The organism is Sphingobium mellinum (assembly GCF_037860795.1).
In the GTDB taxonomy this organism is placed as follows: Bacteria; Pseudomonadota; Alphaproteobacteria; order Sphingomonadales; family Sphingomonadaceae; genus Sphingobium; species Sphingobium mellinum.
Genome location: NZ_JBANRK010000019.1, coordinates 1 through 57671, shown reverse-complemented (window position 1 = coordinate 57671; position 57671 = coordinate 1). Strand labels below are relative to the sequence as shown.

The following is a 57671-nucleotide window of genomic DNA, read 5'->3' as shown; positions in this document are numbered from 1 at the left end:
CCAGGCGGCGGAAGCCGACTACGGCGTGCGGCTGTTCGATCGCGGGCGCAGCGGTGTGGCGCTCACGGCCGCGGGCCGCGCTCTCGTTGAAGAGGGGGAGCATCTGCTTCGTGACGCCCGAGCCCTTGACGACACTATGCGGCGAATAGGTGTTGGCGCAGCAGGTGACGTGAAACTGGGCTTGGGACCGTTGATCGCAAGCGCGAGCCTGCCATTTGTATTGCCCGCCTTGATTCGCAATCATCCGGCGATCCGAATACAGGTCATCATCGATGCGGGATCGGAATTGCTCCCCCAACTCGCCAGCGACGAAATCGAGTTCGCGATCTGCTCTCGCGCGGCATCTCCGATGGGTGAGGAGCATGAGGCAGAACCGATCTGTGATTTGCAGCCTGCCCTGCTGGCGCGCGCAGGTCACCCATTGGCCGGGCGGCGTGTCACGGAACCGGAGGTGCGGACCTTCCCAATGATCGGAGGGAAGCCGAGAAAGCAGGGTGAATTGTTGCCCTTCAGTTATGCGCCCCATCTTGCCTGCGACAATGCCGAGATATTACGCGAACTGACCCAGGAGAGCGATGCGCTGTGGATGTCATCTCCCGTCTTGGCCGTGGAGGAAATCGAGGAAGGTCGGATAGTCGCGATCGACTGCCCCGAATTGCTCCCCGCATGCTATGAGGTGGTAAAGGTCACCCGACGGCGACGAACCCAGTCACCAGCGGCGGAACTGGTAGCGGGGCAGCTCGCAGCTGCGCTTATACGCGCAGTGACGAAAGCGGCGTAGCGGCAGGGACGGCCGCTCTGGAACGGTAGTTCAACTTGTTCTGGTCGTCGAGAGGAGGGATCGGCGGCCGACGCCGCGCGCCGTCGGCCGTGGGAGGTGCCTGTGAACCCACCAGGTCAACTCGGGGAGGGGTCAGGCCACTTCGCCAATCTTGGAACGCCAGCTTTCGCTTCCGGTCTCGAGGATGTCGCGGTGCTGGGCGAGCGTTCTCGGCGCATTGGCGATCGACTTTAAGACAAACTGTTTTGGCAGAGCTGAGGTCTTCAGCTTGGTCCGGCTTTCGGCCGTGCCAGACTTAGCAAGTCTGCCGACGCTATGATTATCATACATATAAATGTTCAAGTTATGCATTGGACCGGCGGAGTGACGCCGGATACTGATGGGATAATAAAAGGGGAGGATTGCTATGACTAAATCTGCCATCAGATTGGCTCTTTTCGTTACATCCGCGCTGGCTAGCGTAGTGCCGAGCTTGGCAGCGGCGCAGGAGGGCGCCAATGCGAGCAGTTCGGCTCCTGTCGACGACATCATCGTCACGGCGCGCAGGCGCGACGAGACGTCGATAGCGGTTCCCGTTGTGCTCACGGCCGTGGGCGCGGCCGAACTCCAGCGGCGCGGGATCAACGGCGCCGACGCGCTCGCCCAGCTGGTTCCCGGCCTGACCATTTCAGGATCTGGCGGCGGTATCCAGGGCGGCACGATCGCGTTGCGCGGCGTCGCTGGCCCCGACACCAACCCGCTGGGCGATCAGGCGGTGTCGTTCAACATCGATAGCGTGCAGATCGCGAAATCGGGTGTACGCCGCCTCGGCTTCATGGATCTCCAGCAGGTCGAGGTTCTCAAGGGACCGCAGGCGCTGTTCTTCGGCAAGAACAGCCCGGCAGGCATCATTTCGCTCCGCACCGCCGACCCGACACCCCATTTCGCGGCCAAGGCCTCGTTGGGTTATGAGTTCAACGCGCATGAGTGGCGCGGCGAAGGGTTCGTTTCGGGACCGCTGACCGATACGCTGGGCGCGCGCCTTGCGTTCTACGGCTCGGATATGCGCGGCTGGGTGAAAAGCGTGGTTCCGGCGGACAGCCCCTTTGCCCCGTTCCACCGCTACGGTCCCCGCAATCGTGAATGGGCGGTGCGCGGTACATTGAAGTTCGATCCAACCGACGCGTTCAGCGCGCGCCTTAAACTTACCTATGGCAAGACCGACGGCGCATCGAACGCAAACAATGCGCAGGTGGTCAATTGCCCATTTGGGACCTCGCAGCTCGTGGGCGTAGTGAGCGATTGCAAGGCCGACACCCGCACTAACCGCACCGACAATATCGGCGCGGTTTTCACGCCCTACGAGCCAAGATTCGGTGATGGAGAGCTGTTTAGCAAAAGTAATCAGATCCTCGCCGGGCTGGAGATGAACTATAAGCTCGGCGATGCGATCGACCTCACCTCTGTGACCGGCTTCTATCGGAACGCGGTCGTCAATGTCGATCAGTTCGCTACCTATCCTGTCGTTCCAATCTTCAACTTCGGCAGTGTCGGCCTGCCGGCGCTTGCCGCCTTCGTCCAGTTCAAACACCGGCAGATTTCGCAGGAGCTTCGTGCGAACAGCCATTTTGACGGCCCCTTGAATTTCACGGTCGGCGGGATCTACACCGACACACGGTCATCGTCTGCCAACCACGCTTTCGGCAACGCCACCAACCCCGTCGAGGTGGCGCAATATCTGCTGACCCAGGACGGCACCGCCTATTCGGTGTTCGGCCAGGCACGGTTCGATGTTACGCCGCAACTCGAACTGTCAGCGGGCGGACGCTATTCGCATGAAAAGAAGACGCTCCCCGTCGCGCTTGCGGATTTCACCGGTTCGCGCACGAACCCGATGTTGCCCTTTGCGCCACCTGTGGATAGGGTTTCCTTCAACAATTTCTCGCCGGAGCTGACAGCCAGCTATCGCCCGAGCGAGAGGTTGACCTTTTTCGGATCGTATAAGACCGGGTTCCTGTCGGGCGGTTTCAATGGCAGTACGGCGTCCTTTGCCGTTCCCATCAATTATGGACCGCAGAAGATCAAAGGCTTCGAGGGCGGCGTGAAAGCGGCGTTGCTGGATGGCGCGCTTCGCACCAATCTCTCGGTCTTCAGCTATAAGGTCACCGGCCTTCAGGTCACCGCCTTTGAGGGTACTATCGGCACGATCCGGAACGCCGGCGGCGTGCGGACCAAGGGCATCGAGTTCGACATGAGCTACCGCACACCGATCGAGGGACTGACCCTGAGAGGCGCCCTCAACTATAATCACGCACGCTACACTGACTATTTCGGGCCGTGCTGGCGGGGACAATCGCAAGGACAGGGCTGTAATTTCCGCGCGACCGGCGGCGGCAACGCCCGCCCGATCCTGCCGGGCGAGAATGGCAATGTTCAGGATCTGGCTGGAAAGCGTCTCATCAACGCGCCCGACTGGGCCGGGAATGTCGGCGCAAACTATGAAACCCCGCTTGGCGATTCGCTGAAGCTTGGCCTTTCGACAGATATCGACTTCGCGAGCCGGTCGCCTCATGATGCCAGCCTGTTTCCGCTCCTGATCTCGCCCAAATATGCCCTCGTGGGCGCCACGGCGCGCATCGCGAATGCCGACAACAAATGGGAAGTGGCGTTGATCGGCCGCAATCTGACCGAAAAATATTATTGGGCAAGCGGACAGCAGTTGCAATTCACCGGCGGTATTTCCGGCACCACCACCGCAGGTGCACCGGCAGATGCCTATGCGGTAATCAATCGCGGCCGGGAAATCATGCTTCGTCTGACGGTTGCCTTCGGGCAATAGTCATCGGCGCTGACACTGCTGTCGTGCGAACCTTGGTATCCGGAAATGGATATCAAGGTCCGTGCGTGGGTGCGATGGTTTGAAAGAAAGCCAGCCTTTGAACGGAAGGAAATTGCCGCGCGCGAGAGCGGCGGTCGGTATAAAGCGGGGCGTATCCCTGTGTAGAGGTCAACGGCCTTAAGCTCGCACTGGCTAAGACGATTGAAACCGTAAACGCGGCTTGAGGAACAAAAGGGATGGATATGTCGACGCGGATTTCGATGGTGGCTCTGGTCATCGCGCTTGCTGGTAGTAGCGCCACCGGGCAAACTCCGGGACTTCTGGATCAGAAGCCCGCCAGCGCCAAGACCCGCGAGGTGCTCGCAAAGCCAATACCTACGAGTTCGGAGGACCGACGCGACTTCGACTTCAGCGAGCGCGGCTTCATGGGGACTATTCCATCGGTCAAGGATGCAAATGGCCGCGTTCTGCGCGACCTGACCGCTTATGACTGGGCGGCCAAGACCAAACCCGACACCGTCAATCCCAGCCTCTTGCGTGCGACCGCTCTCTCCGCACGCAGCGGCCTCTTCAAGGTGGTGGACGGCGTCTACCAGGTGCGTGGCGTTGATGCCGCGAACATGACCATCGTCGAAACCGCGACCGGCTATCTGATCGTTGACCCGCTGATGTTCAAGGAAACGGCCCAGGCAGCCATGGATCTGGTGTATGCCAAGGTAGGCCGCCGTCCGGTGCGGGCTGTGATCTACACACATTCCCATGGTGATCATTACGGTGGTGTCCGGGGCGTGGTCACGGAAGCGGATGTGAAGGCTGGCAAGGTTGCGATCATAGCTCCGGACGGATTTATGCGAGAACTCATATCCGAGAGTGTCATCGCCGGTCCCGCCATGGGCCGCCGTACACAATATCACGCCGGATCCGCCCTGAAAGAAGACCCACAGGGCCTCGTTGGCATCGGCGTGGCGCTAGGCCACCTGGAGGGCACCAGTACTTTCCTGGCTCCCACGGACACTGTAACCCACACCGGGGAGACCCGGCGGATCGACGGCCTGGACATCGAGTTCCAGATGGTGCCCGAGAGCGAGGCCCCTTCCGAAATGAACCTCTATCTGCCGAAGCAGCGCGCCCTGCTGATCGCGGAGACCGCCAGTTGCAGTCTGCACAATGTTCAGACGTTGCGCGGCGCGCGGCCTCGGGATGCTCTGCGCTGGGCGGGCTATCTGACCGAGGACCTGAACCTTTACGCCGGGCGGTCCGATGTGGTGATGATGAGCCACTGCTGGCCCAGATTTGGACAGGGCGAGGTTAAATCATTCCTCACCAAGCAGCGTGACACCTACAAGTTCATCCACGACCAGACCGTCCGCCTGATGAATATGGGAGAGACGCCCACCGAGATCGGCGACGAACTCCAACTGCCCGAAAGCCTCGCAAAGGAGTGGTACAACCGCGGCTACTACGGCACGGTCAGCCATAACGCGAAAGGAGTCTATGACCGTTACCTTGGCTGGTTCGATGGGGTTCCTGCCAACCTCAACCCACTGCCAACGGATGAGGCCGCAAAACGCTATGTGAAATTGGCCGGCGGACCGGAGAAGATGCTTGCCGCAGGTCAGGCCGCTGCGACCAGCGGTGATTACCGCTGGGCGGCCGAAGTACTGCAGAAGCTAGTTTTTGCCCAGCCCACAGTGAAGGCGCGTGCCGCGCTGGCGGACGTTTACGAACAACTGGGATACCAGAGCGAGAGCGGTCTCTGGCGAAATTTTTACCTCTCCGCAGCAAAGGATCTTCGGGAGCTTCAGCGGCCTCAGCCGCCGTCCATGACAAAAATTCCCGACGCCATGCTGGCGATCCCGACATCTGCTTATCTGGATGTCTTGGCGACAAGGTTGGATCCCGCCAAGATCGGCGATGCGCCACTGACCCTGAACCTCATCGTCAATGACAGGGGCGAGCGTGCGCTGATCACTCTTTCCAACCATGTCCTCCTGGGAGAGATGGGAGGCAACAGCGATACGGCCAACGCAACCATCGAGGCACGGTGGACCACCATATTGCAGCTTTTCTCCGGTGCTCAGCTGGCAAAATTGGAGTCAGGCAGCGGTCTGAAAATCGCGGGCGACAAGGGCGCTGTCGAGCGCCTGCGGTCAGCTCTTACGACCTTCACCGACTTCAACATCGTCACGCCATAACGTAGATGGCCAGGACGCCAGCCTCAACGTCAAGGGTGCCTATCTGGAGGTTGGGGCCGACATGATTGGCTCGATCGGCGTCATCGCTGGCGCGCTCGTCATCCGGCTCGCCGGATGGACCCTGGTTGACCCGATCGTCGCGATCGGGATTGGGCTCTGGGTTCTACCGCACACCTGGGTGCTGCTGCGCGATACGAAATACGGGTAGCCAATAAATTAGGTATGTTAAATCGAACGTGCTTGTGGACCTGATGGTGAATGGACATGCGGATAAACCAGTTATCACATAAGCCTTATTGCACCATCTTTATAAGGTGGCTACACGGCGGCTATGGATGCGACCGCGCCCGATCTGATCGAAACTCATGGAAATGGGCAGTTTCTTGTCGTGGAGGTAGCGAACGGCCGTTCGTCGGCCGGCGCTATGCCGGAGATCGCGTGGACGGCGACCCAGATGCGCGCCGGCGCTCGCATCGTCATCAACGAGACCCTGATCGCGGCATTTCAGGCGGCGAGCTCGCCGCATTCGATCCGGGCGCTCAAAAATGACCTCGAAGCGTTCGACGCCTGGTGCCGGCGCCATAACCGAATCGCGCTGCCGGCGCCTCCGGAAACGGTCGCCGACTATCTCGATGCCCGGGCAGGGCAGGGGGCTAAGCCTGCCTCCCTTGGCCGCTACAAGGCCTCGATCGCCAAGATCCATCAACTGCTCGACCTCAAAAATCCAACCCAAGCCGAACTGGTCAAATTGCGCCTGCGCGCCATCCGGCGCGAGAAGGGGACTGCTCAAGCCCAGGCGCGACCGCTACGGTTCAAGGGGCCGGTGCGCGATGTCGAGCGTGACAAGCGCCGCGGGATCAACGTGGGGGCGCTGCTCGAGGCATGTGCCGATGATCTACCGGGCTTGCGAGACCGCGCTTTGCTGTCGGTCGCCTATGACACCGGCCTGCGGGCCTCGGAGCTGACTGCCGTTGCAATTGAGCATATCATCGAGGCACTCGATCTTGAGGCGCGCCTTCTCGAAATACAGCGCAGTAAGGGCGATCAGGAAGGGGAAGGGGCGACCGCTTTCCTGTCGCCGCGCTCGGTGAGAGCGATCACCGCGTGGACCGAGGCGGCCGACATCTCCTCCGGCCCGCTGTTCCGGCGCGTCCAGGTCCGGCGATACAAAGCCCGAGCCGCGGTGAAAGGTCGGCCGATCCACAGCATCTCGAGCCGTGAAACCTGGGATCTACGTAAGACGCTCTCGAAACCGGCGGTGCCGGCGCGGGTCGAATACGATGTCGGGACGACGGCGCTCCATCCCGGATCGATCGGGCCGATCTTTCGGACGATCATCCAGCGTGCATTCGACCGCGGCGCGCTTGGTGATTTGACGGCCGAAGACCTGGCGCGGCTGCTCAAGGGGATCAGCGCGCATTCGACCCGAGTCGGTTTGAACCAGGACCTGTTCGCCAGCGGCGAGGATCTCGCCGGGATCATGGACGCGCTGCGCTGGAAGAGCCCGCGTATGCCGCTGGCTTACAATCGGAACTTGGCAGCTGAGCAAGGGGCCGCCGGACGCCTCATGGCTAAAATTGGTTAGCGTGGAGCCGACATCCTTGCGCGATCACACGACATCGATCGGCGATCACGTCGGCAATTAGGCAATAGCGAGCTTCTCGAGTCCCTCATAATGAAGTGGCTCAAGGGTTTTGATCATCTCGAGCAGAAAGGTCACGTTCTTCTGAGTCTCGGCAACCAAGGCCGGATCGAAGCCCTTGCCGGTCGGGTGGGAGAGATCGTTGGAGAATTTGTAGATAGCAGTCTTCTTGTGCGGATCGAATGTGGTGCTTTCCAGCTTGGCGTAGACGCTATTCTCATAGGGTCGGTGGAACTCGAGGAACGTCTCCAGCACTTTCCGCGCTACGTTCGGAATATGGTAGGCTGCGAGAATGGTCCCGTCCGACTTGAAGCCGTGCAGCAGCTTGAACAGGAAATTATATTCGCTCGGATGATCGAGCAGCAGTCTGTCAAGCGGCCGCAGGCCCGCCTCGCGACTGGTCTCGGTCTCGCTGCAGACGATCATGTAATAGGATTTCGTGCCGACCGATCTGGGAACGCTTTTCAGCCAGTTGAGCAGGAGTTTCAGAAAATCGAAATTGTGGGTCAGCAAGAAGATCTGCTTGGCATCCTTCACCGCATTCTTGAGAAAGGCGAAGGCCTGGTAGATTGACGCGGCATCCATGCTGGAAATTGGATCGTCGATCACGACGATGCCCTCGGCGAGATCGAAATCCTGATCGCCGAGCTGCACGATGAAATAGAGAAAGGCGATCGCGGTCTTCTCGCCCTCGGACAGGCGCTTGGCAGCCTTGCCCCGCCGCAGCACGCGATACCCCTCGTTGCTGGATTCGAAGCGTAGATCGGTGCGTCCCAGAAAATCGCGGAGTCGCTCGGTCATCTGCGCGCCGCCGGCATGCTCGCTCGAGACCTGCGCCTGTTTGGTTTCGTAGGAGACCTTGATCACCGCAAGGCTGCGCGGGTCCGGCAGGTCGGGAGCACCATCGGTCAGCTTCGAGACGATCGCCTTTTGGGCTTCGATCTGCTGATCCAGATCGCGCACCTGGGCATCGATCGTCGACAGATAATGACGCTGGATCTGCGCGCGGGCGTCAGCTTTCGCGGCATCGAACTCTGCCGACTTGCGATTGTGACGCTCGACGAGCGCTGCGAGCGTGGCGATTGCCGCTACCAATAAAGACGGGTCGATCACGATCGGTGCCGAGCTTGCCGTGGACCGATTGAGCAGCTTGTCCTCGAGAAGCGCTGCGACAGCGTCCAGTTGGCCGACGACCTCGTCACGACGCCGCGTGATGACTTGGCACGCCGCCTCATAGTCATCGCGGAGCTCAGCATAGAGCGCCGTTCTCGCAGGAAGCTCAAGCATCCCCAGCGCATCCCGTAGCGCATGCACGACGTCCAGCGCCGCCAGGATATCGGATTTCAGGCGCTGATCCTCGACACCGAAATGCTCTGCAAGCGCGGCCATCCGGGCCGGCGGCAGTGGCTGATCGCAGAATTCGCAGTGTGCAGAGCCGTGGTTCCGGTGGAGGGCGACGCCCTGTTCGACCCAAACCGCGATCGCGGGTTCCTCGACCAGGCGGCGCAGCACGCCCGCTTGGGCGGTGCGGGCGAGTAAGGCTGAGACCAATCCGGGCAGAGCTGCAGTGATATCGACGAATGGACTCGCCGAAAGGACCGGCCCGCCGCCGTAGCTGGCAAGCGTCGGGGACGTGATCGAATCGAGCTGCTCCTGATGGACCGTCGCGCGATGCGCTTCGAGCAGGGCATCGTTCAGCGGCGCCAGATCGCGCTCTTTGGCGAAGGCGGCCTCGGCGTCGGGTTTGCGATAGCTGCGCAAGGTGCTGCCGCTCGTCGCCTCGCCAATGGTCTTGGCAATCGCCGAAAAGACCTTCCCCTTGTCGCTATCGAGCTTGGTTATCGCTTTCTGTGCGACATCGATCGCAGCGCTCCGCTCGCCATGCAGTTTCTTCTCGGCGACGACGTCGTCCGCCAGCGCCTTGTTGTCTTCGCCGATGATTAGTATGTGACGCAGCGGAGCGTGGAACTGCCCGATATTCGCCTCGACATAGTCCGAGTTGAATACGCGGACCTTGCGCGCATAGCGCTGCCCCTTCGCAAGCACCCCGGACTGGCTGTCGATCGAGAATTGGAGGTCGGCATATTCGGCATGCTCGCCGGCTTCCAGGCAGCCGAACAACCGGGAAAGCGTCGTCTTTCCCGAGCCGTTCTCGCCATAGACGATGTTGTAGCGGCCGAATTCGGGCAGCTCGGCCGTCGGTGTAAAGTCGCCGAAGACACCCAGCCCCTGGATGCGCTTGATCGCGGTCAGCATGGTGCACCAGCGTCGTTTAGACCGACCAGGATATTGAGGTCAGGAGATGGCGCAAGGCGAAGCGGCTGTGACGACGCGAAGCAGCGGAAGCCACCCGCCAATATCTCGGAAATATGCAATCGTTCCCCCCACGCGACTCGGTCTGTATACCAGCCGGACGCCCTACTGCACGGTATTCTGGAAGGTGGAGCAAGCAAAGCCGGGAAAGATCCAAGTCGTCTGCCACCGCATGCATCCGTCCCACGCTTTGAGCTACACTCTGCCGGCGAGGCGCAATCGGTTGATGGTTTAGCTGGTAGCGCATCCGTGCGACTTTGCTCGAGCGCAGCAGGATACACCACATGACGTGCTTCAGGATCGATGAGAGTGGCTACACCGGTTTTGATCTGCTCAATTCAGAGCAGCGCTTCCAGGGAGCAACCGCGATCGCGATCGAAGACGATGATGCAGCGGCGCTGATCAGGCACCACTTCCCCAGACTGCAAGCGCCAGAACTCAAGTTCAGTGCGCTCTCCCGCAGACCGTCCAGTCACGTTCCGCTGCTGGCATTGCTGCGCGATCTGTTAGCCGGATACAAATCGGTCACCTACGTCTGCGACAAGCGGTTCCTGCTAACCCTCATGTTTCTAGAATTTGCGGCCGAGCCATTTTACTATGAGCGCGACCTCAATTTCTACGAGCACGGGCAAAACTTTACGCTCGGCTCCATCCTCTACACGGGAGGGCCTACCCTGCTCGGGGAAGGGCTGTTCGAGAAACTCATTGCAGCGTTCCAGCGCGCCGTGAAGGAGAAGAGCCCCGAAGCTCTGCGCGAGCTCGTCGATGCGGCGCGCCGTACCAACTGGCGCGAACTTCCAGAAGCGTTGGGCCCGATAGCGGAGGCCGCGCCAGAATGCCTGGCGGCCATCGCGTCGCCGGGCGTGACCACGGATGCCGCAATGGTAGTGCTCCAGGCGCTGATCAGCCGCATGGAGGCGATGTCCTATGGTCCATACCGCGTCGAACATGACCAGTCGAAGAACCTCGAGACTTACCATGATCTGATCCGGAAATTTGTCGACCACGACGAAGAGGTCGAGTTCCGATCCTCAGAAATCGCGACGCTCAAATTCCCGCTGAAGTTGTCCGGTGTTGTGCAGGTCGACTCGAAGTCGAGCGCGGCGGTGCAACTCGCGGATGTTCTGGTCGGCGCTACGCTCGAAGTGACCAATACCCTAGCTGGTTTACGAAAGGGCGGCTTGGATCCGGAACATATGATTCCGCTTTATGCGGAGGATCAGATCATCCACCTTTTTCCGTCGATAGATGTTGCGGAGCAGCGACGCTTTCGTTCCGGGTCACAAGGAGCCGAGATGATTGACTATTTTGCCGCGAATTTTGGGGTGAAGCGATAGCCGGTCGCACAGCCGACGAACCAAAATGCAGCGCGTGGATGACGACGAAGATTCCGCTTTGCTGCGCGAGATGCTAGACGGTGCCCGATGCTGGGCAATTTCACTTTTATCCACGCGGCGGACATTCATCTCGACAGTCCATTGCATGGATTGTCGCGGAAAGACGAGGCGTTCTCCCAGCTGGTGCGCGGCGCCACGCGCAAGGCATTCTCGAACGTCGTCGACCTTGCGATCGAGGATGGTGCCGCCTTCGTCGTGATCGCTGGTGACCTGTATGACGGCGCGTGGAAGGACCAGTCGACCGGCCAGTTCGCCATCGCGCAACTGGCTCGCCTCGCGCGAGCAGGGATTCGTTCGGTGGTCGTGTTCGGAAATCACGATGCGGACAGCCGCGTTACCCGACACCTCACAGCGCCTGAGGGCGTCTACAAGCTCAAAAGTGCGAAGTGCGAGACCGTCCTTTTTGACGATCTCGGCGTCGCTATCCACGGCCGCAGCTACAAAGAGGCGGCAACCACCGAGAACATCGCGTCTACCTACTGTCCGCCGGTCGCGGGACTGCTAAACATCGCGCTCCTACACACCGCACTCGATGGGCATGAGGGCCACGCGAATTACGCGCCCTGCAGCCTAGGCGAACTGCAAGCGGCGGGGCACGACTACTGGGCTCTCGGCCACGTCCATGACCATGCGATCCGGTCTGACCATCCGCACGTTGTCTTTGCCGGCAACACCCAAGGTCGGCACATCCGCGAAACCGGATCCAAGGGTGCCGTCCTGGTGCGAGTGGAGGAAGGGGCCATTAGCCATGTCGAGCACCGCGCTACAGACGAAGTACGATGGGCCCATGCCCAGGTCGATGCGAGTCGCGCGCGCGATCCCATTGAAGCGCTCGCGGCGATACAGGACTCGCTCCGTCCCGCTGTGCTTGGAGCCAATGGTCGGCCAATGGCCGCTCGGGTGTCGATCGAGGTCGACGGGACACTCGCACAGCGACTGAAGGCTGATCCAGCTTGGTTCGAAGCAGAGGTGCGTGGGCACGCGGCCGGTGTCTCGGATGCACTCTGGATTGAACGCGTCAAGATAGTGACGCGCGACAATGCGCTACCGATCGGTCTCCCGCTGGAGCTTCAGGAACTGCTGGCTCAGGCGCTCGACGATCCGGACTGCCGTCGTGCGGTTGAGAATGCGGTAGCCCCTCTGACCGCCAAACTGCCCGCTGACATCGACGATCCCGACATCGCGCCCCTGTTGGCGTCGGCTCGGGCACGGGACGGTGAAGCACTGGTCCGCGCTGCCAGGTCGCTCGTCGAGGCGCGGCTTGGGGAAGGGGCGGACTGATGCGGTTTCGCCAGCTCGAACTCGTACGCTATGGCGGTTTTGCAGATCGCGTGTTCGATTTCGGCGAGGGTCGACCCGACCTTCATCTCATCGTCGGTCCCAACGAGGCCGGGAAATCAACGACGCTGCAGGCCATCGGCGACTTCCTATTTGGCATCCCCGAACGATCGGCTCAAAACTGGCGCTACGAATATGGGCAGCTCCGCCTGCGCGCTCTGATCGAGCACGAAGATGACTTGCTGGATGTAACGCGCCGGAAGGGCAAACGCGACACGCTGCTGAAGCCGGACGGCACGCCGTTTGCAGATGATTCGCTCGTGCGATTGCTGGGCGGCATCGACCGGGCTGGGTTCGAGCGTATGTTCGGTCTCGATCACACCAAGTTGCGGCAAGGAGGAGAGAGCATCCTCGGCGGTCGCGACGATGCGGCACGCATCACGCTTGAGGCCGGGACCGGCGTTTCTCATATTGGCAAGGAGCTGTCCCGGCTAACCGACACGGCCAGCGAGCTGTTCAAGTCGGGCGGCCAAAACCCGCCAGTAAATCGTCTGATGCGCGAACGATCGGAAGCGCTCGCACAGGTACGCCTGACATCAATCAGCGACGCGGAATGGACGCAGTCACGCCAGCGCCGTACCCAAGCCGAGGAACGCCGAACCAAACTCATCGAAGAGGCTGAGGCACTTGATCGAGAGCACGCACGGCTCGACCGGGTAGGAAGGGCACGTGCCCCTTCCGCTCGGCTCACCAACGCACGCAGCGAACTAACCGACCTAACATCGCTACCCGAGCTGCCTGCGGACGCGGCGGCACGTCTGACCGCGGCACGTGCCGAGCGCCTGACCGCAACAGAGCTCAAGGTACAGGTCGATGCCGACCTGCTGCGGGTCGATGCAGCAATCTCAGGTGTGGAGGCGCCCGGCAGCATTCTTGCCCAGCGTGATCGTATCGAGGCGCTTGAAGAGCGACGCCCCGTAATTGCCAAAGCAGCGGTCGACCTGGAGCGTCGGCGTGCGGAGCTCGAGCGGATCGACATGCGCATCACCAGCACGCGGGCAGAAGCGCGGATCTCACCGGATGTAGCGCTTCCGTCGGCTGGTTGGCGGAAACGCGCCTCGCTACACCTCGAAGCCCGGCGGCAAGTCAAATCGCGTGAAGCCGCTTCGCTCAAGGAGAGCGCCAGGCTGAACCGCGACCGCGAACGGATACAGCACGACCTCTCCGCGCTGGGAGATGACGCTGGCCTTGCGGCGTTGACGGCCGCGCTTGCCTTGCTTCCTGCTGACGCCGAGCACCGACTTAAGGTCGCGGGATCGGACGCGGATCGCAAGCGCGCTTTGGCGGCTGAGCGTCTGGCGAATCTCGCGCCCTGGCGAGGATCGGCTGCTTTGCTGCGGGAGCTTCTGCCACCTACCGAGGCAGCGGCGGCGGAAGTGCGACGAGCCGCTGAAACTGCGTTAGCGAACGCGACGGCAGCGCGGAAGGATGCGGAGAACGCCGAAGCCAGCGCGATCCGTGCACAGGCAAAGCTCAAGAGCTTGATCGCCGGCGGGACCGTCCCGACGGCTGATGCCGTGGCAGCTATCCGCCGCGTCCGAGATGAGCATGTTCAACACGTGCGCGAGCGGCTCGTGGCAGCGCCTTCGCCGGATGACGAAGGCGTCGGCCGAGAAATGGCGGATGCGATCGCGCAGGCCGACCAGTTGGCAGATCGGCGCGATGCCGAAGCAACGCGCGTGGCCGAATATGCCCTGATGATCGTTGCCGCGGACGAGGCGAACGAGCTGCTCACCCTCTCGAACAAGCGTGAAGAGACGTATCGGCAGGAGCTCAAGCAGATCGAGGATAGCTGGAATTCCCGACTGCACGCTCTGGGCTTCGATCCATCGATCCTCCCGGCGGAGCTTGCTGGATGGCTGACAAAACGCGCGGCAGCCCTAGAAGCAGAAGGCGAGAGTACGACCGCTGCTCAGGCGTTCGAGGATCTGAAGTCACAGGTCATCGGCGCCCGTACCGCAATCGCTGAAGGCTTTGCTGCTTGCGGGGGTCGCGCCACGACGATCGACGATCCGACGCTCATAAGGCGGGTAACCGAGCGGGCTGCTGAGCTCAGCGGGAACGCCGCTAGACGTATCAACCTGATGACCGAGGCAGAAACTGTCGAAGATGGTGTTGCCGAACTTCGAAATGAAGACGCGGAGCTTGAGAAGGAGCGAGGTGAGCTTGAGGAGGCGCTGCAGCGGCTTGTTCTCGAGGCGGGCCTGCCGGGCGACGCCGACGAGATCGTCGTGGCCGATGCGCTTGAGACATTAGCTCAAATCAATGAGGACGCCGGTGCGAGGGAGAGCATCCAACGCCAAGTGAGTGGGATCGAACAAGACCGCGCTGCTTTTGAAACAGAGCTCGCCGAAATTCTCTTCCCGATCGGCATTGCGCGGAGGGGAGAGGCGGTTGATCAAACGCGCCAGCTCGCACTCTCTCTTCGTGACGCGGTTCGCAGTGAGGAAGTGCTCGCGACGCACGCCATTGAACGCGATCGGCTCATCACCGAACTCGAGCGCGTGCAACGTCGGCTCGACAACGCCGGGGTTTCGATCGAAGAACTGATGCACATGGCTGGCGTCGCGACGGATGCTGATTTGGATCAGATCATCGCGGGCGTCGATCGACGGGAAGCTGCTCGGACTATCGAACGTGAAGCACTCGCCGAACTTGCTGGCATGGACAACGGCGCAGGGCTGGAAGCGCTCGCTCTCGAAATCGCCTCTCTGCCGATTGAGGAAGAAGCGGCTGCTCGCGTCCGCATTGAGGATCGCCGCCGTGAGGTCGCTGCGGAACGTGAGGTGGTGGGTCGCACCCTGAATACCGCCGATGACGAAGCGGTTCGCGCCGCTACCGAGAGCGCCGCTGCCGACGCGCAGCAAGTTGCGGCCGATACAACTGCGGCGCTGGCACAGGCTGCGGAAGAGCATATCCAGGCAGTGACAGCGGCGGCGCTCCTACGCTGGATGTTGGATCGTCACCGCGCCACCAATCAGGCGCCCCTCATCGCGCGCGCAGGCGCTCTGTTCGAACAGGTGACCGAAGGCGCGTTCTCCGGGCTCACGATCGGGTACGCAAACGACGATCGGCCTGTCATCCTTGCCAAGCGCGCGGACGGCGTTGAGGTTGGCGTGGAATCACTCAGCGAAGGTACGCGCGATCAACTCTACCTCGCGCTTCGCCTTGGATCGATCGAGGGCCGGGCAGGAGCCGGGGCGTTGCCGATTGTCTGCGACGACCTACTCATCACCGCCGACGATGCAAGATCAGCTGCGCTCTTCAAAGTTCTCTCGGCCGCCGCCGAGCATAGTCAGGTCATTGTGTTCAGCCACCATACTCATTTGATCGACATCGCAAAGCAGGCAGTCGGCATGGATGGGTTCAAACTTCACATGATCGAGCCAGCTTCAGCAATAGCCGCCTGAGAAACGACTCGACTTTCCATCGAATCGAAGTCGGCGGCTCCTGGTGGCGATCCGTATTCCATAATGCCTAATGATGTCGTGGATAGGCCAGAAGAAATTTAGCAGAAAGGAAACAATAGCGGGTCTGTAGCGGCGAGCGGTGTCACGCTACTGCGAGATCTGTTCGCAGCAATGTCGAGAAGGCGCTTGCAGTCATCTTCGAGCCGTCCGGCGTGAGCAGGCCCAAGGCGTCGATCTTCTTGCCGAACGATCATTCCCCAAGAGATCATAGTTTTGAATCCATAGCTGGTCGCCTGATCAACGGTAGTCCGCTTCCCATGCTGCTCGAACATCCGGCGGTGCACCTCGCCTGCGGTACAGCTTCCCTGGAGGCGGAACAATCGGCCGACGTTCTCGACGACTTGACGAAAATAGGGATAGGCAGAGATCGCTACGGCTTCGAATGCTGCCGTTCGAGCGGTGCCGCCTGCTGCAGCGCCGCGAGCAGCTTGAGTGATCAAGTCGGACGAGCCGTCAGCGGCGGGAAACCACATCCTATTCAGGATGCCGATGGTCTTCTTCCGAACCTCCGCGCCGGGGATGTCGTTGGCTAGCCGTGCGTGCAGGCCATCGACGAGCATCTCACCGCGGACGACGCCTGCGGCCAGCTCCATCCAGTCGGCATCGACGTAGCGATCCATGCCGATACGGGGATGAGCGATGGTCACGAGTTTTCTTTCTTTGAAATTCTGACGAACGGGACGATCACCTCCTCGATCGACGTCCCGCCGTGAACGACAGCGTGCTTTCCTGCCGTTATGAAGCCCTTGCCCACCGGCGCGAACAGCGGTTTGTACGTCTCCGGCACCCCACCTGGCTGAAGTAACCTTGAACCTGGGATAGATGCTGCGGCCTTCAGCCGGAGACCATCGCTATCGTAGATGCGTGCGCGTTCGCCCCGTTCCTCGGCGAGCACGCCCTCCGATGGCCGCCCCATGCCGACGACATCGACGTTGCCGTGGTCGGCGGTTACGTAAATACGATAGTCGCCATCGATGAGCGAGGAGATGAGGCCGGTCCATTCGCCGAAGTCGAGCCAATGCTCGATGCGGCTGGTGAGGCTCTGCTTTCCAAAAAGCTCGCCATGCATCATCTCGTCGACCGTATCGACGACAACGCCGATGACCTCGACGCCTTCCGCGATTGGTACTGACAGCGCCGCGGCGCAGGAGCCGCGATCCCCAAGGCCCTTGGCGTAGAAGATCTGTTTCTCGGATAGGCCCTCGTTTAGCCAGAAACGCTTCCACAGGGTCGGCTCGGCGGAAGTGCTGCTAAGCGTCTTCTGGAAGGACCGGGGCTGGTCTCCGGCGAAGATCGCCTGCCTCGACACGCCGGTGACCGTCGGCAGCCAGGCGAAGGTGGAGCGTGTGTCGATCAGAAGATCCGGTCGATCCGCCCGAAGCCGCCGCTCGAGGATGTGCCACTGGTCCAGAGCGAGCCCGTCGACGACGATCAGTGCCTGTCGTCGCTCTCCGAGTTGCCGGCGATGGGCCATGTGCGGCGCGACCTGGTGAACGATCGGCGGCTGGGCGGCGAAGCTGTTCGAGCTGAGACCGTCGAAGCCGGATTGGAGAAAATCAAAAAACGCCTCGTCGATGATGGGAGCGATGGCGGACATCGCCTCACCGCCAGCGCCGTCAGTGCCGATGGAGGAGCGCCACCCGTCGACGACCTCGGCATGACGTTCGGCGAACCGCAGCCAGCTGGCGTATCCCGAACCGGCGATTGGAATGTCGTCACGCAGGCGCTCGACGCGCAGCGCGGCCAGTTCGCGTGCGGCGTCATCATCGCGAACCATGCCGATCTGCATCCACGCCGGGATCAAGGTGGGCACGCTCTCGACCTTCGTCGGGGTGATGGTGCCGTCCAACACCATACTGTCAAGATTGATCCGAATCCCGGGCAGCGCGAAGGGAATGACGTCTTCATGAGGGGACGATCCGTTGGCGACGCCGATGGCGAACTTGTCCCAGTCACGTTGGACGCGATCGATGAAGCTGGCGCGATCGGAGAGGATTGATGCTACCTCGTGGACAGACAGGCCTTCCGGGCGACACGCGCGGGACGCGACATGCTCGGCGATCAGGGCGGGTAGCGGTGCTCCGCGGAAGAACAGATCGAATGCCTGTTCCCATATGTCCGTGGGCCTGCGCAGTAGATCTGGCACGACTCGGTAGATGTTGGCCGCTATGAAATCCTTCGTGGCGCCGGGCCCCATCCGAGGCAGGCCCGATCGCGATGACACCACTTGCCACAGGTCGTCGTAGCGGTCGGTGCCGATCGACCTGACCGTCGTCGAGTCCATGTCCGAGAAGATCTCTGGAACCGATATCGCCCACTTCCTGGCGCGCTGAAGGACGTCCCACGGAACGGTCTGCGTTGCGTCGCCGCCCACGCGCACGATGAAGCGCGTGTTTGCGTCCGCGTCCCGGATCGACGTCTCGTAGAATAGACGGAAGGCGAGGGGATCGCGATAAGTGATGATCTCGAAGCCACGTTCCGTCAGGATGTCCACGACCGAAGGCGCGAGGAGGATCTCGTCCGGATCGCTAACGACCCAGAGCGTCGCGAACTCGCGTTGGAAGGGCGCGGCGACATGGTCCGACCAGGCACTCACGGCGCGGAAACCTCGACGATGGTGATTGGCTCGAGGCTCGGCATCACGTTCACGGCCGCGTCGAGCTCCCGCAATCTCGACTGGTGTTCGTCCTCCAGCCGCCGCAACCGCGACCGACGCACGTTTTCAAGTCCGATCCTGCCGACTGCTCGCCGACGTGCGTCGAAGGCGGCCTCGACCCGCTGTCGCTCAAGCGCGAGGTTCTGGAGATGCCGACCCTTCAGCTCGAGGTAGATCGGTTCGGCCTGCGCCTCGGCGAGCTTTTCGAATTCGGGAGGGGGCGGTGCACCAATGTCGTTGCTTACCTGAAGGTCGTCACCGAGAAGCATGTCCCAAAGCCGGCGGGCGGTGGGAGCGAACGATCGACCATTCTGCACGAAGAGGGGCATGAAGCGGCGCTCGTCACCGCGGACGGTGCTAATGCTGATGCGCCAGAGCGACCAGATCCCCTCGACGCCCGCGGGAAGCTGCGGGACCGTCACTCTAGTGACAGGACGCCCAGGGGATTCCGTCGGGAGATCATCGATCACCGACCGGACCAATGCGTTGTCAAGCGTGAGCCAAGCCGCGTCCGGTGCATCCTCGATCCCGGCGACGTCGAAGCAGGCGCGGTCTGTCTTGGTGCCGTTTGGCCATTGGAGTTCCCACGCGTCGCCGTCGGCGCGTGTCGCAGTGCCGCCCATCTCGGGGAGACCGCTGGTCACGGCCTTCTCAACCCAATAGTGGATCGGGTGCCGGCGCCACCGCTGTGCACCGCCGGGATCAAGCGGGCTGCCCGATGCCAGCAGATCCTGGCGCTCGCGGTCCGCCGCGATGCGCGCACGAAGCTGCTCAAGTGTGGCATCGGCGCGCTGGGAGAGGGCGTCAGGATCGAGCAGGCTGTCGATGTAAAGACCGTCGAACATTGCCTCGGCCTCGACGGAATCCATGACGTCAGATGCCTTGTTTACGCCAAACTCCTCCGCGATCGCCTCCAGTTTCGCCTCGAGAACGTCGCGGACACGGTGCTCGACCGTGTCTCCCAGGACGAAGTTGGTCGCACGCACGATGTGCTTTTGCCCGATGCGGTCAACGCGACCGATGCGCTGTTCGATGCGCATCGGATTCCACGGCATGTCGTAGTTAAACATGACATGGGCGAATTGAAGGTTGAGACCCTCGCCGCCCGCATCCGTGGAGATCAAGACTCGCGCAGATGCTGCAAAAGCCTTCTGTGCGGCGACGCGCTCCTCGACCGCCATCTGGCCATTTAGGGTCGCGACCTCGAAACCGCGGTCCCGAAGCTGCGAGGCAAGCATCCCCTGCGTGGGAATGAACTCCGTGAAGATGAGCACCTTTAGGTCAGGGTCATCCTCCTCCTGCTGGATACGGTATATGTGATCCAGTAACGCCTCAACCTTGGCGTCGGTAGTGCCGAGGGCCTGCTCCGCGAGGCGAAGCAGCGTCCCAACTTCCGCTTTTTCAGAACGCCAGCCCGGCCAGTCCACCAACTCATCGACCTGTGACTGCCCGTCCAGATCGGCCAGATCGCCGACGTCCAGATCAGGCACGAGTGAAAGCTGCGCTGGCGTAGAGATAACCCTTGGAATACAGGTCATAGGGCTGGTCGAACGCGGCGCTGACCTCATACCATCCTGCCAAACGATATTTTTCCGCCAGCGCCTCCAGCTTGGCTTCTGCCAAATCCTGCACGATTTCCGGCTGATCGGCGTACCCATCGTCACCCTGCGAGAACAGGTCCGGCGTGATCGTCCCGCCCTGTGCAAGATAGGCATCGCGTCCGATGAACAGGAACGCCCCGCTCTGCGTTGTCACCTTCTCCTGCGTCAGCATCCGCCGAATGCTATGGGCTTGGCCGTTCGATGCCTTGAACACGCGAAGCTGCTCGGCATGGTCGTCGGATAGGGTCAGAGCCTTGGCCGCCTCGATGGTGAGTTCGTCCTTGGCGAGGATGTCGATCAGCTTGGGATTGAGCGCGGACAGGCGCAGCATCCGATAGACATAGCTGGTCGCATAACCAAAGCGTGCTGCGATATCGGAAACGTCCATGCCGGTATCGCGCAGCGCGGCGAAGGCGCGAATGCAATCAGCAGGGTGCATATCCTCACGGGCGACATTTTCGGCAAGGGAAAGCTCGATGGCTTCCTCCTTGGTCCGCACCTCGATGGGGAACACATCGCTGTTCTTGATTTTCTTGCGCTTCACCAATTCCTTGAGGCCGCGATAGCGACGCCCACCGGCAAAGACCCAAAAAAGGTCATCTTCCTCGTAGGCGACGAGGTTCTGTAGCAGGCCGTGCGCGGCAATGTCGTCTGCCATCGCCTCGATCGCGGAAGGCTTCACGCGGCGCGTGTTGAGGGGAGAAATGCGAAGCTGCGACAGCTTAACGGTAATGATAGCCATGATGTGATCTCCTGAAATTCTGTGTCTTTGAAGGGGGAAGGGGAGGGTCAGCCCTCCAAGGCAGCCAGCTCATCAAACTCGGCTGATGCGCGCAGCGCGCTGTCACCGGCGTATGTCGCTCCGGTGCGCGGGTAGAAGAAAACCCGGTCGCCTTTGCTGTAGGCGGTGCCATCCGCGCTGATCCCGTCGCTCTTGGCGCGCTTCCAATAGGGATCGCCTCGATACCGTATGTAAGACATTGTTTTCACCTCCTTTCCGGCTGAAAGCCGCTTGCTCTGCGGCAATGCGGCTTCTGCCTCTCCGGCGAGGAGCGGGATGGGGAGGGAGGGCAAAAATCGACCGCTGGTGCGGGCGGGCCGCCTAGCCTGGTCGCCGCCCACAAGGCGGCGGGCCACCCAGGGTTGGCGGACTACACGGGCGGTCTATTTTTGTTCGGGAACGAAAGGGCAGCAGCCCTTGGTGTTCCCCGCACCAATGACCTTCCGGGGGAAGGGCTGCGGGGCCACGAGTTGCGCCGCGCGCGGCTATTTAGCGGCTGCGATCCTTGCCTAGGGCAGGGGGTTTGGGGCCGCCGGGAGACGGAATGGTCATTCCCTCGTCAAAAGGCTTGCCCGTGCGGATATTGGCAGCGACGGACGTGCGCGCTGCATCGCCCGCTGCTTCCACCAGGCGCGCACTATCACCCCGCGCAAGCGATGCCGCCTGCGCCCTGTCCACGATAGCCTGGGCGGGCGCGAGGCGGGGATCAGTCTTGTTCTGGTCGGGCGTGTTTTTCAGGAAAGCGTCGGCCAAGCGCTCATGCGCCGGAGACTGGCCCGGAGGCAGAATCGGACGCTCCAGCAACCGCACCGCCCGCTGAATAGCCGCGGGCTGCTGCGTATTGATACGGGCCGCCAAGGCCGCGCCGATTTCGCGCACGCGCTCCAAGGGCGTCTGTTCAGCGGAGATAACCGCCTCAACCTCACGCTGCCCCAGAAAGTTAAGCACATGCGATTGATAGACCGGCCCCTTGGCGTGCCGGACATAGGCAAGTTCCATACGCGCCGCGATGATCCGACTGTCCGGCGCACCATCGTTCACCAGCTTCTGCAGGCGCTCGGCTGCCTCGGTGCGCGCCGCCGGCAGATAGCGGTCAAGCTCCTCGCGAACCTTGCTCAGGCTCAGGCGATAGCGCTGCCCGGTCGGGGGATCACGCGCAGGTAGGAACGCCATGCCTCCAGGGCCAGTGCGAGCTTGAACGGATTCATGGTTGGTGTTCAATGTCGATCAAGCGGCAAGCTCGCCAGCGCCATATCTTCAATCGCGAGATTGGCGCGTGATTCAGCATCATCAGTGCGCCACTGATGAACTTCCTGTGGCGTGCCGTGAACGAAATCCATCGCCCTGACCTGCGCCCAAATGGCCTCGATGTCGGAATGAAGCATGGTCGATATCCTTACCGCTTCTTTATCCAAAATGGAGCGAAAAGACAATAAATCACTAAGGCGACGATCGGGCAGGCCGCCGCCCCGCATCGTGGGGCGGCGGCCTGTTTTTCAATACTCACTGGCCAGCATGATGGTCAGCACACGGGTCGTCTGAGCGCTGTCCCACGGCGCTTCGCTGCCAAATTCCAACTCCCTGTCATAACAGTCAATTTTCCAGAAAACCGTTTCCGCAATCAGCTTTTCATCCTGCGGACGATGCTGCACCCATTCGCCGGAAACAAGGCAATAGATTGCGCCGAAATCATGCTCGCCGTGCGGGTCGTTGCTCTCGTCAAACTGATCGAAAACCATGATCTGCCGCACCGCCCGATGGCGATCATGATCCTGAAGGGCGGCAACGCCGATGGTCATGTTGGCGCGGCACGCCACGCCGGGGTTTTGGCGCGCTGTATCGTTCAGCGAGCGAATGCGGTCGGTTTTCTCCGCGTCGGTCAATTCGATGGTCATAGTCTGGTCCTCCTTCGCAGGCCGAAAGGCCACGGCCTGGCGGTCCTGCCGTTCCGGCGAGGAACGGGATGGGGAGGGAGAGCGAGAATCTTCCGCTGGCGCGGGCGAGCTGCTTAGGTCGGCCGCCGCCATAGGCGGCGCAACACCGGCCTTGGCAGATTACACGGGCGGTCGATTGTCGTTCGGGAACGAAAGGGCAGCGCCCTTAGCGTTCCCCGCGCTGAACGCGCCCTACCAGAGAGCATCAGCGCCGCCGATGGCTCACGCGCTAGGCGCGATATCGCTCCCAAAGCTCGCCCATCTGGTCGCGATAGCCCCATGCGTCGGCATAGACCGTCGATTCCTGTGCCAGATAGGCCATGATCGTCAGCATATCTTCGGCAATGACCGCATCGACGTTGCAAAAGTGGAGGATCGGAAAATGGCCGCATTCGTCGCCGTTCCACCAAGCAAGCAGGAAATCCGCCACTTTGCCGGATGCGCCGGTTTCGGCCGCGCGAGTCGACGGAAGAGCTATGGCTAGCAGGCGACCGATCGCCGCGCCCATCTCGTCAGAACTGACAGCGCGGATAACAGGGCGCTTTTGGGGCAATTGGCTCATAGGTCTAACTCCTGCTGGCGATACTGCACTGGCTCGTCCCCCTCGGTCCCCTGCCAGGCAATGCGCCCATTTTCATAGATGGTGACAAATCCGCGCACTCGCGTCGGGCGGGCCTGTGCCTCCTTCGGCTCGAAGTTATAGCAACGCGACCGCTCGACAGTTGCAGAAAATGAAGTCGGTCCAGTGGGACGAAGCCGCACCCGATCACAGGCGCCACGCGGCTCGGCGATCCGTCGTTTGATCGCGCCATTCTGAAATGCACGATAATCGTCACGGTCTCGCTCAGGCGGCGGACGCCAGTGCCGGCATCTGCCGCAATTGGCGGCCGCCGCGAGCGTTGGATGGATCTGGTCCTCGTCATCGAGACGAGGACCATGATTATCGCCTATGCCGCGCACGACAGCGCCTCCGCGCCCATCATGCCCAGAAGCATATCCGCGGCGGCTTGAGCTTGGGTCGCGGCGGTGAAGATCGCGCGCTTGTCGTTGCGCAGCGCGGTTAACCACGAAGCTAGATAGGAGGCATGGTCTTCGCGATCATGCAGCTTTATGCCGATGGCGGCGCTGACGAATGCCGCGCCCAGCTCCGCAATCAATTCCTCGCGGGCGACATCCTCGCGCTTATCGGAGTAGAGCGTCGGGCGCGCCAAGCGGCTGCTATGTCCGACGCCGTGACAAAATTCGTGCGCCAGCGTGGAATAATAGTCGTCGCTCGTGAAGAAGTCCCGAAACTCGGGCATCACGACCTGATCGCTGCCGGGCATGTAGTAGGGCTGCGAACCCTCATGGCGCAGGGGTATGGTGATACGCTGGAATAGGGCGTCCAGTTCGCCGTCGCGATCGTCGGGATTGGTAGATTTCAGGATGGGGTCGGGCGTCGGATAGCGGGCCTCGATCCCGTCGATTTGCTCGGAATTGAAAACGACATAGCGTTTCAGGAAGGGGATACCGCGCCGGATCTCCTCGCCTGCGTCATTCTCCTCGGTCCGTTCGACCTTGTTGGCATAGACCACGACAGAGCCTTTCGCGCCCTTCCTGACGCAACCGCCCAAGGCGAGCGCCTGCTTGAAGGTGACCCAATGTGGCGACGCAAAGCCCTTCGTTATGGCTGAAACCCAAAGGGTCAGCACGTTGATGCCGCGATAGGGAACGCCGGTGTGACGAAGCGGGATGCTGGGGGAAGAACCTGCCCATGACTTCGACCATGGCCGTGTGCCTGCCTCGATCATCGCAATCATCTGATCGGTGATTTCCTGATAAACATCGGTGCGATTTTCGGTGATCCGTCCCATGATTTTGCTCCTTCCATCGGGCTGAAAGCCGCTGCCTGCGGCCTGCGGCTCTGCCCTTCCGGCGAGGAACGGGATGGGGAGGGAGGGCAAAAATCGACCGCTGGCGCGGGCGGGCCGCATAGCCTGGTCGCCGCCCACAGGGCGGCGGGCACCAGGGTTGGCGGACTACACGGGCGGTCTATTTTTGTTCGGGAACGAAAGGGCAGCCGCCCTTGGTGTTCCCCAAGATCAACGGCCTAAGATTTCAATAATCTATGCAAGATATGTTGCGCCCATGGTGCACAATCCAAACAACAACCATCGCCGATCGAAGGGATTTCGACGGCAGCAACAGAACAGAAAACGCGATAGTCGAAATTTCGCGGGTCAGGTCATCGGCCTGAGCCTGTTGGCGGGCGTTCTGACATGGCAAGCCGCCCCGCAGGTTCAAAGTCTCTGGGCGCGAGCGAACAAATCCCCTGAAGAAGTGGCTACGATTGAGCGTTCCGCCTACTATCGCAACTGTGACGACGCGCGAGCTGCCGGCGCCGCCCCGATCTATCGGGGACAGCCTGGCTATCGCGAAGAGATGGATGGCGATTTCGATGGAATCGCCTGCGAACCATATAGGGGGCGATGAACATGGCGACCCGGGCATTCCGAACGGATGCCAGCATTGTAGCCGAGCTAGCGACGCGCCAGCGCGTGGATCGGTGCGCGATATGAGCACCTTCCTAGAGACTCAGAAACTCGTTCCTTTGGCCGAAATCCGCCGAACAAGGGCGCTGCTCCCCAATGCGCGAGGCATTTATGGGCTGTTTTTCAAAGTAGCTCCTGGCACCGCGCCGATCGGGAACTGCTACGTCCGTGAGGGTCTGCATCTGCTCTATGTCGGCACAGCGGGCGCAGATCTCAGCAAGGATGGAACACTGCGAAAGCGACTTGGCAGCCAACATCTCGGCGGGAATGAGCGGCGCTCAACCGTTTGCCTGACGCTTGCAGCCTGCCTCCCTGACATCGCCGGCCCCGCTATCGCCAAAAATGAACGCGGACGGATCAAATTTCACACCTCGGAGCATGGCATAACCGGCCTGCGCTCATGGATGGATCACAATATGTCGGCCTGCTGGATCGAACATCAGAGCCCTGCCGAACTGGAGGAAACACTGGTTCAGCAATACCGTCCGCCGCTGAATATCGACTTTTCCACGCATCCCTTTGCTGTTCGCCTTCAGGCATTGCGGGATGAGCGGAGACGATCATGCGTAAACCACGAGTAGTCCATTCCCGTTAGTCGATCGTCACCCGAATGGGCGGAAACCCGCGGCGGGGTTCCGTGGAGCGCCCGGAACGGGGCGGAATAGAGCGCGGGCCGAAGGCAACGGCCAGTCAGGAGGGAAAGAGGATCGTGCTGTAGTCCTGGGCGCCGTGCAGAATGTGAATGATGACCACCTTTTCGGCCTCGACACGGTAGAAAATCAGATAATCGCCATGCCCGCGCCGCCGTACGCCGGATGTTTCAAAACGGGGGACCAGCGGAAATCGCTCCGGCATCTCCGCTAGGCCAAGGCATTTGGCTCGCAGTTCATGCAGGAAACTCAAGGCCCGCACCGGATTGTCCCGGGCGATATAGTCACCGATCGTCTCAAGATCATATTCGGCCTCGGCCGACAGATGGACGATCATTCGTCGCCGGAATCCATGGCGCGATATTTGGCCTCAAGGCGGTCGAACACCTCGCCCGCCGGCTTGGTGCGCCCCGCATCGGCATCGGCAAGTCCTCGCGCGATTGAGGAATCCAGCGCGACAAGACGCGCTTCGCGATCCTGTATCAACCGCACCCCCTCACGAAGAACCTCACTCTTGGAGTTGTAGCGCCCCGTCGCGACGAGGCCCGCAACGAAACTTTCAAGCTGCTGCCCGAGATCCGCGCTAATCATGGAGCGCCTCCTTTCGACCGAGGATATAGCAGCTTATCAACAGTTGATAAAGCCGGGGTCGTCACTTCCTGATTGAATTGGCCCCACAACCGTTGGGCAAGGTCGCCCGCTCGATCGCCAGTTGGCGCATCCCTTCATAGTCCTGCCCCCACAGACCAAGCCGTTGCTGGGCTGCCCGTTGCATCAGTTTCACATAGGCCCCGCCCGAATATCTCCGATAATCCACGGCATAGCCCTGGGCGACCATCGTCGCGGCCACGCTCGCACCATTTGCCTTGAACCGACATGACAGATTCAACCGGCCATAGCTCGTCGCCGGACTGCGGCACTGCCTCTCCCGCCTCAGCGCAAAATCGAACAGGCTCGTGGCGCATTCTACGCCGCCATCCCGCTCCGCCAATCCCTGCATCGTCAGCGTCGAAAGCTGCTTCAGCCGCAGCCGATCATCATCCGGCGCATCGATCCCGACAATCCGGACACGCGACCCCGACACGTCGAGCGTATCGCCGTCCACGACACCCGGCCGTGCATCATTGAGCCGCAACGACGTTATCTGCGCGACCTGCTCTTTCTGCTGCGCGAGCGCATAGACGGACACCGCCCCGAACATCACCGCGATCATGATTCGCTGGTGATTGGGCAGGCCAGGAAACAGCTTCATCGCGCGCGGATCTCACGCAAAAGATCATTCCAGTCGCCAGCATGGGGCGGCAGCTTCACGCTGAGCTGACGATCATTGGCCGTCAGGTGCGGCGCTGCGCGTTTGATTGCGCGCGCCGCCTCGGCCCCATGCTGGCTGTAGATGATGATCGTGTGGATGCTCTCGGGGATATTGAGAGTCTGGTATCGCTCGATCCCCAGCACCGGCCAGACAAAGGTTTCCGGCTCCAGCATGTTCATCACACTGACCGCTTCCTCGACCCCTTCGGCGAGACGCAGGACGCCATCGGCGGGGATACCGCCCCAGCGCACAGCCCCGCCACCGGGATTGCCCAGCATTCGCTTGGGCTTGATAATCTCGGCCTTATCGGCGCCATCGGCGCGCAGAAAGGTGCGATGGATGGCGACGACGCCGGCGTCTTCTTCGACGGGCACAATCAGCGCGGGTGCGAACGCCTTTTCCTCGCCGGCGCCGAACTGACAGCGCGCGTCAAAGCGGGCGTTGATCCCAACGGGGGTAATGGCGCGCGTGCGCAGATAGCGTTCGGCCAGGCTGCCGGCAAAGGGGTCGGCAAATCGCCATATCGACAAGGCGAGCTTGTTGAAGTCGCCCTTCCCTCCTTCATGGCGCTGCCCCGGATCATGATCGCGCGCGGCAGCGAAATTGCCCGTGCGTAGAGCATCAACGATCGCGTCGGACGTGCAACCCGCGAAGCAATGGAAAAGGACGGCGCGCTGCCCCACGCGCACCGAAAGGCTGGGATCGCCATCGGCATGGGCTGGGCACCGGCACATGGCATAATCACCATGCCATTTACCGCCAAGCTGTCGCACGATGCGATCGGCATCGCGGGCAACGGCATCGGGATCTCGTCCGCTCACTGGACCTCCTCTCTCTTGCCACTTACCCTATGGCTAATCGAAACAGCATCAAATAACCAGCGAAAATGATATAAATCGCTACAGGGGGAAAATGGAACTCGAACTGATCCTGGAGCGCGAGCTGACATCGCAGCGTCCAGTCGCTGGTACGATCACCGATGTTCAGGTGCACCAGCGCGAGGACGACGGCAAGTGGTACATCAATGTCCGCGTGAGCTGGCGCGGATCGGTCCCCTACCATGTTGCGCTCTACGACAAGAAGAGAATCCGCTTATATTCAAAGGTTTCCTCGGCCATTCGGCACATCGTGGCGGCCTATGGTTACACTTCCGTAATCGGGATCAACCCATCGCCCCTATGGAACGACCCATCTCGTTTCTGACGCAGAATAGAAGGCGAAACGGCGAAAACCCGTTATTGCGAGTTCTTCGCAGTCTAGGCAGAGCTCAAAAAGCGATTTAAGGTGTTTTCACAAGAGAGGTGAAAACATGCGAAATCGCTTGTCCACTCCGATCTCGGCATTCGCGTTTCTGCTGGCATCGGCAACACCATCCTCGGCACGGGCCGCCGACAGCACATGGGCCTGTGAAGTGCTGTTGTGCGCCAGCAACCCAGGGGGCTGGATGCAATATGCCCAGTGCGTCCCTCCGATACGCAAACTGTTGCGGAGCCTCGCATTGGGCGGCGGTTTCCCGACATGCTTCGCAGGCGGCGTCACCGCGGCCAAATACACCAAACCGAAAAGCGGTCGTCCTGGCTTCGTCGTGATGACTATGCGTGACGGGAACCGCGCCACCTACACAGTCCCGACCGAAGCCGACGTGGCGCAGGCGGAGGCCACAGCCATTCCGGGGGGACCGCAGTAATGCAGTTCACCACGGCAGCGATCCTGGGCCTTGCGGCGCAATGTGCACCAGGCGTGGCCCCTTCCACCATCGCCGCCGTGGTTCACACCGAGAGCAAGGGTTATCAGTTCGCGCTCAACGTCAACGGGGTCGCCCGCCAACCCGCGCGGCCGACCAGTGCCGCCGATGCGGCGCGCGTCGCGCGCACCTATATCGCACAAGGATATTCGGTGGATCTCGGCCTCGGTCAGATCAACTCCAACAACATGTCCGCGCTGGGCCTGACATGGGACAGCGTGTTTGATCCCTGCATCAACATCGGCGCTGCCGGAAAAGTGCTGGCGGGCAACTATCGTCAGGTCCGCGACGGAAGGATGCCGCAAGAGGCGCTTCGGGTCGCCCTGTCCATGTACAATACCGGCTCGAGAACGCGGGGTTTTCGCAACGGCTATGTCGGCCGCGTGCTGAACAATGCTGGCGTGTCCGACGGGATCGCTCCTGCTGCATATGCCCCCCCTGCCCCGCCCTCCAATGCGGATGCAGCGATCAAGCCGCCAGCCAATATTCTGGCTGAACTGGTCGCGGAGAATATGCCCGAAGCCATGCCCGCGCGGGCAGCATCACCACCACCCCCGGCCTGGGATGTCTTTTCCCGGGCCGCTTACGAGCGTGCGCGGAGCGCCGAAACAGGAGGAAGCTGATGAAGTCACATGCATCCATGCGAACACCGCCGATGTCCGTGCGATCGACAGTTCAACGCCGTGTGGCGGCGATGTCGCCGCGCCAGCGCAAGACGGCGACGATCGCCGCCGCCGTTGCCGTAGCGGGGCTTGCCTCGCTCGTTTCACCGGACCCGGCCTTCGCCCAATCTGCCAATCTGGAGGGGTTCGCCAACAATGTGCTGGGCCTGCTCAGCAACGGCTTGCTCCGCGCCATTGCAGTCATTGCCGTCATTGTTGCCGGCGCGGGATGGTTGATGGGCCGGGTCAACACGGGCGCACTGGTGACGGTGATCATCGGCATCGCGATCATCTTCTCGGCGCCGTGGATCGTGGACCAGATCGCAGGCTCGGCCTGATGGACCGGCGGCCCGACGGCGCATCGGGCCGCAGCATTGAACGCTGGCAGGGAGGCAGACATGGCCGATGAGAGAGAAGAGATAGCGCGCAACACGCTGTTCCTTGCGGTGACGCGGCCAGCGCTGTGGGCGGGCATCCCGATCGAAGCGGCCGTGCCCATCCTGCTGGTGTCGGCCTGTGTCCTGATCGGCACCAACAACCCCGTCTATGCGCTCGTCACCGGCGCGGTCTGCTATGGCCTTGCCCGCCTCGTGGTGCGTCAGGATGTCAACGCCTTCAGGCTGATGTTCCTGTTCTTCCGCACCAAGGCGGCGAACCGCAATCGCACCTTCTGGGGTGGGTCCAGCTACACGCCCCTCCCCCTCAAGGGCATTGCCCGCAAGGGCTTCGGTCGCCGTGGCTAGAGCGGACCGCCTTTCGGCCCAGGTGCCGATGAAGGTCGCGCTCAAGGAAGTGCTGCCAACCAAGTTCCTGCCCTATGCGCGGCACATCAATGACGAGATGATCGTTCTCGATTCCGGTGCGATCATGCTCACCTTTGAGTTACAGGGCCGCGCATTCGAGACAGCCGATGTTCGCGATCTCAATGACTGGCATTCCAAGCTCAACGGGATGCTGCGCAACCTGCACGATGATCGCCTGTCGATTTGGACGCATCTGGTCAGGGCACGGGTCGAGCAATATCCCGGCGGCAATTTTCGGTCGAAATTCGCCCGCGACCTCGATGCCGCGTATTTCGCGCGGATCAATCGAGAGCGAATGTTCATCAACCGCTTCTTCGTCACCATCCTCGCGCGTCCCGCCGTGCATGGCGCAGACAAGCTGGTCCATCTGTTCCGGTCCAAGGCCAAGGTCGAGTCAGCGGCCGATGCCGTGGATGAGGATCTGATCGAGTTCCTTGAGGACAAGGCCCGCGATTTTGAGAAGCTGATGGCGCGCTGCGAGCCGCGCCGGCTCGCGATCTATGGGCATAATGGCCTCAAATTCTCCGAACCGCTCGAAGTCGCCGAAATGGTGATGACGGGGCGCCATCGGCGCGTGCCGATCATCCGGGGCCATCTTGGCAGCGCCCTTTATCGGCAACGGGTCATCTTTGGCGGCGAGACGGTTGAGGTTCGCGATGCCGACCGCAGCTCGTTCGGCGGCATATTCGGCATCCGCGAGTATCCCGCCTTCACCACGCCGCGCCAGTTTGAATCCCTGCTGGCCGTCGATTTTGGCTTCGTCCTCACGCAATCCTTCACTTTTCTGAGCCGCGCCACGGCGGCCGAACGGTTTCGCTTGCGGCAACGGCAGATGGAGAATGCCGACGATCGGGCCATCAGCCAGATGCACGATCTGGTCGACGCAGCGGACGACCTCATGTCGAACCGCTTCGTTCTGGGCGATCATCACTTCACCCTCGCCGTCTATGGCGGGAGCCTGAAATCCCTGCGCGACCATATGTCGATCGCGCGCGCGGCCCTCGCCGACACGGGCATGGTTGCTGCGCGTGAGGGAGCAGCGCTGGAAGCCGCCTATTGGAGCCAGCTCGTCGGCAATTTTGCATGGCGGGCGCGACCCGCGCCGATCACCTCGCTCAACTTCGCCGCCTTCGCGCCCTTCCACACCTACCCCGCTGGCCGCGCCACCGGCAACCATTGGAGCGAAGCCATCGCGTTGCTCAAGACGAGCGCGCGCAGCCCCTATTTCTTCAGCTTCCACAAGCGCGACGTCGGGCACACGATGGTCATCGGCCCGACAGGCGGCGGCAAAACGGTGCTGCTCAACTTCCTGATGGCGCAGGCCGAAAAGACAGGCGCGCGACAGATCTTCATCGACAAGGATCGCGGCGCGCAGATTTTCGTGCTGGCGAGTGGCGGCACATATCTCACGCTCGCCAACGGCACGCCCACCGGCTTCGCTCCATTGAAGGCGCTGGCCAATACGGCAGAGGATCGGGCTTGGTTGTCGCTATGGGTCCGCCAGCTCGTCCGCGCCGAAGGACGGCCGATCACCGTGCAGGAGGAAAGGCGGATTGATGATGGCATTGCCGCCGTCATGAAGCTGCCCCGAGCGGCACGCTCGCTCGATGCTTTGCGCACGATGCTCGGCATGGCCGACGAGGGCGGTGTTGGCGCGAGACTGGAGAAATGGACCTCGCGCGGCGCGCTGGGATGGGCGTTCGATAACGCGGAAGACGAAATGACACTCGATGCCCGGTTCATCGGGTTCGACATGACCGATTTCCTCGACAACGCCGATATTCGCGCGCCGTTGATGCTCTACCTGTTCCACCGGATCGACAAGATGTTGACCGGCGACCGCACTATGATCGTGATCGACGAGTTCTGGAAGGCGCTGGGGGACAATGCGTTTCGCAGCTTCGCCCAGGACGGGTTGAAGACATACCGCAAGCGCAATGCGCTGATGGTGTTCGCGACCCAATCCCCAGGCGACGCGCTCAAGAGCGACATCAGCCACTCCATATTGGAGCAGGTGGCAACGAAGATCATGTTGCCCAATCCGAACGGACAGCGCCGCGATTATATCGACGGATTCTCCATGACGGATGCCGAATTCGCGCTGATCCGCGAGGAGCTATCGCAGGAATCGCACAAATTCCTCGTGAAGCAGGGGCATGACTCTGTCGTCGTGGAACTGGATCTGACCGGCCTAGACAACGAGCTGGCCGTCCTGTCCGGCCGCGCGGAAACGACCGCGGTCGCCTGTGACGTGATCGCCGAACATGGCCGCGATCCGGCTGTGTGGCTCCCAATCTTCCACCAGCGCCGACGTTCAAGTTGAAAGGAGAAGTCTCATGAGTCCCAAGAAACTTCGCTATTTCGTGATGGGAGCCTCGCTCCTGACATGCATGGGTTCCGCGCACGCGCAGGGCATCCCGGTGACCGACACGCGCAGTTTGTTTCAACAGCTTGAGCAGGTACGCCAGGGCGTGTCGATGCTCGCGCAGGGGGCCGACCAGCTCCAACAGGCCCGCGATCTCTATCGTGATCTCAACAAGGCGACGGATATCGGGCGCGTTGCCGATAGCCTGCGCACCGACGCTATGCGCGAACTGAACGTGTCGTCGGGCAGCCTCGACGGTTACGCCAACGGCGATCTTAACGTGATCGGCCGCCTTCGCGGTCGCTCCGATAGCGTCTTTCAGGGACTGATGGGGCAGCTCTCTCCCGACGCATCGGAGAGCGCACGGGCAAGCTTTGAGACGGGTGCCCGACAGGCCGCAGTCACTGCAGGATTGGCTGGGTCCGTGGGGGATTCCGTGACGAGCCGTCGCGAGGGCCTGGAGGAACTGCGCTCGCGGCTCGCCAGCGCAAATTCGGCTGCCGAGCGGGCCGACATGAGCGCGCGCCTCCAGTTGGAGCAGGCGCAGATGTCGAATGACATGATGGCATTACAAGCCGTCGAACTGCAACGACGCGCGAAGGCTGAGGCCGACTATCAGGGATATACCGCGCAGCGACATCAGCGGCTTGCCAAGCTGAAGGCACAGGCGGGCATAGACTGATGCGCTGTCGCCCCATCCCTGTGGCCTTGGCGCTTTTGGCGATCGCAGGCTGTTCGCCCTCTGAGAAGTCGCAAACGGGCGAGAATCTGCGATCCGACATACCGCTTCGGACGATCCGGTATCTCTCCGAGCATCCAGAAGAAGCCAAGGAAGTTCAGGCGATGTGCGACCAGTGGAAGGGGTCGCAGCGCCCCATTGCGAGCTGGCCCGCTGTCGTCACCGAGAATTGTAACAACGCCGGTGCCGCGCGGCTTCGTAACCTTCAACGCGAACAACGTGAACGCATGAAGAAGCAGATGGGCATCTGATGCCGCGATAGGGTTGAAGACCAATGGATTTCCCGATCTTCGAGAACATGATGAATTCAGTGGATGGTGCCCTTGCCGGCATCATCGCGCTGTATTCCTCGGTGATCGGCATCATCTCCGGCCCCCTTCGCGTCGGCGTCACCATTTACATCATCCTGCTGGGCGGCGCGATCCTCCGGGGTGCGGTCCAGTATCCCGCTCGCGAGTTCGTCTATCGCACGCTGAAGCTCGCCGCCCTCACATGGGCAGTCAGCTCGCTCTATGGGGCATCGGTCGGCCTCTTCACGATGAATGGATTGCCGGGGCAATTCGCAAATGCGCTTGGCGGCGCTGATGTTGGTGGTCTCGGCGGCTACTTCGACACGCTTCTACAAGGAGCGTTTCGCGCCATCACGAAGATCGAGGAGATTGTTCAGGCCCACACTGATGCCGCTGGTGTGAACCTGATTGGCATGCCGAATAACATCGTTGAAATCATCCTCGCTGCCTTCGCAAATTTGGTGATCCTCTTCATCGCACTTTTGTCCTGCGCGCTGGGGTTCACAATCTGCGCCTTTGCGCTTTTCGCGCTCGCGCTGCTGGCTGTCGTCGGCCCTCTTTTCGTCGCCGCGCTGTTGTTCGATTCCACGCGGGGCTGGTTCTTCGCATGGCTCGGCTCCGCCATCAGCTACATCATGCTGGTAGTGTTCGCGCTGCTGGTCACGCTGTTCATCTCGCAGACGACGGACACGTTCATCAATTCGATCACGAACGACGACGAAGTCCTCATCGCCGTGCTGAAAGCCCTCTCGTTCTACGTCCTGGGCTTCTTCTTCTTCCTGCAAATCCCAAGCCTCGCGTCGGGCCTGGGTGGTGGCGGCCCTGCCTTGGCAGCGCAATTCGCCAATGCCGTTACCGGAAACCTGGCCCCGATCGCTGGCCGCACCATGGCAGGCGCGCCCCTGAGCGGCGCGCGCGCCGTTGGCGCCGGTGCGCGCCGATTGGGCGGAAGCGGTGGCACCGGCGGCACCCTGACCCGGACGCGATAGGAGGAATGTCATGAAGATTGCCAAGGTGCTCGCGCCGCTCGCCCTGCTTTCCCTTTCGACCGCTGTGCCGGTCCTCGCCGCCAAGGAAGCCAAGGTTCCGCGCTGCAACGGCCAGTCGAAGCGGCCCGCCAACCCTTACGGGACCATCCTCCCTACCCTGCCCGCCCGTAATGTTCCGGGTGCGACGCCAGCAGCGCCGCCCACCAATCTCTTCCCTTCATCATCATCGCCAGGGGCCGCTCCCCCGGCTGCGCGCGACGACAATGGCGTGCCGCCGATCAGCGCCGTCACGCCACTTCCTCATAACCAAGCGGCCTCACGGCCCGCCTATGCGAGCTGCTGACGATGGCGATCGGTGTCAAAGATAGTGCGGAGGATCTGAAGGCATATTTTGCCGAGGCCCAAAGCTGGGATCGCGAACGCATTGTGGCGGCCAATCAGTCGAAGCGATTGGCCTGGATCGTCGCTGGTGTCGCCAGCGCTATATCGATCGTAGGCGTGGCGTCCGTGGCGATGTTGTCGCCGCTCAAGACGGTGGTGCCCTATGTCGTAACGGTCGATCGCTCGACGGGCGCAACCGAAGTGACGCAGCAGCTTCGCGGCGACAAGACGATCACCTATGATGAGGCGGTCCGCAAATACTTCCTCGCCAACTATGTGAGGGCGCGCGAGGGCTGGATTCCGCAGGCTCGCCAGGAGTATTTCAACCAGGTTCTCGCGCTATCAGCGCCGGAGGAACAACGGCGGTGGATCAGCTTCTATAAGAAGGACAACCCGGACTCCCCGCAAAACCAGCTCACCGCGAGCGATACGGTGTTCGTAGGCGTGAGGGCCGTCGCCTTCATCTCGCCCAACGTTGCACAGGTGCGCTTCACCAAACGGCTTGAACGCGATGGGCAGGCCACTGAAACCCCTGCCATCGCGACAATCACGTTCGATGTGCTGTCCAAGCCGGAATCGGAAGCGGGACGCTACGCTAATCCGCTCGGCTTTCAGGTCAAATCCTATCGCGCGGACGTGGAGATAGGTGGAAAATGAAACAGCTCCTCATGCATTCGGCTGCGATCCTGGCCGCCGCGCTGCCCACGATCGCCAGTGCCGAAAACACACCCCGCCCCGTCACCGCCGATCATCGCGTGCGAGAGGTCAACTATAGCGATCAGAACGTCATTGCGATCTGGAGCGCCTTCAGGACTGCGACCCAGATCGAGTTCGCGCAAGGCGAGGTCATCAAGTTCGTCGCGATGGGCGATACCGTCTCGTGGGAGGTCGCGCCGGCTGAAAATTCGCTCTTCATCAAGCCGCGTGAACGAGCGGGGGGAACCAATCTCATCGTCGTGACTGAGTACGCCGGCCAGAAGCGAAACTACACCTTTGCCTTGTCCGCCGTCGCCAATTCGCGGGTCGCCGCAACCTACTTCAAAGTTCGTGTCCGGTATCCAGAACAGGAGGCCGCCGCGCTCCGTGAGGCTGCCGCTCGCCGCCAGCTCGCACAAGTGCTGGCGCAGCAGAACGGCGCCATAAAGGCCGCCCTGGATCTCGGCGTGTTGGAAGGCACCCGCAATCTCAACTACACCGTGCAGGGGGCATCTGCCATTCAACCCTCCGAAGTCACCGACAACGGACAGTTCACCGTCCTGCGCTTCCCCAACCAGCGCGAAATCCCTGCCATCTTCACGGTGAATCCTGACGGCAGCGAGGCCACGGCTTCCTTTGATGTGCGTGACGAATTCGTCGTCATCCATGGCGTGTTCCGCGAATTGCGGCTGCGCCGAGGCAAGGTGGTGCTGTGCATCTACAACGACAATCCGAGCTTCTACGGCCGCGATCCCAAGACGGATACCGCCTCGGAAGTGGTTGGGCGGCAGACGGAGAATTGATGTGAGCGACAAGAGATTCGACGTCGACGCCACGCCGGACATGAACGAAATCGACCGCGAAGCACCCGCGGTCGATCGGCCGAACCGCATTCCTTCCCTCAAATCCTTCCAGTGGGACACGAAGAAGATGATCGTGGCGGGCGCGCTGGGCGGCTCCCTCCTCTTTGCTGCCCTCACGATCGCTGCCGGTGTCGGTGGCAACAATAAGATGCCGGAGGTCAAACCGAAGCCGCCCGCTCCGGAAGTACCCTATGATCCCAAGACCGTGATCGCTCCGACGCTCCAATCAGCGCCGCAAGACCCCAACGCACCGGTGCAGCTTGCCGGTGAACAGGTGCCTCCGATAGGGCCAGGTGGTGCCGGAACTGGCGGAGGGCAATCGGCCGAAATGACCGCAGCCCAACGCCGCGCTGCCGAAGCCCAAGAGTTGCGGGACTCCGCGCGCCGTTCCACCCTTGTCGCCTATAATGGCACGTCGGGCCTACAGGCTGCCGCTGGCCGTGTCGGCGGTCTTGGGGAAGAGGCGCCGCCGACAGCCGCTCCCGATGGAAGATCGAGCGAAGCCACCCCGCTGGATGAACTCAAGCGGACGTCGGCGATCGGGCGCACCAGCGCCCGCATGATTGGCGACCGCAATTATCTCGTCACCGCTGGCTCGATCATTCCCTGCACGCTTCAGACCGCCATGGACAGCAGCGTGCCCGGCTATGCGACCTGCATCGTTCCCCGCGACATCTATTCCGACAACGGCCGTGTCGTTTTGCTGGAGAAGGGTACAAAGGTTTTTGGCGAATATCAGGGCGGGTTGAACCGGGGCCAATACCGGCTGTTTGCGATGTGGAGCCGAGCCGTGACTCCCCGCGGGGTGTCGATCGACATCGCGTCGCCCGCATCTGACAGCCTCGGCCGTGCCGGCATTGGCGGCAAGGTAGATCGGTTCTTCTGGGATCGGTTCGGCTCCGCGCTACTTTTCAGCGTGCTGGAGGATGGAGCCTATGTCGCGTCCACGGCTGTCGGCAGCGCCGGCAACAACGTGACGCGCGTCCCTTCAGATTCCGCCTCGACCATCCTTCAAGACACACAACAGATAAAGCCCGTCCTTCGCGTCGCCCAAGGGACCGATCTCGCCATCACCGTGGCGCAGGATTTCGACTTCTCCCATGTTTACGGATTGGGGCTGAAATGACGGTCACGGCCTTTCGCAACACCGCTGTCCTCGACGATGCGATGCAACCCCTTCGCAAATATCTCGATGACGAGGAGGTGACGGAGGTCGTCATAAACCAGCCCCTTGAGGTGGCGGTGGAACGGAAGGGCGGTTGGACCTGGGCCGTCGAAGAAGAGCTGACCCTACCCCGCCTCAACATATTGGCGACGGCCGCAGCGGCGTTCACCTCGCAGGATGTCACGCGCGAAAACCCGATCTGCTCCACGATCTTCCCGACGGGCGAGCGCGTCCAGATTGTCGCCCCTCCCGTCGCACCCGATGGAACGGTATCCATCACGATCCGCAAGCCCTCCACCAAGACGATGACGATGGGGGACTTTCACGCCAGCGGCCTCTTCACGGAAACGAAAGTTGCGGCGAGGGGCATGACCGAAACTGAAGATCGGCTGCTCGCCCTGCTGGGCGAGGGGCGTCACGTTGAGTTTTTCGAGCTGGCGGTGCGCAGCCGTCTCAACATCCTGATCTCCGGGGCAACCGGATCGGGCAAAACGACATTGGCGAAAGGCCTGATCCAACTCATTCCAGTAGATGAGCGGCTGCTGACAATCGAGGACACCCGCGAACTGGTCGTCCCACACCGCAATGTCGTCCATATGACCTACAGCAAGGACGGCCAGGGGACCGCCAAGGTGACGGCCAAGGAATTGCTCGAGAGCGCATTGCGTATGCGCCCTGATCGCATCCTGTTGCAGGAGCTGCGCGACGGCACCGCCTTCTTCTACCTGCGCAACGTCAACAGCGGCCATCCCGGCTCAATCACGACAATCCATGCCGCTTCGGCGGAGCTCGCGTTCGATCAGCTCACCTTGCTCGTCAAGGAGAGCGAGGGCGGCGCGGATCTCGGGCGCGATGACATTCGCTCGCTGCTCAAAATCCTCGTGGATGTCGTGGTGCAGATGAAGAAGGTCCAGGGCAAGTTTCGCGTCACGGAGATTTACTATGACCCTGCAGGGCGGCACGCAGCCTAGTCGGGGAGTGACGCTGGCGCTCGGCTTGCCCGTAGCGCTTGTCCTCCTGTGCCTCACCGGCTCGATCGTCGCATGGTTCGTCCTGGGCCTTCCGGCATCGGCCTACGACCCGATGAGGATGCCGGCATTCTTCTGGTATTATCGCGGTGATCCAGTCGTGCTGAAGGCGATGGCCGCCGGCCTCGCCGCCGGATCGCTCCTATCTGGCCTGCTGCTGTTCTGGTTTGTTACGCGCAAACCGCCGCTGCACGGTGCCGCGCGCTTCGCCAAGGCAGGCGAAATCCGGCGCAACGGTTTCAGGGGGGATGAGGGGATCGTCCTTGGCAAGAAATCAGGACGCTTCCTGATCTTTGAAGGCAATGAGCATTGCATCGTGGAAGCTCCGACCCGCTCCGGGAAGGGCGTGGGCATCGTCATTCCCAACCTGTTGAGCTGGACTGGCTCCACGGTCGTCCTCGATGTGAAGCGGGAGAACTATGAGGCCACGGCGGGTTTTCGTGCGAAGCACGGCCAGGCCGTGTTCCTGTTCAACCCGACCGATCCGGAAGGCCGAACCGCGCGCTATAATCCGCTGGCCTATATCGAGAGGACCGATGCCGACCAGGCCATAATCGAGCTTCAGAAGATCGCGACGATGCTGTTCGTCCCGCCAGAGCGGGGCGAGCCGTTCTGGACCGATTCCGCGAGAACCGCTTTTGTAGGCGTTGGTGCCTATCTCGCCCAGGCCGATGCGCCCTTCACCATTGGCGCAATCTACCGGCTGATGACCACCGGCGATACGCGGGGATATTTCCGCAGGGTGCTGGATGATCGGTCGCTTGTCCTCTCGACGGGGTGCCGCAATGCCCTGGCCGACTTCACATCGGGCGCGGACAACACATTTGCCGGCATCGTCCAGACCGTCACCTCCAAGTTGAGCCTATGGCTCAATCCGCGCGTCGATGCCGCGACGGAGGAAAGCGACTTCGATCTGCGCGAGCTGCGTATGCGGCCGATGTCTGTCTATCTCGGCGTCTCGCCCGACGAACTGGACCGTGTGGCGCCGCTTTACAATCTGTTGTTCCAGCAGCTCATCGATCTCAATGTGCGTGACCTTCCCGACGTGTCCACGCCGATCAAGGTTCTGGTCCTGCTCGATGAGTTTGCCCGCCTCGGCCGCGCCCAGGTGATCGCCGGCGCGTTCTCCTATGTGGCGGGCTACGGAATCCGGTTACTTCCAGTGATCCAGTCGCGGTCTCAGCTCCGTGCCGTCTATGGTGAGCATGTCGCTGATGAAATCGTGTCGAATTGCGGCGTCGAAGTCGCCTTCACGCCGAAGGAACTAAGGGTCGCGAACGAGCTTTCCGAGCGGATCGGCTATATCGGCCAGGAGGCCGTCACCCGTTCGCTGACGATCCATGGCATTCTTGCCAACCGCTCCAAGTCGATGTCCGATCACCGTCGCGCGCTTCTGCTCCCGCAAGAGCTGATGCAGTTTCCCGCGGACGAGCTGTTGTTGCTGCGCGGAGGGATGCCCCCCATCCGGGGTGACAAGATCCGCTACTATGCCGACAGCCATTTCACGTGCCGGGTCGCACCGGCGCCGATCGTCGCGCCGATACCTCGGCGCATTCGGGAGGATGAAGAGCTTCCTCCCTGTGTGCTGCCTGACGCTGACCAGCTTGCAAACCCCGACCCCGAGACCTTCGCCATGGATTGCGTCGTCATCTCGGAATTTGAGGACATTCTGGTCGACGTCGAGGCAGATCAACGCGGCCACGCGCGCGTGGGCGTGATCGAACAGGAGCGATAAATGGCTGAAAACCTTAACCCTCCCGAAGCGCGCGAGGAAGCACCCCGGAAGCGTCCCGGCGTTGAAATGCCCGAAGAGCTGGAATCCCGCTTTCTGCGCGTGGGAAACAAGCTCTATCGCAGCGCCCATGATAAAACGCCCGTCGCGACGATATCGCCCGACCGCATCAAGGCACGCGATGCCAGCGCCCTCCCCGATCTGGTGCGGCTCGCCAAGGCGAATGGCTGGACCTCTCTCAAGATCAACGGCGACCCCGATTTCAAACGAGCCGCCTATTTGGCCGCTGCCGCGCAAGGGATGACGATCGAGGGCTACCGACCGGATGCCAAAACCCGTGCGGCGGCCGAACGGGACCAGGCACGGCAAGCCGGTTCGACCGCTACACGCACTCAGACCCGTCAGGCCGACGACCCGGAGAAGCGGCAGCGGCCCCTACGAACTCCAAACCAAGTTCATGACAGCAAAGAAAAACCCGATCTGCGCCTTGATCTTGCGGAGCTCTTCCGTCGCCAGTCCCATACCGAAAATGCCAAAGACCCGGAACTGCGCCGCGCTCAGAGCCACGTTGCCCACGCAATGTCGATCGCCGCCAATCGCTTCCCCCAGGATGGACAGCGGCAAAAGGCCTTTGTCGACCAGCGCAAGGAAGAAGTGGCTGGCAGGATCGAGCGCGGCGAACGCATCGCTGGTGTACAGATCCGACAGCAGCAGGATGAGCGTGTCCGCTCAATGCAACAGAGTCAGATCCTGCAACGTCAGCGATCGCCAAGCGGCCGCTGAGGGTTGTGGCCTTCTTCAAGACGAGGCGAACAGATGAGTAATATTCCTTCAGATGGATCTAGTCCGGTGGAGATCATCAGCGCAAACGATCAGGGCATTGGCCTGGATGATGGCCTACTTCAGTGGATTGCTCCCTGGTCCACAATCAGCCAGATTACTGTTGCTCTGGTCCCACATCGCGCATCTTCGTTGCTTGTTGCTGCTATTGGTATCGATGACGAACGGGTTGTGGTAGCAGCAGAAGATCAGCCCTTATGGCCCGCGTTGATGGAAGCGCTACATCGCAATCTTCCTGATGTCGAACCGATGGCGATCTGGGAGACCCGGGCCAGAAAAGGTGAAAGCGTCAACGTCATTTACCCATAGGGCTAGGCGAAGGTCCGCCGGTATCTTCTAGCCCCTGGATATTGGTGAAACTGCGCCGGAGCCGCCGGCGGACGCTCCGAACGAGAGCGGCATGGCTCAATAGCGTTCGGAGCGCTGCCCCAGCGATTGAAGACGCCGATCGACCTCAATGTCGGCATCCGCCGCGACTAAGCTGTCGAGCAGTGCCGCGGTGTCATAGCTGGTTGGCCCGGTCGAACCGAAGAGCATCCACAGCAGTTCGAGGGTCTGTCGCGGGAAATTGGCCGGCGCCGTACTGGACTTGATGCTATGGACGCTGCCCGGCCGTCCGGAATATGGTGCGATGTACGGGCGTACCACGGCGAGCGCTGCGGGAAATTGCGCTCCTGCGCCCACCGCCAGTTCCGCCAGATGGATGTTGTTCGCTTCATCGACGAAGCGGCGTTCCTTGGGCCAGAGCTGCTCAAGGAAGGGCTGGACCATTATGGCCCAGGCCTGCTCGACGCTGGCTTCATCGTTATGCATCCAACGGACCAGGACGTCCAACGCAGCCTTCCGGATCTCGCCGGCCACCTCTCGAAGGACCTCACACACTTGGGCTGCCGTGATGCCCCATTGTGGATCCATGTCGCCGCATAGCTCGGCCAAGGCTGGTCGCAGGATGGCGGCTGCAACGGGTTGTGCGCCTCCAATACCCGGACGAGCTTCTCGAACGCCTTTGAGGATGACCTCGGGTATTGCCCGGGTGAGTTCGGGCGTAATAGCACCGTACCGGATGAGGACGGCACGTAATGCCGGCCCCTCCCCGTCTCCATCTAGCCGCGGCGTCAGAATATTGGTCACAAGCGCTTCGTCTGCCGTTAGCAGGAAGGCGATATGCTGGACGAACGTAGCGCGGACATAAGTGCCGGCGCGGCCGGCATCGGCACCGACAACTGCGAGACGCGCACGTTGCCGTTCCCTATTGTCGTCCTCAGCCGCGCGGCTTGCTTCATGCTCCTGGAGGAGAACCCTCGCGAACCTGCCGGCAGCGTTGTTCAGAGCAGCATCCGCGAGGTCGGTGTCTGCGGCAACTTCGCGCTCATCAAGCCGCAGGCAGGCCCAGAGACGATCATACCAATCCTCTCGGCCGGTTAGCCGCAGGCGCGGCCCGAAGAGAAATAAGTCGACCAGTGCGTTCGCGACCGACTTGAGCGCCTCATCGGTCAGCCCGGTCAGCGTCTCCAAGATCTCGACCGCGATGTCCTCGCGGAGCGCCTTGGTGGACTCATCGCCAAAGCTAAGCGACGAAATGAGCGTGTCCCATAGCGCAAGATTGACGGGTGTCAGCGGGGCAGCGGCAAGAGTGTCGAACGCACCTTTCGGGTCCGTGCGGCAATAGGTGCTCCACCCATGCTGCTTCTCGATGTCCGGGCTCATTGCCAGTTCCTGCACGACGCTCAGCCGATCATCGGGCGCAGCGCTCGTGATAGGTGCGATGTCGCCAACAACTTGGCGGACGCCGCCCGTGTAAGACGAGAAGAAGTCTCGATCCTCCAGGCCGCGATCCAGATGCGGCCGGCGAACCTTGATCGCGGCGAGCTCTGTCTTCCCGGCCTCCGATAAGACGCCGGCTGCATCGAGCTGCGACAGACGAAGCCACACCTCATTGTCCCGCGCATGGGCTCGCCAATCGGGTTGGCCTTCGGCAATCGTGTAGCGCGAGAAGAAGGCGTCGCCGGTCTCGAGGATGCGCTGCTCGATCGCGCCGACGAGCGCGGGCTCTGCTTCGGCCGCTCGATCCACCAGAAGCATCGCGATCTCACGGCGGATGTTCCAGAAGCGGGTCTCCTCGAGACCATTCAGGAACCCCATCGCCTCATCGGCTTCGAATGCCCCTTTGTCTCGCATCGCGTGGAGCATGAGCCGCGTACCGATCCGGCCAGGGATGGCGGACCAGAGGGCCGCAATATGCCTTGCTGCCTCTCGGTCTTCGGCAGCCACCTTGGTGAAAGCGGCAACGATGACGCGCACAAGCGGAAGCACGCCACCGTGAAACTCATTCTGCGGATGTTCCTCGACCGACGGAACCGCGAAATCGCTGTCGTCGATATCGCCATGGACCAGGTCGAGATCGACGGCCTGCTCCACGGCCGCCAGCAAGGCGGTGCTGGCGGTTCGCAGAATACGCCGGGCTTCGCCGTCTAACGCCGCGAGCGTTTCCACCAACTCGTTCACGCCGTCGCGATCGTCCCGGCCGAATTCCACGCGGGCGAGATCGCCGAGCCGGCGTGGATCGGCAGCGGCATCGACATCCCCGTCGCCCTCGTCATCTTCGAAACCGCGAAAGGGCCGTCGAAGGCTTAGCACTGGCGTCAGCATCGAAACGGCGCGGCGCACATCCTCTTCGAGAACCAGGCCGGATTCGAGCTTGGCCTTCAGCGAATAGACGTGGCCCTCAAAAGCGTCGGGCCGTGCCGGAGCCGCGTAGGTCAGTTGACGCCAGGCCTTTCGCCAGCCCGGTGCCAAAGCGCCACCTGCCTGGAGGCGGTTTGAGAGCCGTTCGGTGAAAGGCCTTCCGAGCCGCTCCTGCCACTCCACTGCGGTCAGGAAGCGAGCGCGATCGGTGAAGTTGCGAGCGATCCAGGCCGGAACGACCCATTGCGCGTGCTGAGCCGCCCAAAGGTCATTTTCCTGAAAGATGGTGAACCAGCGCGGATCTTCGATCGTGTCTACGGCCGTCGGCCAGGGATCGGCGCCTCCGGAGACGAGCCAGCGCAACTCCGCGAGCATCGGATCCGTCAGATTGCTCGAAGGCTGGGAGAGGATCGCGCGCAGCCGAGCGTCCCGGTTCGCCTTGGGACGCTCCACGAGATCCGCGAGTAGGGCAAGATCCCGCCACAAGGGCGAATGGTCGTGCGCATGGGTGTCCGGATTGACCTTGGAATAAGCGATCGGCGTGACCGCCACGGTGCCCCACGGCTTTTCGGCTTCGACCGGGTCATGCTCGTAGGAGTCGAACGCATAGACCGACCGGAGATCGGGAAACCGGGTACGATCCGCTTCGAGCACATTGAGAAAATAGCGCACGGGAGCATCGCCGGCACTGTAGCCCAAAAGTACGATGGTCTTGCAGCGCGCCAGGTCGAAGAGAAAGCGCGAGGCCCATCCCGATCGCATGTACGCGTCGCCGTAATCGGCGCTCGTCAGCACAAGCGGAGTAGCGTCGAGCGCGAAGGGCGCATCCTCCAGGCGGCCATGCAGATGGATGATGCCAGAAAAGGTGGCGCTGCCCGGCGCCGGAAGAGCCTGACCCGCAAAGCTCTCCCCGACGATATCCGCTGCTGGCTCGAGAGCGGCCATTCCGCGTTCGAGAAGCGTGTCGAAGTTGGTCGTGACGATCAGCACGCGATTGGCGAGGTCGCGCGACAGGCGAAGAACGGTTTTGTGCTGATCGAGGCGCGGATCGGCGGGCACGGAGAGCGCCGCCGCCGCGGCTCGGACCATATGCGATGGCTCAGCGAGGCGACGCGATAGAGAGCCGAGGACTTCTTCGAAACGGTTGCTGTCATAGGCTAGCTGTTCGGACGCATTGATCGGAACACCGAGCGCTTCCGAGACGCTGTCAACGAGCTGCTTGAAGGTCGGCAGTTGCGGCGCGCTGATGCCGGTTCCGCACAGAAAAACGGCATCGCCCGACAGCACCGCGTCGATCAGCGCGGCGGGAAAGAGTGGACCTTGTTCGGAGAAGCGAAGGGACAAGTGCGGATTCCTACGGGTTTAGAAAAGAGTTTAGCAGCCCGGCGGTGTCGGGGCGACGGCCATCGGATAGTCGTGCCACAGGTGCCGTTAGACTATGGAAATTCCAACGCTTGCTGCGAAACGCATGAGCCCAGGCTCGCCAAAGTACATGGCGAAGCCGGGACGCGGTTCCGGCACACCATCGACAAATCGGGCTGGTTCACATTTCCAGCCCCGCGCGTGCGGCCGAATCTCCGATCGCGCCATCCAGGCGATGAGCGTGGGTGCCGAAGCGCTCTGCGACGTGAAATAGGGGATGGCGAGGATCATGTCGTCGTGGAACGCAGTGAGACCTCCGACGTACCCATAGCTCGCTTTGTCGGTCTTCGCGTCGCTGGCATATTTGCCTTTGACCTGCACCGGCCGCACGATCGTCGTACCCTCGCTAGGGCGGCTCACTATCATGTCGAAGCCCTTGTCGCGCCGCGGGAAATAAATGTCCCAGCCGGCGTCGGCCAGTACGCCGGCGACATACATCTCGGCAAAATAATCCCGCGTGCGCGAGGATCCTGTGGGGAGAGCATCCGGTGCAACTTCGTCCATTCAAACTCCGATCATTAGGCACCTTCCCGCGCGCCGCGCTCGAGCGCTTCGATGGCTCAGACGCTGAAGAAAGTGCGTGGCATCTTCCGGGCGAGAAACGTGAGCGGGTTGGAATGGCTGATCACATATTCCGGCCACTCCGCAGCGAGCGCTTCTGCCCGTGGTCCCACGACGCTTCGGCTCCGCGAGACGTTTTGCATCGCCGCGTCGTAGAAATAATCGATCAGCGCAATTACAGCTAGGGCGCCGAGAACCGCCGGTACAGTTAGGCGCCTATCTCATTCGATCAGGCGGGGCTCGATTGAAAGGTTTTGATTTCCCCTGCCCTTCGCGTTGCTGGTCTCGCAAATTGCGCAGACGCTCCACTGCATCCTTCAGTACACGATCAGGCACGGTTTCAATAGTCGGTCGATCTTTCAGGAACGCACGCAGCTCGCGCGCAAGAGCCTGGTCGCGCGGATCGCCAGTTCGATCGAAACCATCCGCGGCCTTTTCATACTGCTGGCGGGTGATTTCCCAACGCTCCTTCGCGCGAGCGACAAAGCGCGGAGATTCCGCTTTGCCGCTCGCGATGGCCATCGCCTCGCGCGCCTGACGCAAATCGGCCTCGGTGGGCTGCCGTGACGCACCCTGCCGGATTTTCTCCCGCATCTGTGCAAGAGCCATGCTCGTGCCTGCCCTGCCCTGCCCGCGCGTCCAGCGCGGCGTCGCCTCGCACTCCACGCCCCGGCAGCGTAGGGCATCGGCAAACGCCTCCCGGAAATTGAACAGATCTTCACGCCGGGGATCGAAACGCTCACCGTCCAGCCCCTCGGCTTGGATCGTCAGATGCACATGGGGCCTGGGCGTATCGGTGTGCAGCGCCATCAGATAATCATGATTCTCGCCGAGCATCCGCTCGGCCGTCTCCCGCACGGCCTGCCGCACCGTCTCCGGGTTCGTCCCCTCCGGCATCGAAAACACCATTGAGACAGCGGACACGGTCGCACGCTGCCGCCAGTAGAGCGGATCGGACCACTCCTGCGCGATCTGCTGGACCTCGCCCTTTTCGGTAATGATTTCACCGTCGCGGGTCTCGATCGGAATCTCACCATTGCGGCCGATATAGTTCAGATGGGCGCCCAGATGGTCCGCGCCCTTCTTACGTCCCGTGACTTTCACCAGAACTTCCGGCGCCTTGCGCACCACGCGGGCCAGGACGGCACGAGCATCCGCGTAGGGCGGCCCGGCATGCGCCGCCGGCTTGAACGGGCCGGTCTGGTTCAGGAGATGCTTGGCATATTTGATATTGGGGTCGCCGGACACGCGCGGCCGAAACGTCGGCTTCAGCACGCCCCACAATTCATCCTCGCGCTCACCGAAGGCCATCAGTCGGCGACCTCCCAATAAGAAAGATCGCCGCGCAACGCTTCGCCCAGCGCGGCAATCTGCTCATTGATGTCCTGACGCATCTCCGTGATGCGGCGAAGCTCGCGTTCGATCTGCAAGCCGCTGTCGGCCATCATCGCCGCATTACCCGCCCTCATGGCCTGGTTGAGATTGCGGCCGATGCGCTGCAATTGCATCCGAACAGGACCAAGGCTTTCGCGAAGGCCATCGTCCACATTTCCCTTCAAGCCAATGTGGCGGCGCAGCAGTGCCTTCACCCACCCTGCCCTGTCGGTTCCCCGCTCGGCCGCGCGGGCATCCAGAACAGTCAACTCGGCATCAGTGACACGAAAGGAAACGCGATTGGTCGCCGGCTCCGCTCGGGCCTGCACCTTCGGCGCGTCGCCGGCCTGCCGCATCGCCTGATCCAACAAGGATCGAAGGAGCGCGCTGCGCCCTCCCCTTCCCTCGGCAAGGGCGTCGAAAGCGTCGAGCGTGGCCCGATCCAGGCGGACCGTCATGCTCGTCTTGCCTTCGGTGGAGGTTGGTGCGGTTGCCATCATCGTCCTCATCTGCGAGGCTAATGTAAGACAATGGCAACCACAACCCCTATCCTGCCCTAAACAACCTCCACAAAATATCATTCGAATCTGTGGCTCGGGCCACAGCCTCCTATCACTCCATGATGATTGGAAAACGCGGAAAAGAATGCTGTGCTCGGTTAACTGTCAAATTGGACCGTACGCACCTTTGACTCGCCCTCGAATTGCACCACTGCCTCTAGCAAGCGCGCCATCCGTCCGTCGATATCAATGAACCGTTCACCGCAGACTTTATTATCAGCCGGGATTACTGACTCCGACGGTTGATGGTGCGTGGGCGACGGAGCGACAGGCTCATCAGCGGGCGGCGATGGACGGGCACGTCCATTCTCCACGCTCTCATCCGACTGCGGTGTCACGGAGCGCGAAAAAGCCTCGCAGGCAGCTACCGTCAACGAACCAAGAGGCGCATCGTCGAGGAAGATGCGTACGCCTGCCGCATCATGCAGGGCCGCTTTCATCAAAGCGACCGCACCACGAACAGGCAGGTCATCCAGTCTGGCAGCGATGAAGTCCGGTGCGGATGCCAAGCCATGCAACCGTGATAGTCGCGCACGATCTCGACCCGTGGCGCGGGCTAGATCCGCTATGCTCGTCCCGGCAGCGACCTGCCCTGCAATAAACGCAATCATGTCTCGAACAGAAAGCTCTTCGCGTTGATCGTTCTCAATGAACTGGTCGATACGCACCTGAACGGGATCGGATACCTCGCGGACGATAACGCTGACTTTGCGACCAAGCTTGTGGCAGGCTCGCCACCGCCGCTCTCCAAACTGGATCATGTAGCGGCCGTCATCACCGGGGGGTGCCACGATGATGGGTTGTAACTGCCCCCGCGCGCTGATCGTCTCAGCCAATGCGTCGATTTCGCTTGGGTTGATCGCGCGGCGTACGTTCTCTGGATCAGGATATACGTCCGCGGGGTCGAGGGTCAGCACCCTCCCCTGTTGGGCAACCTCATCCTTCGCCGCGAAGATATCGAAATCGCCAAAGTCCATCAGGCCGCGATCCTCTCCATCGCTTCTTCCAGAAATGCACGCATAGGGGGAAGTGACGACCGCACGTCCTTATCAAACCTCCACACCGGAACGCCCGCCTGAACAGCTTGGCTGTAATGCGAACGGTCGGGGAGATGGGTCGAAAAAAGGTTGCGACCAATCTTGGCCTTCAAGTCCGCAAGCATCGCGATTTGGTTTCGATCATTAGCCTTCACCCGGTTTGCGATCAGGCCCGCGATCCGGATTGGGGTACGCCGCCCCCGCTGGTTGACCGTCTGGATCGAATTGGAGAGTTGCTTGGTCGAGTCAGGTCCGAAAGGCCCCAACTCGACTGGCACGATCAGGTCATCACATACCATCAGCGCCGCGAAGTTAATCCAGCTCCAGGCAGGAGGCGTGTCGATCACGCAATAGTCATAAGCATCAGTCAGCGCCGGAAAGTTCGCTCGGAAGCTACTCAGCGCCTTTCCGAAATCCGCATCATACTCGCCTGTCAGATCATTGGAGTAGATTCCGCGACGGCACCCCACCGGAGCGGTAAAGCCGGCGTCAAAGAGTTGCTTGCACGAACCTAAGGGCTCGAAATCGCGCAATGCAGCGGAAGCGTTGCGTTGGCGGTCGAGATCCAGCACGAGAACCCGATGTCCGGCGTCAGCGAGGTGCCACGCAAGGTGGCAGGCGATTGTGGTCTTCCCCGCCCCACCCTTCTCGATGTTCACCGCGATCGTTTTCACCGCCGTTCATCCCACCACGAGCGTCGAGCGAACCACCACGTCTCTTCATCCTCATTGCGGATGCGTGGCTCTGCTCCCCTGTCTCGCGCGCTGAGGATCATCAGCACGATGAGGACAAGGAAGATAAGACCGGCTTGAGCGATCCCACTCACCTAGCGCCTCCCGACTTGCTCCACTTCTGGACGGCTACGCAGTTGCGCTGCTAGAACCGGTCCAAATGCAGAAAAGCCAAACTGCGCCTACCCTTCAATGGCTTATCGCTCTCAATCGGCTTAACCGACCACCTTCCACGCTGAAATGTGGAGCGGAGCGGATCAGGAGTCCTCTGGCCACCGCGACCACCTTCCACCCGACCGAGGACGGGCTGCTGGGAGCCGCGCACGGCGGCCCCCAGCATTCTCACCGGTGGGCCAGATCTGCGTCATTGGCCTTGGCAAGTACTGCGAAGCCGTCAGCAATCAGTTCGACGGTGTATCGTTTGCCCTCTGGGGCATCATACGAGTTCTGGCGGACCCGCCCGGCGATATGGACCATGTCACCCTTCTCGGCCTTTGCAGCGCGTTCGATCAACCGGCCAAACAGCGTCACTTCATTCCAATGTGTGTCGGTGATCCATTCGCCATTGTCCTGCCGATTGTAATTTGCGGCGACAGAAACCTTGGTGACCTTGTCGAGCTCGGCAATTTTTCCGATGCGACCGATGATGCGAAATTCAGCAATGTTCTGCATTTGGCTAACTCCACTCGATCAGGATAATTCCTGATGGGGACGAACAGGAAGCGGGATCGACGCGATCAAGAGAAAAAACGGAGGGTCCACCTGTGGAAGCCGTAGCCCACAAGGGCGGTTATTCTCTTGATCGCATAGGCGGCGCCGCGACCACATCCCCATTTGAAACAGGAATTTTTTGGTCGAGCAACCAAGGTTAGTCCGGCTGAACTTGTTGAAACGTCATCTCGTCTTTTCGCATCTGCCTATGCCGTCTGCGAGATTGGGCCACAGGCAGCCGCTGGCTGCCACCGCCTATGTCAGACTGCCGCGCCCTCCGCCGCAGGCATGATCCGGCGCATAAACGCATCGAATAGTGGCACGGTGAATGCGGTTTGCCCGTAGCCAGGCGTGTAGATCATACCCTTGGCCACCAGTGACGCGCGCACAGGGCCGAACGAGGAGGGTTTGCGCCCCAAATGATCGGCAACGGCTGTTGAACTGTAAGGCCCCTCCCCCAGATCTGCCATGGCTCGCAGGTAACGCTTCTCTGATGGAGTGAGACGATCAAACCGGACCCGGAAGAAGCTTTCATCAAGAGCTGCGATGGCGGTGGGGTATGCAAGGTCGACGTCGTGGGCAGTGATCGGGCAGGTATCGGCAGCTTCCCAGCACTGCTTACCCCATTCCTGGAGGAAATAGGGATAGCCCTGCGTCACTGACAATATTTTTGCCACCGCATCTGGCTCGATGCCGCACTCTTCAAACTCTATCGGATGTACGATCGCGGCTGTTGCTGCGTCATCATCGAGCGGGCCAATGCTGGTAAAAAGAAAGAGCCGCTCGGCGTAAGATTTGGCCTTCCCCATCTGTCCTGCCAGTTGCGGTAGGCCGGCAGCTACCAACGTGATTGGCCGTTCGTTCTGTCGAGCGCGATGCAGCGCGGTGATGAGAGCAGCGAGTTCGCGCTCCTGTACATATTGCAGTTCGTCAATGAACAGAACGACCGCGGTGTTGCGCTCTGCGGCGGCAGCTCCGACTAAATCGATGAGATCGATAAGGTCGGATTCGAGATCGCCATTATCTGCAACGCCTATCTCGCCCAGATCAAGTGAGGCCTCAAGTTCGCCGTAGCTGAGTTTGAAGGCTTTCACGAAACGAGCGAGAGCACCCAACCCTCGTTTTGCGACGGTCATCGCCGCCTGTCCTCGATCGAGTTTGAGCAGGGCAGTGCGAAGGGCTGGCACGAGCATGGCAGGCAGGGATTGCCCTTCGGGTGCCTCGATAGGCACGCATTGAATGCCCTCGCCTTCCGCTGCCCGGCGCATCTCGTTCAACAGGACTGTTTTGCCGACACCCCGCAACCCCATCAGGATACTGCTTTGGGCGTGGCGTCCATTGCGGATGCGATCGAGGGCAATGGAAACAGCTTCCAGGACGGTTTCTCGGCCCGCAAGTTCTGGGGGACGGCTGCCTGCACCTGGCGCGAAGGGATTACGACGGGGATCCATATGTAGGAGATTTATGGCATTCTACGCGATCTGTATAGAACCATTTAATTTTCGTAGAGGCTGCGGCATGATTCTGTCGGACTTCTCTCTTTCCGCGTCCTAGGGTCTGTTAACGCGGCTTTGAACGAAGCGTCCCTTGTGAGCCCGTGCCCAGTGTACTCGCCAGTCTATGCCCCTTCCCTCGTTCAGCGTTGGTCGGGTTCAACTGTCCAGCGATGGTCGTCATCGACGATCGCGAATCGGGCGATGATGTTCAAAGAATCATTCTATAAAAACGCCGCTGCCCCGCAGCGGAAGGATTCGTGATTCAAAAGATTCTAATTCAGGTCCACAAAAGCGACGCTTTTACAATGTGATAGACGGTTTTACCTGACCTGCCGGGGGAGTTTGGCTGACCGATCGGGGGCTGTAGCCTGCCCTCTTGGGGGATCATTCCTGACCCGATGGGGCAATCCTGACCTCTTGGGGACCGCGCCGTTTCAACTCCTCGCCAAGCCGATTTGATGTCGAATTAGGAGCAAAAATGCGCGCGGAAAGCAAGTTGATCGACCGCTCCCTACGTAAAACGCGACTCGGCGAAACTGCTGGCATTTCGGTGTCGATCACCGTGATTCTATCCTGACCGCTTGGGGGTGGTGAGAAGGGATTCTATCCTGACCTGACTTGACGGATGAGGTCAGGTCAGGCAGCAAACATGCTCCGAAGACTCAGTTTCGATTGAATATATGGCATGGAAACGGATGCTGGCCAAATAACAGACGCAGTTGAAGATGCGACGGAGGAAGCAACGCCCGGTCGCGCAATGCGCGTTGCGGCTGCTTTGCGGGCCAAAGGCGGCGATGAGTTCGCAAAGCCGGGTAACATAATTGAAGTTAAGTTCGTCAAGGGCGAGTCCCTGAGTCTGACGGCATCCCGGCTGCTGGCGCTCATGATTTTAACGGCCGGAGGTGATGCTTGGGAAGACAAGCCGCACCGAATGCGCAAAGCCGACATTCGCCGTGGCCACAAAGGCAATGAGCGCATCACAGACATGCTTCAGGAACTGCATCGGACGCTGTTCGCGGTCGATGATCGATCGTGGCGCGGGAAGAAGGCCACGTTGCTGTTCTCGCTGATCTCCCGCTCTCGGGAGGAGACGGAGGAGGATGGCGGCGAAGCCGGCTGGATAGAGTGGGAATTCACGCCCGACGCGCGCAAGATGATTCAGGCTTCGGAGACCTATGCCGTGCTGAACCGGCAAGCGGTCCTGGGGTTCCGTTCAAACTATGCGTTGAAGCTCTACGAGCTTGGTGCACTGCGCTTGCATCGCAGACAGGCGACTTGGAAAGGGGACATGGCAGCACTGCGTGCAGCCCTCGGTATTCCACCGGAAGTTTACACCGATTTCGCGCAGTTGCGGCGCAAGGTCCTTGAGAAGGCGAAGGCCGAGATCGACCAGCTCGCGCATTTCCGTGTTGAGTGGCGGGAAATACGGCAGGGCCGAACCGTCGCGGAGATCGAGTTTAGGTTCGAGCCGAAGGGCGCGCCGGAGGTCATCGAGACCGTAGACGAGCTCGATCGGCATTCGAGCGGGCGAAAGCAACGGCGCGACGGCACGGTCGAGACCTTGACGGTAGGGCAGGGGAGCGTTGCCGCGCCCCTAAAGGCTATCGCCAAGCGTAAGGCGGACGAGCAGATGTTTCCCACCGGGTCGATCCGATTTGGGCATGACGACCTGGTTGCGATCGGTCGCCAGCATGGGGGGGGCTGGGATATCGATCTGATCGCTTCTGGTTTTCGTGACCATATGGGCGAGAGATTGGAAAAGGTGCGGGGCGCAAAATTGATCTCCGCTTGGACCGGATTTTGCGAGGGTTGGGTGACCCGAAGGGGCAGGGCGAGCTAAAAATTGCACGCGTGCAATTTCTTGATCCCCCATCGAGTCAGGATAGCTCCGCGAACGGCTCCGAACTCTCCGGAACGATACCCTGACTTTCGAAATATCCGAAAATATTGACCAAAAAGCGCAAGTGCGTGTACCGTGGCCCAGATTTCGAAAGGCGGGCATGTGTCGAACGAACTAGCAATAGAGGGCGCCGAGCGATTGGTGTCGGTGGCGACCCTCGCGAACCGGACAGCGTCGGTTCTCGAAAAACTCCGTGATTCCGCCAGAAGCGCCCGTGCCGACGATCGCCGCGAGCCGACCTTCACGATCACAAAGGCGGCTGAGCTCGTTGGACGAACCGCAGCGGCGATTCGCGATGCCGAGAAGGACGGACGGCTTCCGGAGCCCGCGCGGACTGATAATAATCGCCGCGAAAGATACACGCTGGCACAGCTAAACGACATGCGCGGTGTCTTTGGAACGAGGCCTTATCGTAGCCCGGAAGATCCCTGCTGCGTCGTAGCCGTCCAAAACTTCAAGGGGGGCGTTGGCAAATCGACCGTGGCCGTTCACCTTGCTCAATATCTCGCCATTCGCGGCTATCGGGTGGCACTGGTTGATTGCGATAGCCAGGCCTCGGCGACGACGCTTTTCGGCTACGTGCCTGACCTCGATCTGGATGAGGATGATACGCTCTATCCGTTCTTGAGGGAGGGCGAACGATCCTCGCTCGACTACGCTTTGCGGAAGACCCATTTTGACGGCCTCGAGTTGATCCCGGCGAACCTTCGACTGTTCCAGTCGGAGTATGAGCTGGCGGCGCGAATGGCGCGGGAAAGCGGAGCGTTGCTGGACCGCTTGCGCGAAGGGATCAATAGCATCGCCGATCGCTTTGACGTCATCGTGATGGATCCGCCCCCGGCACTCGGCGCGATCTCGCTTTCAGTGCTGAGAGCCGCGAACGCGCTCGTTGTACCCGTGCCGCCGACGGTGATGGATTTCTCGTCCACGGCCGCGTTCCTTTCGATGCTTGATGAGACGATCGAGCAGCTAGCGGAGCGGGACCTCGCGCCGGAATTGCAGTTCCTCCGGTTCGTCGCTTCGAAGGTCGACGAGAACAAGTCGATGCAGAAAGAACTGCTGAACTTGATGCGGACGCTGTTCGGTCATGCGATGCTTCGGACACCGCTGAAAGACTCCGCTGAAATAGACAATGCGACCGCGAGGTTGATGACGGTGTATGAGCTGGACGGTCCTGCCACGAGCTCGTCGGTGCGCAATCGCTGCCTCGCTTATCTGGACGGTGTGAACGCTGAAATTGAAGTGGATATCCGGTCAATGTGGCCAAGCCATCAGAAGCGTTTGCGCCAGGAGGCACTGGCATGAAAATGCGAAATTGCACGCGTGCAATTTCGACGGGTAGGAGGCTCGCATGAGCAAGAAGAACAGCGGATTTGCGGCCGATCTGACCGCCGGAATTGACCTTACGAGCGAGGCCGCACCACGCCGATCTGGCATCGCAACCAACGTTCTCACGGGACGGTCGAACAGAATCGCGGAGCTCGCGTCCGGGGCCGTCCAGACCAGGACGCACGAGCTTGTCGACCCCGCACGATGCAGAATGTGGGCGGGCCATAATCGCGATTATGCGCTATTGAACGAGCAGCGCTGCGAAGATCTGATCGAGAGCATCAAGGCGCAGGGCAAGCAGGAGATGCCGGCGATCGTCCGGCGTGTCTCCGGAGATCCGGATTTCGATTTCGAGGTAATCTGCGGGGCACGTCGGCATTGGTCGATAACCTGGCTTCGGGCGCACAATTATCCAGAGTTCAAATTCCTCATCGACGTCCGCGAGATCGGCGACGAAGAGGCGTTTCGGCTCGCGGACCTGGAAAACCGTGCCCGTGACGACCTGACCGATTTGGAGCGGGCGAAAGACTATCTGCGTGCCCTCGATACCTATTATGATGGCCGGCAGCGGACTATGGCCGAGCGGCTCAAGGTGACCGAGAGCTGGCTCAGCCGCTATCTCGATCTGGCGCGAATTCCTGACGCGCTTCTCGTGGCGTTCCCGGAACCGCAGGAACTGGGTATCCGCAATGTGATCGCCCTGAAGGCGTTGCTGAAACCAGACGAGAAGCGCGCGCTCGCCTTTGCGGAGGCCAAGCGCCTCGCCGGGCAGCAGAGGGATAGTGCGAAAGTTCTCACCGTGGTTGAAACCATCAGATTGCTGACTGTGGCCGCAGACCCCCCCAAGAGGTCAGGATCCCCCAAGAAGTCAGGAAAGCCTCAAACCGTGTCGAATGCCGACGGAAAGCCCGTCATGCGGATCGATGGTGCCGATCGTAAGGGAGTCCGACTGACACTCTTGCACAAGAGCGGCGCGACCCGTGAGGACGCGGAGAAGGCGGTCCGGGAGATATTGGACCTTCACTGGTTGTGACTAGCGGCTGCTTGCGGTCAGAAGCTTCCGAGCACCTTGCGGCGAAACGCTGAGCAGCCGCGCGACGGCCTTGGGTTGAAGACCGGGATAGGCGATCTGCAAGCGGGACAGGAGCGGAGCTCGGCTGCGCTTGGTCGCCTGTGTCCCGGTCCGGATGCTTGCCTCCTCTCGTTCGATCCAGTCGAGATCACGAAGACCAGCATGGATTGCCTTGCGAAGAGCGCGTTCCAGCACGTCTGCGAGGGCCACGGGGGAGGGCGGCAGGAATTTTGGCAGCAGCACCAGGGAGGGGATGACCCGCATCGTCATGCCCGCGCGGTGAAGCATGCGGGGCAGGGCGGCGGCAATCAGCCAATTGCGATCACGGGCACGAGGTGGGAGATCGAGCGATCGACCATCAATGGCGACGACCTCGGACCCATCACCGGAGGACGGTTCGGTTAGCGCGACCAGCTCAAACACCCGTTGGGCAATGGCGAGCAGATCGGCGCGCGCGAATGGAAGATCGACGGCATCGCGGACCGTGCGCCACATCGGCCCGAAGTAGGCAAGGTCGTCGCTCCCGTACGCTTCGGCCTCGGCGCGATCATCCAATACGGAGCGCAGCACATTGAGCGTGGCGCGCAGGACCGGGTCGCGGGTATCTTCATCGCGGCTGATGGCGAGGTGGAAGACGGCCGACACCGAGATGGGGTCGTTCAGGCCCTCAGAGGCGCGGGGAGGGGGGCCACGCCCTGCTATCCAGTCGTGTAGGTCTCGCACCTCGATCGGGACACCGGCTAGCCCTGCAAGCGCCACGGCGCCGTCAAGCCGGGCCCGCGCCAGGAAAATGTCTGTGGCTGGGCTGTTCTGCAGCCGTCCGTCGAGGCGGCCGAGCAGCAGCATCGTCCGCGCCAGTTCGGGGGTATCGTGCTTTTCCATCGGTCGGGACATGCCAGAATGAGAAACCAAAGTCAGCCGTTGGTTTCTCGCTCATGGACTGTCCGAAAATGGACATATGATAATTGCACTTATCACATAAGCGGAATTGACCCCTCTTTGGGGTCGGTACATAGAACGGACCCAGATATACGCTAAGGTTTCTCCGGACCTTCGACGGCGTGCATCTGGCGAAGG

General features: G+C 61.2%; 55 protein-coding genes (1 of these 55 running past the window's edge). 29 read left to right on the top strand and 26 right to left on the bottom strand.

The window, feature by feature from the left end; translation table 11 throughout:
* Positions 1-781 carry the 3' portion of a LysR family transcriptional regulator gene (locus AAC640_RS15705; protein WP_340267933.1) on the top strand. The gene continues 146 nt to the left of window position 1, outside the view, so 781 of the gene's 927 nt are visible here — the last part of the coding sequence; its start codon lies off the left edge, out of view; it ends in the stop codon at positions 779-781.
* 132 nt (positions 782-913) lie between these two features.
* On the opposite strand, the gene AAC640_RS15700 is transcribed toward AAC640_RS15705, so the two are convergent.
* On the bottom strand, positions 914-1204 hold the full coding sequence (locus AAC640_RS15700) for a hypothetical protein (RefSeq protein ID WP_340267931.1): 291 nt from the start codon (positions 1202-1204) through the stop codon (positions 914-916).
* Between the two features lie 40 nt (positions 1205-1244).
* On the opposite strand from AAC640_RS15700, the gene AAC640_RS15695 reads away from it, so the two are divergent.
* From AAC640_RS15695 to AAC640_RS15680, 4 genes are all read left to right on the top strand, one after another.
* Entirely contained in the window at positions 1245-3599 is a 2355-nt protein-coding gene (locus AAC640_RS15695; RefSeq protein WP_340267929.1) for a TonB-dependent receptor, read from the top strand.
* A 236-nt stretch (positions 3600-3835) separates the two neighbouring features.
* Positions 3836-5794: an alkyl/aryl-sulfatase gene (locus tag AAC640_RS15690; protein WP_340267927.1), complete on the top strand. Its 1959-nt coding sequence runs from the start codon at positions 3836-3838 to the stop codon at positions 5792-5794.
* Complete coding sequence (locus AAC640_RS15685) at positions 5733-6002, top strand: cation transporter (RefSeq protein ID WP_340267939.1); 270 nt, start codon at positions 5733-5735, stop codon at positions 6000-6002. The genes AAC640_RS15690 and AAC640_RS15685 overlap by 62 nt, the downstream gene beginning before the upstream one ends.
* A 216-nt stretch (positions 6003-6218) precedes the next feature.
* Positions 6219-7379, top strand: coding sequence for a tyrosine-type recombinase/integrase (locus AAC640_RS15680; protein ID WP_340267937.1), 1161 nt, complete (start codon positions 6219-6221; stop codon positions 7377-7379).
* A gap of 57 nt (positions 7380-7436) precedes the next feature.
* Here AAC640_RS15680 and AAC640_RS15675 read toward each other — a convergent pair whose 3' ends face one another.
* Positions 7437-9692, bottom strand: a complete 2256-nt coding sequence (locus tag AAC640_RS15675; protein ID WP_340267925.1) for an AAA family ATPase — start codon at positions 9690-9692, stop codon at positions 7437-7439.
* A gap of 341 nt (positions 9693-10033) precedes the next feature.
* Here AAC640_RS15675 and AAC640_RS15670 point away from each other — a divergent pair, with 341 nt between their 5' ends.
* From AAC640_RS15670 to AAC640_RS15660, 3 genes are all read left to right on the top strand, one after another.
* A complete protein-coding gene (locus AAC640_RS15670; RefSeq protein ID WP_340267923.1) occupies positions 10034-11086 on the top strand; it encodes a DUF3800 domain-containing protein in 1053 nt (350 codons plus the stop codon).
* A gap of 87 nt (positions 11087-11173) precedes the next feature.
* Positions 11174-12427, top strand: a complete 1254-nt coding sequence (locus AAC640_RS15665) for a metallophosphoesterase family protein (protein WP_340267921.1) — start codon at positions 11174-11176, stop codon at positions 12425-12427.
* Positions 12427-15894, top strand: coding sequence for an ATP-binding protein (locus AAC640_RS15660; RefSeq protein ID WP_340267919.1), 3468 nt, complete (start codon positions 12427-12429; stop codon positions 15892-15894). Before AAC640_RS15665 ends, AAC640_RS15660 begins: the two co-directional genes overlap by 1 nt.
* Positions 15895-15992: 98 nt before the next feature.
* Here the strand turns inward: AAC640_RS15660 and AAC640_RS15655 are convergent, their stop codons facing one another.
* From AAC640_RS15655 to AAC640_RS15610, 10 genes are all read right to left on the bottom strand, one after another.
* Positions 15993-16601 carry a hypothetical protein gene (locus tag AAC640_RS15655; protein ID WP_340267917.1) on the bottom strand — a complete coding sequence of 203 codons (609 nt, stop codon included), beginning with the start codon at positions 16599-16601 and terminating at the stop codon, positions 15993-15995.
* Positions 16598-18550 (bottom strand): BREX-3 system phosphatase PglZ, encoded by a 1953-nt coding sequence (pglZ, locus tag AAC640_RS15650; RefSeq protein ID WP_340267915.1) that lies wholly within the window; start codon positions 18548-18550, stop codon positions 16598-16600. Before pglZ ends, AAC640_RS15655 begins: the two co-directional genes overlap by 4 nt.
* The gene (locus AAC640_RS15645) at positions 18547-20100 is read right to left on the bottom strand and encodes a helicase-related protein (protein ID WP_340267913.1); all 1554 of its coding nucleotides are present in this window, start codon (positions 20098-20100) and stop codon (positions 18547-18549) included. Before AAC640_RS15645 ends, pglZ begins: the two co-directional genes overlap by 4 nt.
* Complete coding sequence (locus AAC640_RS15640; RefSeq protein ID WP_340267911.1) at positions 20093-20953, bottom strand: ParB/RepB/Spo0J family partition protein; 861 nt, start codon at positions 20951-20953, stop codon at positions 20093-20095. The genes AAC640_RS15645 and AAC640_RS15640 overlap by 8 nt, the downstream gene beginning before the upstream one ends.
* Positions 20954-21000: 47 nt before the next feature.
* Positions 21001-21192 (bottom strand): hypothetical protein, encoded by a 192-nt coding sequence (locus AAC640_RS15635; RefSeq protein WP_340267909.1) that lies wholly within the window; start codon positions 21190-21192, stop codon positions 21001-21003.
* A 289-nt stretch (positions 21193-21481) separates the two neighbouring features.
* Positions 21482-22165, bottom strand: a complete 684-nt coding sequence (locus tag AAC640_RS15630) for a hypothetical protein (RefSeq protein ID WP_340267907.1) — start codon at positions 22163-22165, stop codon at positions 21482-21484.
* Between the two features lie 44 nt (positions 22166-22209).
* Positions 22210-22467 (bottom strand): hypothetical protein, encoded by a 258-nt coding sequence (locus AAC640_RS15625; protein ID WP_340267905.1) that lies wholly within the window; start codon positions 22465-22467, stop codon positions 22210-22212.
* A gap of 21 nt (positions 22468-22488) precedes the next feature.
* The gene (locus AAC640_RS15620; protein WP_340267903.1) at positions 22489-22887 is read right to left on the bottom strand and encodes a DUF3768 domain-containing protein; all 399 of its coding nucleotides are present in this window, start codon (positions 22885-22887) and stop codon (positions 22489-22491) included.
* Between the two features lie 268 nt (positions 22888-23155).
* Positions 23156-23488 (bottom strand): DUF7673 family protein, encoded by a 333-nt coding sequence (locus tag AAC640_RS15615; protein WP_340267901.1) that lies wholly within the window; start codon positions 23486-23488, stop codon positions 23156-23158.
* 385 nt (positions 23489-23873) lie between these two features.
* Entirely contained in the window at positions 23874-24779 is a 906-nt protein-coding gene (locus AAC640_RS15610; RefSeq protein ID WP_340267899.1) for an ArdC family protein, read from the bottom strand.
* Positions 24780-25053: 274 nt separating this feature from the next.
* Here AAC640_RS15610 and AAC640_RS15605 point away from each other — a divergent pair, with 274 nt between their 5' ends.
* Positions 25054-25398 carry an excalibur calcium-binding domain-containing protein gene (locus AAC640_RS15605; protein ID WP_340267897.1) on the top strand — a complete coding sequence of 115 codons (345 nt, stop codon included), beginning with the start codon at positions 25054-25056 and terminating at the stop codon, positions 25396-25398.
* 82 nt (positions 25399-25480) lie between these two features.
* The gene (locus tag AAC640_RS15600) at positions 25481-26038 is read left to right on the top strand and encodes a GIY-YIG nuclease family protein (protein WP_340267895.1); all 558 of its coding nucleotides are present in this window, start codon (positions 25481-25483) and stop codon (positions 26036-26038) included.
* Between the two features lie 109 nt (positions 26039-26147).
* Here AAC640_RS15600 and AAC640_RS15595 read toward each other — a convergent pair whose 3' ends face one another.
* The 4 genes from AAC640_RS15595 to AAC640_RS15580 form a co-directional block, all read right to left on the bottom strand.
* Positions 26148-26444: a type II toxin-antitoxin system RelE/ParE family toxin gene (locus AAC640_RS15595; RefSeq protein ID WP_340267893.1), complete on the bottom strand. Its 297-nt coding sequence runs from the start codon at positions 26442-26444 to the stop codon at positions 26148-26150.
* Positions 26441-26698: a type II toxin-antitoxin system ParD family antitoxin gene (locus tag AAC640_RS15590; RefSeq protein ID WP_184476865.1), complete on the bottom strand. Its 258-nt coding sequence runs from the start codon at positions 26696-26698 to the stop codon at positions 26441-26443. The genes AAC640_RS15595 and AAC640_RS15590 overlap by 4 nt, the downstream gene beginning before the upstream one ends.
* A gap of 61 nt (positions 26699-26759) precedes the next feature.
* Positions 26760-27359 (bottom strand): thermonuclease family protein, encoded by a 600-nt coding sequence (locus AAC640_RS15585; RefSeq protein ID WP_340267889.1) that lies wholly within the window; start codon positions 27357-27359, stop codon positions 26760-26762.
* Positions 27356-28240, bottom strand: coding sequence for a DUF7146 domain-containing protein (locus AAC640_RS15580; RefSeq protein ID WP_340267887.1), 885 nt, complete (start codon positions 28238-28240; stop codon positions 27356-27358). Before AAC640_RS15580 ends, AAC640_RS15585 begins: the two co-directional genes overlap by 4 nt.
* Positions 28241-28331: 91 nt before the next feature.
* On the opposite strand from AAC640_RS15580, the gene AAC640_RS15575 reads away from it, so the two are divergent.
* The 16 genes from AAC640_RS15575 (at position 28332) to AAC640_RS15500 (ending at position 42025) form a co-directional block, all read left to right on the top strand.
* Positions 28332-28622 (top strand): hypothetical protein, encoded by a 291-nt coding sequence (locus tag AAC640_RS15575; RefSeq protein ID WP_340267885.1) that lies wholly within the window; start codon positions 28332-28334, stop codon positions 28620-28622.
* A gap of 483 nt (positions 28623-29105) precedes the next feature.
* Positions 29106-29786, top strand: coding sequence for a lytic transglycosylase domain-containing protein (locus AAC640_RS15570; RefSeq protein ID WP_340267883.1), 681 nt, complete (start codon positions 29106-29108; stop codon positions 29784-29786).
* Positions 29786-30163 carry a TrbC/VirB2 family protein gene (locus AAC640_RS15565; protein WP_340267881.1) on the top strand — a complete coding sequence of 126 codons (378 nt, stop codon included), beginning with the start codon at positions 29786-29788 and terminating at the stop codon, positions 30161-30163. The genes AAC640_RS15570 and AAC640_RS15565 overlap by 1 nt, the downstream gene beginning before the upstream one ends.
* A 60-nt stretch (positions 30164-30223) precedes the next feature.
* Positions 30224-30568 (top strand): VirB3 family type IV secretion system protein, encoded by a 345-nt coding sequence (locus tag AAC640_RS15560; protein ID WP_184476872.1) that lies wholly within the window; start codon positions 30224-30226, stop codon positions 30566-30568.
* 28 nt (positions 30569-30596) lie between these two features.
* Complete coding sequence (locus AAC640_RS15555; RefSeq protein ID WP_340267935.1) at positions 30597-32951, top strand: VirB4 family type IV secretion/conjugal transfer ATPase; 2355 nt, start codon at positions 30597-30599, stop codon at positions 32949-32951.
* Positions 32952-32964: 13 nt separating this feature from the next.
* Entirely contained in the window at positions 32965-33675 is a 711-nt protein-coding gene (locus tag AAC640_RS15550) for a type IV secretion system protein (RefSeq protein ID WP_340267877.1), read from the top strand.
* Positions 33676-33710: 35 nt separating this feature from the next.
* Positions 33711-33983 carry a hypothetical protein gene (locus AAC640_RS15545; protein ID WP_340267875.1) on the top strand — a complete coding sequence of 91 codons (273 nt, stop codon included), beginning with the start codon at positions 33711-33713 and terminating at the stop codon, positions 33981-33983.
* Positions 33984-34006: 23 nt separating this feature from the next.
* Positions 34007-35011, top strand: coding sequence for a type IV secretion system protein (locus AAC640_RS15540; RefSeq protein ID WP_340267873.1), 1005 nt, complete (start codon positions 34007-34009; stop codon positions 35009-35011).
* Positions 35012-35021: 10 nt separating this feature from the next.
* Positions 35022-35354, top strand: coding sequence for a hypothetical protein (locus tag AAC640_RS15535; protein ID WP_340267871.1), 333 nt, complete (start codon positions 35022-35024; stop codon positions 35352-35354).
* A gap of 2 nt (positions 35355-35356) precedes the next feature.
* A complete protein-coding gene (locus AAC640_RS15530) occupies positions 35357-36049 on the top strand; it encodes a VirB8 family type IV secretion system protein (RefSeq protein WP_340267869.1) in 693 nt (230 codons plus the stop codon).
* Positions 36046-36891 carry a P-type conjugative transfer protein VirB9 gene (gene virB9, locus AAC640_RS15525; RefSeq protein ID WP_340267867.1) on the top strand — a complete coding sequence of 282 codons (846 nt, stop codon included), beginning with the start codon at positions 36046-36048 and terminating at the stop codon, positions 36889-36891. Before AAC640_RS15530 ends, virB9 begins: the two co-directional genes overlap by 4 nt.
* 1 nt (position 36892) lies before the next feature.
* Positions 36893-38077: a type IV secretion system protein VirB10 gene (gene virB10 / locus AAC640_RS15520; RefSeq protein ID WP_340267865.1), complete on the top strand. Its 1185-nt coding sequence runs from the start codon at positions 36893-36895 to the stop codon at positions 38075-38077.
* Complete coding sequence (gene virB11 / locus AAC640_RS15515; protein WP_340267863.1) at positions 38074-39087, top strand: P-type DNA transfer ATPase VirB11; 1014 nt, start codon at positions 38074-38076, stop codon at positions 39085-39087. Before virB10 ends, virB11 begins: the two co-directional genes overlap by 4 nt.
* The gene (locus tag AAC640_RS15510) at positions 39059-40879 is read left to right on the top strand and encodes a type IV secretory system conjugative DNA transfer family protein (RefSeq protein WP_340267861.1); all 1821 of its coding nucleotides are present in this window, start codon (positions 39059-39061) and stop codon (positions 40877-40879) included. The genes virB11 and AAC640_RS15510 overlap by 29 nt, the downstream gene beginning before the upstream one ends.
* Positions 40880-40945: 66 nt before the next feature.
* The gene (locus AAC640_RS15505) at positions 40946-41659 is read left to right on the top strand and encodes an LPD7 domain-containing protein (protein WP_340267859.1); all 714 of its coding nucleotides are present in this window, start codon (positions 40946-40948) and stop codon (positions 41657-41659) included.
* A 33-nt stretch (positions 41660-41692) separates the two neighbouring features.
* On the top strand, positions 41693-42025 hold the full coding sequence (locus AAC640_RS15500; protein WP_340267857.1) for a hypothetical protein: 333 nt from the start codon (positions 41693-41695) through the stop codon (positions 42023-42025).
* 96 nt (positions 42026-42121) lie between these two features.
* Here the strand turns inward: AAC640_RS15500 and AAC640_RS15495 are convergent, their stop codons facing one another.
* From AAC640_RS15495 to AAC640_RS15455, 9 genes are all read right to left on the bottom strand, one after another.
* Positions 42122-45745 (bottom strand): SIR2 family protein, encoded by a 3624-nt coding sequence (locus AAC640_RS15495; RefSeq protein ID WP_340267855.1) that lies wholly within the window; start codon positions 45743-45745, stop codon positions 42122-42124.
* Positions 45746-45832: 87 nt separating this feature from the next.
* On the bottom strand, positions 45833-46327 hold the full coding sequence (locus AAC640_RS15490) for a hypothetical protein (RefSeq protein WP_340267853.1): 495 nt from the start codon (positions 46325-46327) through the stop codon (positions 45833-45835).
* Positions 46328-46600: 273 nt separating this feature from the next.
* On the bottom strand, positions 46601-47695 hold the full coding sequence (locus tag AAC640_RS15485; RefSeq protein ID WP_340267851.1) for a relaxase/mobilization nuclease domain-containing protein: 1095 nt from the start codon (positions 47693-47695) through the stop codon (positions 46601-46603).
* On the bottom strand, positions 47695-48255 hold the full coding sequence (locus tag AAC640_RS15480; protein ID WP_340267849.1) for a hypothetical protein: 561 nt from the start codon (positions 48253-48255) through the stop codon (positions 47695-47697). The genes AAC640_RS15485 and AAC640_RS15480 overlap by 1 nt, the downstream gene beginning before the upstream one ends.
* Before the next feature lie 161 nt (positions 48256-48416).
* Positions 48417-49295 (bottom strand): ParB/RepB/Spo0J family partition protein, encoded by an 879-nt coding sequence (locus tag AAC640_RS15475; protein ID WP_340267847.1) that lies wholly within the window; start codon positions 49293-49295, stop codon positions 48417-48419.
* Positions 49295-50029, bottom strand: coding sequence for a ParA family protein (locus AAC640_RS15470; RefSeq protein WP_340267845.1), 735 nt, complete (start codon positions 50027-50029; stop codon positions 49295-49297). The genes AAC640_RS15475 and AAC640_RS15470 overlap by 1 nt, the downstream gene beginning before the upstream one ends.
* Positions 50026-50181, bottom strand: a complete 156-nt coding sequence (locus tag AAC640_RS15465) for a hypothetical protein (RefSeq protein ID WP_340267843.1) — start codon at positions 50179-50181, stop codon at positions 50026-50028. Before AAC640_RS15465 ends, AAC640_RS15470 begins: the two co-directional genes overlap by 4 nt.
* A gap of 247 nt (positions 50182-50428) precedes the next feature.
* Positions 50429-50758, bottom strand: a complete 330-nt coding sequence (locus AAC640_RS15460; RefSeq protein ID WP_184476789.1) for a single-stranded DNA-binding protein — start codon at positions 50756-50758, stop codon at positions 50429-50431.
* Between the two features lie 299 nt (positions 50759-51057).
* The gene (locus AAC640_RS15455) at positions 51058-52248 is read right to left on the bottom strand and encodes an AAA family ATPase (RefSeq protein ID WP_340267840.1); all 1191 of its coding nucleotides are present in this window, start codon (positions 52246-52248) and stop codon (positions 51058-51060) included.
* Between the two features lie 802 nt (positions 52249-53050).
* Here AAC640_RS15455 and AAC640_RS15450 point away from each other — a divergent pair.
* From AAC640_RS15450 to AAC640_RS15440, 3 genes are all read left to right on the top strand, one after another.
* Complete coding sequence (locus AAC640_RS15450; RefSeq protein ID WP_422795006.1) at positions 53051-54133, top strand: replication initiation protein; 1083 nt, start codon at positions 53051-53053, stop codon at positions 54131-54133.
* 162 nt (positions 54134-54295) lie between these two features.
* Entirely contained in the window at positions 54296-55498 is a 1203-nt protein-coding gene (locus AAC640_RS15445; RefSeq protein ID WP_184476795.1) for an AAA family ATPase, read from the top strand.
* Between the two features lie 46 nt (positions 55499-55544).
* Positions 55545-56555 carry a ParB/RepB/Spo0J family partition protein gene (locus AAC640_RS15440; RefSeq protein ID WP_340267834.1) on the top strand — a complete coding sequence of 337 codons (1011 nt, stop codon included), beginning with the start codon at positions 55545-55547 and terminating at the stop codon, positions 56553-56555.
* On the opposite strand, the gene AAC640_RS15435 is transcribed toward AAC640_RS15440, so the two are convergent.
* Positions 56556-57476, bottom strand: a complete 921-nt coding sequence (locus AAC640_RS15435) for a hypothetical protein (protein WP_340267832.1) — start codon at positions 57474-57476, stop codon at positions 56556-56558. It abuts the gene before it with no gap.
* Positions 57477-57671 lie beyond the last annotated feature (195 nt).

Bases quoted from the DNA above. Each gene is read 5' to 3' on its own strand.
- AAC640_RS15700 (WP_340267931.1), bottom strand. From the start codon at position 1,204: ATGGCAGATTTAGTCATAGCAATCCTCCCCTTTTATTATCCCATCAGT.
- AAC640_RS15690 (WP_340267927.1), top strand. From the start codon at position 3,836: ATGGATATGTCGACGCGGATTTCGATGGTGGCTCTGGTCATCGCGCTT.
- AAC640_RS15680 (WP_340267937.1), top strand. From the start codon at position 6,219: ATGCCGGAGATCGCGTGGACGGCGACCCAGATGCGCGCCGGCGCTCGC.
- AAC640_RS15675 (WP_340267925.1), bottom strand. From the start codon at position 9,692: ATGCTGACCGCGATCAAGCGCATCCAGGGGCTGGGTGTCTTCGGCGAC.
- AAC640_RS15670 (WP_340267923.1), top strand. From the start codon at position 10,034: ATGACGTGCTTCAGGATCGATGAGAGTGGCTACACCGGTTTTGATCTG.
- AAC640_RS15665 (WP_340267921.1), top strand. From the start codon at position 11,174: ATGCTGGGCAATTTCACTTTTATCCACGCGGCGGACATTCATCTCGAC.
- AAC640_RS15660 (WP_340267919.1), top strand. From the start codon at position 12,427: ATGCGGTTTCGCCAGCTCGAACTCGTACGCTATGGCGGTTTTGCAGAT.
- AAC640_RS15640 (WP_340267911.1), bottom strand. From the start codon at position 20,953: ATGGCTATCATTACCGTTAAGCTGTCGCAGCTTCGCATTTCTCCCCTC.
- AAC640_RS15635 (WP_340267909.1), bottom strand. From the start codon at position 21,192: ATGTCTTACATACGGTATCGAGGCGATCCCTATTGGAAGCGCGCCAAG.
- AAC640_RS15630 (WP_340267907.1), bottom strand. From the start codon at position 22,165: ATGGCGTTCCTACCTGCGCGTGATCCCCCGACCGGGCAGCGCTATCGC.
- AAC640_RS15625 (WP_340267905.1), bottom strand. From the start codon at position 22,467: ATGCGGGGCGGCGGCCTGCCCGATCGTCGCCTTAGTGATTTATTGTCT.
- AAC640_RS15620 (WP_340267903.1), bottom strand. From the start codon at position 22,887: ATGACCATCGAATTGACCGACGCGGAGAAAACCGACCGCATTCGCTCG.
- AAC640_RS15615 (WP_340267901.1), bottom strand. From the start codon at position 23,488: ATGAGCCAATTGCCCCAAAAGCGCCCTGTTATCCGCGCTGTCAGTTCT.
- AAC640_RS15610 (WP_340267899.1), bottom strand. From the start codon at position 24,779: ATGGGACGGATCACCGAAAATCGCACCGATGTTTATCAGGAAATCACC.
- AAC640_RS15605 (WP_340267897.1), top strand. From the start codon at position 25,054: ATGGTGCACAATCCAAACAACAACCATCGCCGATCGAAGGGATTTCGA.
- AAC640_RS15600 (WP_340267895.1), top strand. From the start codon at position 25,481: ATGAGCACCTTCCTAGAGACTCAGAAACTCGTTCCTTTGGCCGAAATC.
- AAC640_RS15595 (WP_340267893.1), bottom strand. From the start codon at position 26,444: ATGATCGTCCATCTGTCGGCCGAGGCCGAATATGATCTTGAGACGATC.
- AAC640_RS15590 (WP_184476865.1), bottom strand. From the start codon at position 26,698: ATGATTAGCGCGGATCTCGGGCAGCAGCTTGAAAGTTTCGTTGCGGGC.
- AAC640_RS15585 (WP_340267889.1), bottom strand. From the start codon at position 27,359: ATGAAGCTGTTTCCTGGCCTGCCCAATCACCAGCGAATCATGATCGCG.
- AAC640_RS15575 (WP_340267885.1), top strand. From the start codon at position 28,332: ATGGAACTCGAACTGATCCTGGAGCGCGAGCTGACATCGCAGCGTCCA.
- AAC640_RS15570 (WP_340267883.1), top strand. From the start codon at position 29,106: ATGCAGTTCACCACGGCAGCGATCCTGGGCCTTGCGGCGCAATGTGCA.
- AAC640_RS15565 (WP_340267881.1), top strand. From the start codon at position 29,786: ATGAAGTCACATGCATCCATGCGAACACCGCCGATGTCCGTGCGATCG.
- AAC640_RS15560 (WP_184476872.1), top strand. From the start codon at position 30,224: ATGGCCGATGAGAGAGAAGAGATAGCGCGCAACACGCTGTTCCTTGCG.
- AAC640_RS15555 (WP_340267935.1), top strand. From the start codon at position 30,597: ATGAAGGTCGCGCTCAAGGAAGTGCTGCCAACCAAGTTCCTGCCCTAT.
- AAC640_RS15550 (WP_340267877.1), top strand. From the start codon at position 32,965: ATGAGTCCCAAGAAACTTCGCTATTTCGTGATGGGAGCCTCGCTCCTG.
- AAC640_RS15540 (WP_340267873.1), top strand. From the start codon at position 34,007: ATGGATTTCCCGATCTTCGAGAACATGATGAATTCAGTGGATGGTGCC.
- AAC640_RS15535 (WP_340267871.1), top strand. From the start codon at position 35,022: ATGAAGATTGCCAAGGTGCTCGCGCCGCTCGCCCTGCTTTCCCTTTCG.
- AAC640_RS15530 (WP_340267869.1), top strand. From the start codon at position 35,357: ATGGCGATCGGTGTCAAAGATAGTGCGGAGGATCTGAAGGCATATTTT.
- virB9 (WP_340267867.1), top strand. From the start codon at position 36,046: ATGAAACAGCTCCTCATGCATTCGGCTGCGATCCTGGCCGCCGCGCTG.
- virB11 (WP_340267863.1), top strand. From the start codon at position 38,074: ATGACGGTCACGGCCTTTCGCAACACCGCTGTCCTCGACGATGCGATG.
- AAC640_RS15510 (WP_340267861.1), top strand. From the start codon at position 39,059: ATGACCCTGCAGGGCGGCACGCAGCCTAGTCGGGGAGTGACGCTGGCG.
- AAC640_RS15505 (WP_340267859.1), top strand. From the start codon at position 40,946: ATGCCCGAAGAGCTGGAATCCCGCTTTCTGCGCGTGGGAAACAAGCTC.
- AAC640_RS15500 (WP_340267857.1), top strand. From the start codon at position 41,693: ATGAGTAATATTCCTTCAGATGGATCTAGTCCGGTGGAGATCATCAGC.
- AAC640_RS15490 (WP_340267853.1), bottom strand. From the start codon at position 46,327: ATGGACGAAGTTGCACCGGATGCTCTCCCCACAGGATCCTCGCGCACG.
- AAC640_RS15485 (WP_340267851.1), bottom strand. From the start codon at position 47,695: ATGGCCTTCGGTGAGCGCGAGGATGAATTGTGGGGCGTGCTGAAGCCG.
- AAC640_RS15480 (WP_340267849.1), bottom strand. From the start codon at position 48,255: ATGGCAACCGCACCAACCTCCACCGAAGGCAAGACGAGCATGACGGTC.
- AAC640_RS15475 (WP_340267847.1), bottom strand. From the start codon at position 49,295: ATGGACTTTGGCGATTTCGATATCTTCGCGGCGAAGGATGAGGTTGCC.
- AAC640_RS15460 (WP_184476789.1), bottom strand. From the start codon at position 50,758: ATGCAGAACATTGCTGAATTTCGCATCATCGGTCGCATCGGAAAAATT.
- AAC640_RS15455 (WP_340267840.1), bottom strand. From the start codon at position 52,248: ATGGATCCCCGTCGTAATCCCTTCGCGCCAGGTGCAGGCAGCCGTCCC.
- AAC640_RS15450 (WP_422795006.1), top strand. From the start codon at position 53,051: ATGCGCGTTGCGGCTGCTTTGCGGGCCAAAGGCGGCGATGAGTTCGCA.
- AAC640_RS15440 (WP_340267834.1), top strand. From the start codon at position 55,545: ATGAGCAAGAAGAACAGCGGATTTGCGGCCGATCTGACCGCCGGAATT.
- AAC640_RS15435 (WP_340267832.1), bottom strand. From the start codon at position 57,476: ATGGAAAAGCACGATACCCCCGAACTGGCGCGGACGATGCTGCTGCTC.